The sequence below is a fragment of the Dyadobacter sp. genome (assembly GCF_039919315.1).
Lineage (GTDB): Bacteria > Bacteroidota > Bacteroidia > Cytophagales > Spirosomataceae > Dyadobacter.
The window spans coordinates 57,261-114,331 of the sequence record NZ_JBDSFX010000087.1 but is presented as its reverse complement, the minus strand read 5'-3'; the positions used below and the strand labels follow the sequence as shown (position 1 = coordinate 114,331).

Sequence of the window (57,071 nt, the reverse complement as noted above, 5' to 3'; positions counted from 1 at the left end):
TCTGCGGCAAAGCATCCATGCAGCGCTCACGGACAAAATGCAGCTTCCGTCCGCTGCGGCCACGGAGGCGAAGGTCCTGCACGAAGACTTTTCGGCCAAATACCCCCTTGCCATTCTGGTCGCGGAGGACAATCTGGTTAATCAGAAGTTTATCGACTATGTGCTGAGAAAGCTGGGGTACGGGATTGTGATCGCCAACAATGGAAATGAGGTGCTCGACAAGTTGTCGCAAGGCTCATTCGACCTCATCTTGATGGATGTACAAATGCCTGAAATGGATGGCTTAGAGGCGACCAAGGCAATCCGGCATCAGTACGGGCCTATGCCTTACATTGTCGCCCTCACCGCCAATGCGATGACTGAGGACAGAAACAACTGCCTGAGTGCCGGAATGGATGATTATATGTCCAAACCGATGAAGCTCGATGTGATCAAAACCGTACTCAAACGAGCATTCTACAAGATTCACCATCTTCAAATGGATGTATAGCCTGGGGTACATAATCATGACTTCTGGTGATATTTTTCAATAAAATGGTCATAAAATTATAAAAAACATCAAAATACAGTCAGTACTAATCAAAACAAGGAATGTTTTTAGCATTATTTTGCTTTAAAATTGTATTGTGAAAATCGATCGATTTATACGTATTAGTTTTGATTCGTTGGTAATAGAAATACTACCCGACGAGGTTTTATACATTTTTGGGAACAAATCACAGCAAACACATGAAAACAGCAAATCATTCTTCCTTTTGGAAATTACTCTGAGCCGCCAGGCAGTTTAGAGTTCCGTCAATGCTTCTGAACGAAGCGTCTTAGTCAATGATGCTACGAAGCCGCGAGGTTGTGGAAGGTAGCCGCTCTGCTCTATTTCCGGTTTAAATGGAACAATGGCAAGCGTTACGAAGCTTCCGGGTAGTATCAGATGTATCAACTTCAAAAAACAGGATGCCTATGGAGGTGGAAGATAGCAGTTGGTAAGTTACGTGTATACTAAACCGTTCGTTTTTTTTTGAGCCAAGTAATCTGGCTGTGTGATATGACCATATTTTTTCGAAACATTCTGACTGATTACGGAATCGGTTAGCATGAAATGATATTGCCCAAATTTCCGAATCTCATCTTAACAATTTAACTCTATGAACAGAACTATACAAAGCTCCATCATGGGGCGTTGCGGGCTTTTTTGTGCCGTAGTGGTCACAGGAATGCTAGTATCCCGGGCCCCGGTCCAAGCCGCAAAGGCTTTCGGAGCAGCCAGGCCCAATGTCAATCTTCGGATCGACAAAACCCTGACGGGCAAGGTTGTGGATGAAAAAAATGGCCCGCTGCCTGGTGTGAGCGTGATCGTGAAAGGAACCAGCAAGGGAACAACTACGGGCAGCGACGGAAATTTTACGCTGACTGTGGAAGATGCTGCGCCCACGCTTACATTTTCCTTCATTGGTTACACTTCTCAGGACGTAGCGATCGGAAACCAATCATCATTCAATGTAACATTGGTGCCCAGCAGCGAGGAACTTACTGAGGTTGTGGTAGTTGGGTATGGTACCCAGTCATCCGCTGCGGTAACGGGCGCGGTGAGTAATATTCAGGCCAAGGACCTGATCCGGACCCCTTCCATCGGAACTTCGGATGCCCTGGTAGGCAGGGTACAGGGTATCACCGCGCGGAAGGCCGACGCCCGTCCCGGTGCGGCCACCTCGATCCAGATCCGGAACCTGGGTACTCCGCTCTACGTCATCGACGGTGTACCTTCTGATGCTGGAAACTTCAATAACCTCGGCCAGAATGACATTGAAAGCATTTCGATATTGAAAGATGCTTCGGCCGCCATTTACGGACTTCGGGCTGCAAATGGGGTGGTGCTGGTCACCACCAAGCGTGGTAAAGCAGGCGACGGGCCGGCAAAAATCAATCTTTCGGGTTATTATGGTTTACAAAACTTCACGCGCTATCCGAAGCCTGCCAATGCGTATCAGCATATGCGCGGCCTGGTGGAATCGGACGTGAACCAGGGGCGTGTACCTACCATTACACCGGAAGAACTGGCAAAATGGAAAGCGGGAACTGAAAAAGGCTACCAGAGTTTTGACTATTATAAAATGGTCATGCGTCCGAATGTGCCACAATTTTCTTTGAACGCCAATGCCTCCGGTGGTACCGAAAGGATCAGTTATTTCCTGTCGGTAGGTCACCTGAGCCAGGATGCGTTGATCCGTGATTACAGCTTTAAGCGTACCAACATTCAGGCGAACATTGAATCCAATATCACTAAAAAACTGAAAGTAGGAGCACAGATCAGCGCCCGTATCGAGGACCGTTTTCAGGTGGGGGTACCCGGTCTGGACGATTACTTCAATCCATTCCTGAGCATTTTCACCATGTGGCCGACCGAACGTCCATACGCCAATGATAACCCCAAATATATTAATCAGACCCATAATGTGAATGTGAACCCTGCTACCTATAAAAAGGAAGTAACGGGGTACATTGACGAAATAGACCGGGTTGTGAAAGGTAACTTTTATGCTGAATACGACTTCGCATTTGGCCTGAAAGCAAAAGGTACCTACTCGTATCAATACCGCAACTTTGATTTCGACGGCTTCGAGTACACTTATGACGCCTACTCGTACGACAAAGCCAATGACACCTATAATGGGGTAGCAGGCGGTGGTAACCAAAACCCCTGGCGTGAACGTCGGAAAAGGAATGTAGTGGACCGTTTCGCACAGTTTCAGTTGAATTATAGTAAAGCTTTCGGCGACCACGAGCTATCCGCTGTTGCGGCTTATGAGCAGTCGGACAATGTGAACACTTATATGATCGTGCATACGGTGCCGCCTAATAATTATGTTCCATTGATGTCATTTGCCAATCAGGACTATCTGCTGGACGAGTGGAGTACGGAGGCCAGGGCGGGTTACATTGGCCGGGTAAATTATAGTTACAAACAAAAATACCTCATTGAAGGTGTGGGACGCTATGACGGTTCATTCCTTTATGCGGAAGGAAAACGTTTCGGTTTCTTCCCCGGTGTATCGGCGGGCTGGCGCATTTCGGAAGAGGGTTTCTTTAAAGGAAAGCTTGAAAAAGTATTCAGCAACCTGAAAATAAGGGCTTCCTATGGTCGCACGGGTAGTGACAGACTCGCGAATGATGCGTTCCTGGTGGCGCCGTTCAGTTATTTGCCAGGTTACAACTTTTTGCAGGGAAGCGCCATTTTCAATGGTACCTATAATATTGGTGTAAGACCAAGAGGGTTGCCGATCACGACATTGTCCTGGATCACCAATATCTCTACCAACATTGGTTTGGATTTCGGTTTATTAGGAGGGAAATTAAATGGTCAGGTTGATATTTTTGAAAGAAAAAGAGAAGGACTTCCGGCTGCACGTTACGATGTGCTGCTGCCGTCCGAGGTAGGTTATACGTTGCCGAATGAAAACCTGAACAGCGATACGCACCGCGGGATCGAAGGTGTGCTGACGTACAAAAGTTCTGTGGGCCAGATTGACTACACCATCAGCGCCAATGCAACACTTTCCCGCCGCCGTGACCTGGATTTCTACAAGCCACGCTTCGGGAACTCTTACAACGAGTACCGCGACTCTTTTGTGGACCGCTGGGGGAACATCAACTGGGGCTACCAGGTAACAGGGCAGTTTCAGTCGCAGGAAGAAATAGAAGCGCATACGGTCAATAACGACGGCCAGGGCAACAGGACGCAGTTACCGGGAGATTTCATATATAAGGATGTGAATGGCGACGGGATCATCAACAACCTCGACGAACGTCCGATCGGGTATGCGGAAGGAGCCAATCCATACCTGAGCTTTGCATTGAATGGCAGTGTTTCTTACAAAGGCTTCTCCATGTTCTTTGACTTCGCCGGTGCGTCGCTTCAAAGCTTCCAGCGCAATTTCGAGCTGAAAATTCCTTACCAGAACAATGGTACCTCGCCGCATTTTATGCTGGAAGACCGCTGGCACCGTGAAGATCCGTTCGATCCGAACAGTAAGTGGATTCCTGGAACCTATCCAGCATTGCGGAAAGACAATTCGAGCCACGTTAATTTCAGGAAAAGTGATTTCTGGATTACCAACGTCCGGTACATTCGTCTGCGTAACATTGAGCTGGGCTACAATTTTGACCAGAAAATTTTGAAAAAACTGGGACTGCGCATTTACGTCAATGCCAGCAACCTGTTCTCGATCGACAATGTGAAAAAGTATGAGATCGATCCGGAAATTTCGTCAGGTAACGCGCTCGTTTATCCGCAGCAGCGTCTGTTCAATGCAGGCTTTAATATCACTTTTTAATTCCAATCAGCTATGCCACGATTTTCAAAATATATCCTAGTCTTCGCGATCCTCATTCTTTCGGGATGTGCAGAAGAATGGCTCGACAGAAAGCCGCAAAACATTATTCTGGAAGAACAGGTCTGGAACGATTCGAAAATGATCACCGGTCTGCTAGCCAACTACTACGATCGCTTGCCGGCGCATACGTCGCTCACCACCGGCTGGGCCGAGTTTGCCGCTTATGATGAAGCCATGTGGTCAAACAATGACGACGGTCGGAATAACATTGTTTCCTATCCTTTCGATCGCTGGCGGTATTGGGATTATGGCCTGATCAGGGACATTAACCTAGCCATTGAAAACATCGAAAAATTCAGTACTTCGTTATCTGAGACTCAAAAAACGCAGTTTTCTGCTGAATTCCGTTTCCTCAGAGCATTTGTATACTTCGAATTGGTGAAGCGCATGGGTGGAGTGCCACTGGTAACAAAGCAACTCATTTACGATTACAATGGCGATCCTTCCTATCTTCAATTGCCCCGCAGCAAAGAAGAAGAAGTTTACGACTTCATCGCCACGAAGCTCGACGCGATCAAAGAACAACTTGGTAATGGTGGCAGCAATACCCGTGCTAACAAGTTCACGGCCATGGCATTGAAAAGCCGGGCAATGCTTTACGCGGGATCAATTGCCAAGTACAATAATCTGCTCGCATCGCCGATCAAAACCCCGGGTGGCGAAGTAGGTATTCCGGCAGCACGGGCCAATGATTATTATGCCAAATCACTCGCTGCATCTGAGGAGATCATCAATAGCGGAGCCTATCAGCTTTACAAAACGAACCCGAATCTGGGTGAAAACTTTTATGACGCGATTACCAAGAAATCAGCCAATCCAGAAGTAATTCTTGCGCAGGATTTTCTGGTAAGTAAGGACAAAAGACACGGGTTTACCTACGACAACATTGCCCGTAATGTGCGTGAGGACAATCTTTCGTCCTCGTCCATTACGCCGTCGCTGAACCTGGTGGAAGATTTCGAATACCTGGACGGTACCTCGGGAGAGTTGAAAACCAGGAACGCGGGTAATACTGACTACATTTACTACGACAACGTTCAGGGGATTTTTGCAAACAAAGATGCGCGTCTTTACGGTACGGTCATTTACCCGGGCACATCCTTCCGCGGCACACCTGTACAGATACAGGCGGGCGTGAAAGTCTGGAACGGAAGCGCTAACAGCTTCCAGAACGTTGAATCCAATACATTAGGATCTACTTACGAAGACGGCGGCCTCCTCACAGGTTCATCCGGTCCGCAGCGTTCACAAACCGAGGTGACCAACTCTGGTTTTTACCTGAGAAAATATGTGGATCAAACCGCTATGTCCAGTACCCGCGGTATCCGCAGCGATATGTGGTGGATACGGTTCCGTTTAGGAGAAATTTATCTCAATGCCAGTGAAGCTGCATTTGAATTAGGACAAAATACGAATGCATTGAAATACGTAAACCTGGTTCGCGAGCGCGCAGGATTTGGGGCCAACAGCCTTAAAACGCTGACATTCGATCGGTTGAAAAACGAGAGACGCGTGGAGCTGGCTTTTGAAGATCACCGCGTTTGGGACCTGGTACGGTGGAGAACTGCTCATGAGGTGTGGAACGGAAATAACGCCAATCCTGATGCCGTGATTTACGCGCTGTATCCGTACCGCGTTGTGCGACCAGGACACGCCACGCACGGAAAATATGTATTTGACAAACTGGTGGCCCCGCGTTTCCGCGCCCCAAGGTTTTTTCAAATGGGCAACTATTACTCGTCCATTGAGCAGCTTGTCATCGATAACAACCCAAAAATCATTCGGAACCCATTCCACTGATCCATTTTATGAAAACGAAAATATTCTCTACGGCGCAACTTTTGCTGGGTGTGCTCACATTTGCCACCATGCTGTCGTCCTGCGAAAAGGATAACCGCCCCGAACCCAGGTCTGTTTTAAAAGGCCGTATTGTTTACGACGGTAAGCCTGTCAATGTACGTTCCAATGGTGTACAGCTGGAATTATGGCAGCGGGGCTACCAGTTATTTACCAAAATTCCGGTTTACATTAATCAAGATGGTACTTTTTCAGCTTCCCTTTTTGACGGAAACTATAAGCTGGTACGCTTGCCTGGCAATGGTCCCTGGCTGGATAATAAAGATACCATTGAAGTAGAATTGCGTGGCACCAAGGAGTTGGACGTTCCGGTTCAGCCTTATTTTGTTTTTCAAAATGATACCTACTCGAAAGGGGAAGGGAAAGTGTCTGCTACGTTTACATTGAAGCAAACAGATCCTTCACGTACCCTGGAAAGGGTCAATTTGTACATTGGCAAAACGACGATCGTCGATCCTAACAACAATGATGGCAATGCGCAGGAGGTAGCAGCCAACATGACCGATCTCAGCAAACCAATCTCGCTAACCGTAACGCTTCCGGCCGCATTAGCCGGCCGCGAGTACATTTATGCCAGAATCGGTGTGAAGACGTCCGGAGTAGGAGAAATGCTGTTTGGAGCGCCTCAGAAGATCATGTTGAAGTGATGGTGTGGGGGTTCTAGTTTGTCGCATTGAGCGTAGGCGGTCGCTGCTTTACCATCAATTAATTTTGTAATTAATTGTTAATCAAATGTTTACTTTGTCAAACTGAGCGCAGTCGAAGTACAGATGCACGATGCAAAGGCGCTGTACCATGCTAGTAACGTCCTTCGACTGCGCTCCTGGATGACAAAATAAAAAACCAAAAAAACTTTCAAAATGTTTTGTACCGATCGGTAAAGTATTGTACATTTGTTTCATCAAAGAGATCAAAATGGCAGGCAGACCTAAAATATACGACGAATCGGAAGCATTGGACAATGCTGTGAAAGTGTTTTGGGAGAAGGGCTATGAAAATGCCTCTGCCAATGATCTGCTTAAAGCGATCGGCATCGGTAAGGGCAGCTTTTACCTGGCGTTTAAAGGTGGTAAGCAAGAGCTGTTTGAAAAATCAATGCAGCGTGTGGTGGACCAGAATTTCAAAGAGTTCAGGAAGGCCGTCGTGAATTGCGATGATCCGGTCAGGCTGGTGAAGGACTTCTTTTTGTCCCTGGCCGGGGCGGATTCTCCGATCGGGAACCAGGGCTGCTACTTTGGAAATGCTCTCGTTCAGATCAGCGGTCACGAGTCTGGATTGAAAATGATGGCGGCGGAAAACCTGCAACTGTTGGAAACCATTTTTGCGGAAGCGATGCGTCGCGGTAAAAAACTAGGTCTATTGCAAACGGAGCAATCACCCGAAATGCTGGCGTCTTACCTGATCAACCTGTGGAACGGATTTAACGTGACAAAAAGAATGGAGAATGATCACGGCAAGTTGCTGGATTTGATCAAAATGAATCTCAGAGTAATCGAATAAATTTTTTTATCCTATTTTGTACCAATTGGTACAGTATTATCTATTTTATCACTTTTAAATTTAAATACAATGAAACGCAATGCAACAGCCGTTTGGCAAGGAGACATTAAAACAGGTGCCGGACATTTGACCACCCAGAGCACAACGCTCAACAAAACGCAATACTCATTCAATAGCCGGTTTGCGGATGGGGTAGGGACCAACCCGGAAGAGTTACTGGCAGCAGCCCACGCTGGTTGTTTTACCATGAAGCTGGACCTTGACCTTACTCAGGCCGGTTACCAAGTGGAGTCGCTTGAAACACAATCTGTGATTACATTGGACAACGGCAAGATCACATTGTCGGAACTGACATTGCAAGCAAAAATCCCGGGAATCGCGGAGGACGAATTCCAGAAAATTGCCAAAGGAGCCGAAGAGACTTGTCCGGTAAGCAATGCATTCAGCTTCGAAATCAAACTGAACGCCACATTGGTTTCATAGTTAAAAACGTAGGCCTTCTCTATTTTGACAAGAGAAGGCCTTCCTATTCAACGATATTCTTCCTGAATTTTTTCGAAAGAAACCCAGAAATTCTCCGGCGTAGTTCCATTCAGGTTTGCTTCCAGAACGCCCAGGTGCGTATGCCATCCCGCCGACACATTCTGTCTTGTCGCTTCGGAATCCGCGAGTTTCCGGTGTGTTAGTACCAGCAGCACCCCGCCTTTTGCTTCTGTGAGTTCAAAGGTTACTTCCGAGTCGTCGTGCCAGGTAAATGTCAGTAAGTGAGGAGGATCGACCTCAATGACCTTTCCTGTAAATGTGTGCCCTGCTTCCATTGCTTTGTGCATTTCTGGTATAGTCCCCGGAAGCGGGCTCAGCTCGCTGTGCAAAAAATGCAGGGTTACCATGCCACCTGCAAAAAGCTCCATTTCACCACGCGCCAGCCATTTGCCGCGCTTGTCGGATTCTGTCACATAGGACCATACTTTTTCGATTGCGCTGTCAAAAAAGCGCTCAAAACAGAGTACTCCGGGAGCAAGTATTTTTCCTTTTCCAGTCATGATGATGTCTCGTTTAAGATAGGGAAGCCAGCTGGATCAGATTGCCAAAAGTGTCTTCAAAAATGGCTTCAATGCCCCAGTCGGTCTTTTTAGGGTCCTTACGGAATTTGACGCCTGCCGCCACCAGTTTACTATGTTCGTCATAAATATCCTCTGCTGAAAATGTCATGATCGGGATATTTGCCTCATAGAGTTGTTTTTGATAAGAAGACGCGATGGGGTTCTCGTTGGGTTCAAGCATCAGGGAAGTTCCCTGCGGATCAGCGGGAGATGCCACAATCGCGATCATTGCTTCCGGCACATACATCTTCTCAACGAAGCCCAGCACTTCCGTATAATATTTGAATGCCTTATTCACATCACTTACATAAACGCTAACCATCTCAATTTTCATGACATCAATTTTTAGTGAAAAACATTACTCCCGACCGGTTTTTAGTCTCTATCAACATTATATAACCGTTCGGTTATTCAAATGTATATATTACCATTCGGTTTGTCAAGAAAATTAATTCATCCGTTTGAAAATTATACCTGATTTTAAGTTTTGAATGCGAGAACCATACTCGACTGGGGATTACCCTCTGAGATAGGATAGAGTATTGTGCAGCAATGCTGCAAATTAAAGAAGGTAGTCATTTTTATTATGAAAACCTCACATACTCCGGTCAGGGAGGCAGGCATTGCATTTCGTCATGTTGAAAGAAATGCAGTGATTGCATTTTGAAGATTACAAACAAAAATCAGCTAACCGCTAACCAACCTGAAAACGGATATGAAGTTCAAGAATCTGCTTATTATTGCCCTTACTTTATCTAGCAACCTGCTTTTTGCGCAGAAGGGGAAACAACTTTTTCCGGAGATGCCAGGCATGGTATCGTTTACGTATCGTTCGAGCTTGTCCAAAGATGCTGCGGCTACGCTAGATACATTGAAAGGGTTGGGAATCAAGGATATGGAATTTTCCAGTCTGTTCGGAAAAACGGCCGCGGAACTCAGAAAGCTGCTGGACGAGCGTGGTATGAAATGCTCCTCTTTTGGGGTAAGTTATGAGCAGGCACTGAATAAAACGCAGGAAGTAGGAGAGAATGCCAAAACGCTGGGTGCCAAGTTTGTACGTGTGGCCTGGGTGCCTCACAAAGGTGCATTTACACTCGCCAAGGCTGATAGTACGGTAGCAGATTTCAACACGATCGGGAAGAAATTAAAGGATGAATTTGGCCTCACATTCTGCTACCATAATCATGGCTACGAGTTCGAAAAGCATGAAGACGGCACATTAATGGATTACATTATCAAGAAAACGGATCCTAATTATGTAAGTTTCGAACTGGATATTCTTTGGGCATTTTTTCCTGGCGGCGATCCTGCTGGTCTGCTCACGAAGTATCCGACACGTTTCAAACTCATGCACATGAAAGACCTGCGCAAAGGCGTGGTGGGAAACTTGTCGGGCGGCACACCAGTAACGAATGATGTTGCCCTGGGGACCGGGCAGTTGGACATTCCGGCCATACTGAAAGCTGCTAAAAAGTCGGCGATTGAGCATTACTACATTGAAGATGAAAGCCCGAGCTACGCTACACAAGTGCCGCAGACGATGGCTTATCTGAAAAGCCTGAAGAAATAAACTTGCAGGTCCTTTGGCCAGGCGATATCTCAACTATCGCCTGGCCATTTTTTTTTGTCTGCCGCTACCATCCCTGCGATGCGTTCCCATCCTGAGAAAAAAATTGACTCATTTGAAAGCATTAGTTGCGAATGACTGTCAACATAATTCAAATACACTATGCGACGGCGGATGATTTTCTGTCTTTCAACGGTTGCCAATGATACCTGGCTCTTCTAAGTTTGCAGTGGATCCGGTAACTGCGATTTCTTCTCAACTCTTCTGATTGCTTCCTAATTGACTCATTGATCATTCATTAAAATTCGAAATGAATATTTCATTTCATGGCGGAGCTATGCTTTTACTTTTGATTTTCCTCCAATAATATTTTTACAATGACATTAAAAAAACATTGCACACACAAATTCTTAATGGTAGCCGTGGCACTGATTTTCTCGTTCCACAGCACTTTGTATGCACAGCAAAAATTTGAGTCCAATCAGTATATCAACCGAAGTCTGGTCACAGCTTCGCCGGTTGCATCAGGATTTGGTGTTTTTGGCGATACTCCTGTCAGCCATTTTACGGGGACTCCCGACATTCTTATTCCACTCTATCAGGTAGCATACAAGGAGCTTTCTATTGATTTGAGCCTGCGCTACCATCAGGCCATTGGCACGAAGCCGGATGCATTTCCAGGAATTACAGGTAATGGCTGGATGCTGAATACGGGCGGTGTTATAATTCGGGTATCGAGAGGAACAACTCCTTATAATTTCCCGGATAATGTTCCGGTCCCGGTTAATTTCAATCCTACGAATGATCCAAACTGGTCGTCGGCGGCGACTATGCAAACCCATCTGAAGAATCAAACCGTTTTCGTAAATGCAGAAGGCCGCTATGATGAATACCAATATAATTTTGGCGGACGTACTGGTAAATTTTATATAGACCATACCGATGCATTACGTATGAAGACCGAGCTAGGTGAAGATATTTTGGTGCAAAAGGACCCCGCTCTGAGTTATAAGGAATTCACGATGCCGATAGAGCCGCAGCTCCCGCTTTCGTGTCTGGCGACAGGAGTAGCCTACACGAACATAATCAAGCAACGCAATTTTGTATATAAATTCACTCTGACCGACAGTCAGGGAGTCAAATATACATTTGGAGGAACCGATCAGTCCATTGAATTTACACGGCCCGGCATGATTTATAACGGGTTTGATTTGAAGGACGAAAACACCCTCCCTACAAGTTGGTATTTAACCTCGATCGAATCTCCAAATGGATACAAGATTGACCTGAACTACAAGAGGGACAAATTTTATATGACCAGTGAAGCCTATGTCAGCGATAGGATTATTCTGCCCGGTAAGTTTGCCGACAATGACAATGCTCCAAAAGGAAAGATCATCAAAAGCACACTGTATCATCCCTGTTATCTGGACGAAATTGTTACGCCCATCAGCAAAGTCAAATTTAACTGGAGCATTGCCAATCAGCAATTGGGATACACGTTCAATGTGGTGAATCCGCCTCTTCCTAATTGCGGTGCCGTACCCGCAGATTTGCATAGCCAGTTTCATTTTACCAAATATCCGGAGATCAGGGATGCGACGATCACTGGGCGGTTTCCAAACAAGCTGGACAATTTTGTGGTGTCCAACTCGGTTGGGGTTCGCAAGAAGAAAGTAGAATTTACATATACCAATTTGGTCACGACCAGGCTTAAATTGCTGTCTGTTAAATTAAGAGGTGACTCGGATACTCCCCAGAATATTCCTACTTATAGCTTTGAATATAATCCGCTTGCGCTACCCGAATATCTTTCCTACAAGACAGATGATTACGGATTTTACAACAACAAAAACCCATACATTACCTCTTCCGATCCAATATACTATTATAATCTGTTCACCAATGCAGCTACGCGACAGCTTTACCTGGATTCCCGTAAACCTGATATCAACTTCACCAAAGCAGAAGTGCTTCAAAAAGTGACCTACCCGACGGGCGGGTATACGGAGTATGAATTTGAGAACCATGAATACGGCCGCACTGCAAAATACTGGCCGGCATCGATCCAGGAAAATGCAAACGGAACCGTATATACAGGAGGGTTAAGGATCAAACGGATCAGTCATTATGATTATCTCAACCACAAAGCCACCGAGAAAAAATACTTTTACAAGCTTAATTATGCTGCGGCCGATGGATCTTCCAGCGGTATTTTAAGCTACGAACCCATTCATTTCGCTTATTTCAATGGTGTAGTGCAGGCACCTGCGAAGTATGCCGGGACACCCGGAGCACCCAATTTCGAGGGTAACATCACCTACACCCAATATAGTACAGATGCCTTGAATGCGATCAGCAACAAAGGCAATCATATCAGCTACTCGGAAGTGGCGGAGGTGGACCTGGATGGCAGTTATAGTGTTTACAAGTATAAGAACTACGACAATGGATACCACGACAAGGCAGCCGAAAATGCAGTATCTGATAATGCCAATGTAGGGGACTTCTGGAAAGAGGATGAGATGAACAGTATGGAACTGGAACGTGGACAAGTATTGTCGGAACAATCCTATAATAGTGCTAATTCCTTGAAGCAAGATGCGGCCTACGGCTACAACGATGATGCAAGCCGGTTCAATTCCCATGTTCGCCGGATCAAAATGGTACCTAATCCGATTTTTACGGCCAATTACCCTTCGATACGCTACACCGCGTCATTAGTATATTCGTATTATCCATTCCTGAAAACTAAAACCACAACCCGTTATGAAACAGGCGGTATCATTGCCGACGCCGTCACAACTACCTATCACGCACCCAACAGATTAGTTACTTCTCAGACTTCGGTAGATAGCAAAGGGCAAACCGTGGTGATTTCGTATAAGTACCCACACGATTATCCGGCGGATCCGGTCAGTATGGCAATGACCAACAAGCATATGATTGCGCCTATGATGGAAACCAAAACTACGATTGCGGGTATTCAGGAGAATCTTGTGCAAACGCCCTACTATTCACCGTCGGCAAACATTTATGTTCCGCAAGAGGTGAAAGTGCAGAACGGTTCGGGTACTTTGGAGACCAGGTTGCAATTTACTCAGTACGATTCGCGAGGGACCCTGCTGGAACAGCAAAAGCCCGGCGATGTGAAGGAAAACTTTCTCTGGGGTTATTTCTCACATTTTTTGTTAGCAAAAATTGTGGGCAGTGATTTTGCCACCATCAATTCGTTCAATAATCAGTCCATTTTAGATAATGCGGAAGCAAGTGACCTGGCCGTTCCTGCCACACTTAGTTTTATTCGCAACGCTTTGGCCACTTCCAACCCGGCGGCACAAATGACCAGCTATACGCACACAAATGCGTCGATAACCGGCGTCCGAACTGTGACTAACCCGAATGGGAAAGCCATTCTCTATCAATACGATTCCTTCGGAAGGTTGAATAGTGTGCACAACACGATTGGGTCAAACGACCCGGGTAGTATCCGTGCGTCATATTGCTATAATTACGCAGGACAACCAGTGGATTGTTCCATCCTCGCCCCAACTGGCAGCATTGCCGCAACTTCCCTGGCGCTTTTGGGTGATGCAGCGCTTCCTGTCACTCTGATCAGTTTTGAGGCGACCAAGCAGGAAAACATCGTAAAATTGATTTGGTCAACAAGCTTCGAAACCAATAGTGACCGGTTTGAAGTCGAGCGGAGCATGGATGGGAGGCAGTGGCTTAAAATTGGAACGGTGTCATCCAGGGGAGAAAGTAACGCGGAAAATCAATATTCTTTTACGGATAATAACCCAATCAAGGGCAGCCCCAGCAAAGGAGAGAATCTGTACAGATTGAAAATGGTAGATGCCGACGCTACATTCGCTTACAGCCGAATCCGAAGCGTGGTTTTTGGACAGGGGAGCGAAGTCTCCCTATACCCGAACCCCATCACCATCGGAGAAGAACTTAGCGTGCTGACAGACGACATAGGCCAGATCGCTGACGTCAGGATCTATGATAATTCAGGGAACCTGGTGCACCAACTGCCTGCTTCCAAGCGGATCGATACCCACAAACTGCCAGCCGGTTTATATGTGGTGCTGATCACGTATACGGACGGGAGTGTGAGCTCGCACAGGGTTGTAAAGCAATGAAATTCGACTACCGATAGCTGCCCGCCGGGAGCCCAAAAACACACTATTAATATTGAAAAACCAATGAAGCATCTTAGTAAATATATGATTATGCTACTGGCATTTCTGGTGCCCCTCCTAGTACGATCCCAGCAGACTAACAGCCAGAACTACGTTATTTCCAAAATCTATAAGCAAGCCGGTGCTAATGAAAACGATGTCAGCCAGGTTATCACTCAAGTCCGGTATATCGATGGGCTTGGCCGTCCGTTGCAAAACGTAGGTGTGAAGCAAAGCCCGACCGGTAATGACCTTGTTCAACCCATTGAATATGATAACATGGGGAGAAAAGCGAAAGATTACCTGCCTTACGTTGCCGCTGGGAATGGCGCCTACCAGGCAAACGGGCTAACTACTGTGGCTGGCTGGTACACAGCGAACAGTGCCGGGCTTCAAAAGTTGGCTGCAAATGACCTGGACAGGCCGTTTACGGAAACATACTTTGAACAGTCCTTCAACAGGCCTTCGGGAGGGCGTGCGCCAGATAGCAGGAGCGCCAATTCCTCCATACAATATTCAGTCAATGCAGCAAACGAAGTAAAACGGTACGATTACAGTGTAGGGGCCAACACAATTGCTCAAAATGGGACTTACAGTGTAGGTACTCTTATAAAGGTTCAGGATACAGACGAGCAGGGCATTGTTACGAGCCAGTACATGGATAAATCGGGGCAGTTGATTTGTAAGTACGAACCGGCAACCGGTTATACCTACTATGTTTTTGACAATCGCGGATTGCTAAGAGGTGTTTTGCAGCCTAAGTTCCAGGATGATGCCAACTTTGGAAACTATGCGTTTTTGTATGATTACGATTCTCGAAACCGGGTCGTCAGAAAGCAAATCCCCGGCGCCGGTGCGGTGGAAATCGTGTATGATAAGTTCGACAGGCCCGCATTGTCCCGCGACGCAAACCAGTTAGCGAGAAATGTATGGGGTTTTACAAAATATGATTCACTGAACAGGCCCCTTGCAACCGGAGAAATAGCATCAACAGATACCAGGGCGCTATGGGTAACGACCATGAACGCAATTGTGACTCATCACGAAACAAGAAACAATGCGGTAATAGCAGGCTATTCATTAAACCAGACCGCGCCAACAGGAGCCAATGAAAGTAACTTGCTGACCATTACATTTTACGATGATTATGCATTTTCAAAACCTGCCGGATGGGCTTTTGTGCCGACTTACTACCCGGGTTTTAATGGAAAAGTGAAAGGCGAGCAAACGGGTGGGAGGGTAAGAATGCTGCCTGGTAACGGAGCGGTCGGTGGCTGGCTTTCAACTGTCACTTATTATGATACGGAATACCGTCCGATCCAATCTTTACGCCAGTTACATGACCTGGGCGCGACCGCATACGAGCGTATTTCGATCAAATATAAATATGACCTGGCATCCGTTGTGGAAGAGCAAAAAACGGAGCAGGTCCTTTCCGGTGCCATCACTCATACGCACCTGGCTACGTATACTTACGACCATGGAGACCGGATGCTGAGTGTAAAAGAGAAAATAAGTACCGGTACAAAGACGAAAGAAGTGTTCACAGTTGCCCAGCGGTACAATGATCTTGGCCAACTGCAAAGTAAATGGCTGCATGCTTATGGCTCCGGCACGAAATACCGCCGCCGGATCGATTTTACCAACAATATCCGCGGCTGGCAGACAGATGCGAAAACAGTTTACAAGCCAGCGGCAGCCGAACTTCCCTTTTATGCCACACATGTCAGTTACAGAAACGGCGCAAATTACAGCAATGGCAGTGTGGATTCATTGGCCTGGCGGGGGAAGGACGAAAACGCGTTTTCAGCAGGTTTGAAATTTACCTATGATGGCGCTAGCCGCCTGACGGGCTCTACCGGGATATTTGGCAATGCGAATACCGAAAGCGGCATCAGCTACGATAAAAATGGCAACGTTACGACGCTGACCCGCAGTGGTGTTGCGGTAGATAATCTCATATATACTTACGTCGGCAATCGGCTTTCGGTCGTTGGCGATGCTTCCGGAGATAATACGGGTGTGAAGAATGGCGGTAGCAATTATTTGTATGATGCCAATGGTAATATGCTGAGCGACGGTAACCGGGGAGCAACTCTAACCTACAATTACCTGAACCTGCCCAAAACTATCACGATTGGCGCCAACCCCGCATTGACCTACGACTATGATGCGTCAGGCGCCAAGCATAAATATGCGAATAGTGCGGACGCCTTTATAGCCAAGTATGCAGGCATCATTGAATATGACGGCTCGAATGCGTTCAAAAGAGCAGCGACCTCAGAGGGACAAGCGATACTGACCTCGGATTCACTCACATTCAATTATTACATCAAAGACCACCTGGGCAATGTAAGGATCGTTTTTAATGAGAATGGAGAGGTATTGCAGAATACGGAGTATTATCCTTTTGGGCTGGCGATTGCAAAGGACTCTCCGATACAAACTCCGGCTGCTAGAAATTCGGTAAACCGCTACCTTTATAATGAAAAGGAGTTACAGGTCGGGAGTGGGTATCTGGATTATGGGGCGAGGATGTATATGCCGGAGATTGGGCGGTGGGGTACAGCGGATCCGCTGTCGGATATATCCCGAAGATTTTCTCCTTATACATACGGTAATGATAACCCACTCCGGTTTATAGACCCGGATGGAAGATTAGCAGGTGAATCCCAAAAAGGAATATTACAAAGGATTTTCGATTTTCTCGGACTATTCCAAAAGCCAAAATCCCAAGAGGAAGCTGCTACCTATGCCAACAGGCAGGAGAGATTTAATGAAACCGTTGGTACATTAGAAAGGGCATCAGATGATTTAAAAAGCAAAGCAGAATGGGTACCTTTCCTGGGCGCTATTACTGATATTAGCCAAGGAGCGGTTAAGAAGGATAATACGCAGGTGGTTTTGGGAATGGCTTCGTTGGTCGGGGATGCTTTGCCGGGAGAAGGAAAGCTCGGATTTACGTTAACGAAGCATGGAGAGCTCACAAATGGAGTTTATACAGTTTCTCAGGAAGCAATGAAAAAGCATTTGTTTGGAAGTGTTCAGGGAAAGAGTGTTTTTTATCCTTATTTGAACGCTAGTGAGGCGGTTCTAAAAGCAGCACAATATGCTGATGAAGCGGGCCTATGGATTGGTAATAAAGCAAAAGTACCAGTGATAAACACTAGTATTGGAACATTAGGGAATGGGCAACCCACATATATTATTAATGTATATAGAAACTCTAATGGATTTATACACGGCTCACCAGGGTCAATTAGATAATTATGAAGGATATAACGAAATACATTAGAGAGTCGGCCTCTCAAAGCATTATATGGTCGTTCGGCGTATTATTTGATGTTATTGAGCACATGCGAATTATAGGTTATGATATCTCCTTTTGGGAAGAGGAAGAAAACTGGGTTGTTCTTTACAGAGAGAATGAAATTGTAGCGTATTTGTGGAGAAAATATCCTCTAATATTTATAAATTATCGATATTCGATTGTCATTCAGGAGGCTCTAAGGGAATATAATTTTATCACAATTATTGAAGTTGATGATTTTACTGATAAAAATTTGAAAATGGATTACGATGGGGTAAAGGAAGTACTAGATTATAGATCAATTTCAGATTTTTTTTCTGTTGAGGATTTATGGTTTCATACAAATATCCAGTAGATGTAATTATTAATGAGAGAATATTATTGTAGAGTATGTGGTCTATTCAATTACTACACAAATACCCAATGCCTAAGAAATCTAATTAAACATACAAGCGTTAATGGTGTCGAATTAACTAAGATCTTAAAATAATTATGAAAAGTAACTCTACTAGACATGCTAAATTCCTAAGAGTGGATATAAAAGCCGACTTTACAAAGTTATTTGAGGAAATTGGCGAAATCGAGAGAAATATCATTACCAGAAATTCTAAGCTTGTATTAAATGAATCAATGATAATATGTTTTTTTATCTAGTGATAAATATTGGTGGGTATTAAAAAATTTGAAAATAATTATAAATAAAAATAACAGAAATATTAGTATTCAACTAAGCGAAATAAGGAATGTTGAAATAAACGGAATCATTGATGATGAGGTAAGTGAGCAAAATTGTAGAAGTTTAGACTTAGATATTAGTGATAGTGAAAGCGTAAAATTGATTTTAGAATCCGGAACATGGCACGCTATGTATAACATATTTAAGTTTGTTGTAGGTTAGGAATTACCAAAAAATTATGAAAGTAATTTGCAAATTCAATGACCCTTCCAACGTTCCATCCAATATCCCTAATGATTTTGACTATGGACTTTGCATCGGAAAAGAATATATCGTAATGGGGATACTTACTTTTAGGAGGTCAAATGCCCTGCATTTTTTGGTTGATGAAAATGGTCGACCGGGTTGGTTTCCTTTTCAGATTTTTACTATCTCAAGCAATGAGGTACCTGTAAATTGGTTCTTCAATATTAATTTAGACGATATACATGTTGATTATTTGAATCTTCTATGCTTTGATGAACTCTGCAATAAAAAGGACTTTTTTAATCAGTTATTGGAACGAGACGAAGAGGCTACGAAAATATATTTTCAACGAAAAATTGAAATGGAAAACACCTAATCAATAAATTCAGAGGGACTTTGACTAGGCAAACCCTCAGCAGAAACCCACAAAAAAAAATAAAAACCACCACACTTGTGACCTCCAAAACAAAACCCCGTCATAAGGTAAACATATAACTTATGACAAATTCTCGACTACACTTCGATTTTGATACAGCATCCCCGCTGTTTGACGCTTTTGAGCGTAAAGCTGTTTCGTTGGACCTCCGAGAAGGTGCCCCCGTTTTCTATCCGAATCAGATGCAGGATAGTCTGTACTTTATAAAAAAAGGAGTCATGAGGAGCTACATTCGGCATAATGATGTCGAAATGACCCGATGGTTTTATTCGGCCGGGGATCTTGCTTACTCTGCGCTGAGCGTATTCCATGGGCTTCCTTCTGACATTTGCCTGGTTGCTGCATGCCCTTCGATCGTTATGCAAATTTATAAAGAGGACTACTGCAAATTATGTGATGAATTTCCAGATTTTAGACACACTGTCAACGACTTACAAGCCAGTTTTTTATACAGATATGCTCATTATAACGATTCGGCTAAAATGATGCTGCGTATTGAACGGTACCGGAAATTTCTGGATGAATTTCCGCTCGTGGCCGCACAAGTGCAGGTAAGGCACATGGCTAGTTTTCTTGGAATGACACCTGATACGCTTTCCAAAATCAGGAAGCAAATTCAAAGCTACGCTCCCCGTAGAATGACCATGATATAAATCCAAGAGCTATTGTTTTCCAGGTTTATACACGAACCTGGCTTGGATAGCCCGCATTAAAAGTCCAAATTTGCGGTTCATAGGAACATTTGATGAGGCTGCATTTTTGGAGTTTTTTATTGGTAGCTGCGTTAGGAGCATCATTTCTCTCGGTGCCTGCATGTCATGCGCAAAAAATATTGGACAAGTATGTATCCGTTTCCGTTAAAAATCAATCTGTTTCGGCAATCTTAAAATTGGTTGAAGAGCAGGGTCGGTTTAAGATTGGGTACAACAGTGATATTATTTCCAGCGACAGCATTGTTGGTAATTTCGTCAGGTCCGGCTCGGTTACTCAGGTGTTGGATGCATTGTTGACCGGCAAATTTCAGTACAAAGAGAAAGGCGATTATATCATTATTCAGAGAGCGGCGAGAGAAAAGTACTATCAGATAGCAGGCCAGGTGCTGGATGGCGAAACGGATAAACCGGTCGATTATGCCAGCGTATATTCCATGCAGCAACTGGTTTCTACGCTCACCGATGATGCCGGGGCTTTTAAAATTCGTCTGCGCGACCGGAATTTTCCCATCACTTTAAGTTTAAGCAAAGTAGGGTACGCCGATACCTCGATCGTGATCAATTCCGAGGCCGATACTGACCTCAAAATGCTGATTTATCCGAAAGCGATTGACCTGGATACCTTGGTCATCACAAATGCGAATTCTAGTAACTTCTGGCTGGCCAGACTATTAGTGTCTTCCCGCCTCCGCGCGCAAAGTCGCAATATTGGCCGGTTTTTCGTGGCATTGCCATTTCAGGCGTCTTTGACTCCCGGGCTGAGCACGCATGGGAGAATGAGTTCTCAAATCATCAACAAGGTTTCTATTAATATTTACGGAGGTTACACGGCTGGTGTGAACGGCGTTGAGATCGGCGGTCTTTTTAATATTTCAAAAAAGGATGTCAGATATGTACAACTGGCTACTACATTCAATATAGTGGCCGGGCATTTGACTGGAATTCAGGTGGCTGCCATTTACAACCAGGTGCTGGATTCACTCAATGGAGTGCAGTTAACAGGAGTCGGCGGCGTGATCAAAGGGCATTTGGAAGGGGTTCAGGCCTCTTTTGTCTTTAATAGTGTTTTGGGCAGTATGAGCGGCGCCCAACTTGCGCTTGGTGCGAATGTGGCGACTGGAAATGTAAAAGGGGTGCAAATGAGCATATTAGGTAATGTCAGCCAGAAGAATGTAAAAGGTCTCCAGCTGGGCGTATTTAATTATGCCAAGAGATTGAAAGGCGTTCAGGTGGGCTTTATCAATCTGGCGGATAGCTCGTCGGGTTATAGTATCGGTTTTCTGAATATTGTTAAAAAAGGAAGCGGCTCCCTGTCTGTACATGCCAATGAGCTGGTTCCGTGGAATATCACCTGGAAATCCGGGAGCCGTAAATTGTATAATATATTGACGGTCGGATCATCCCTGAACAGTGCGCACAAAGCATACGTGTACGGCTTTGGACTGGGCCGTCAATTTATTTTAAGTGATAACCTGAAATTGTATACGGAACTGGAACATCTGGATGTTTACCTCGGAGACGTGAAACCTCAATCGGTTTTGTACCGTTTTCAGGCTATTCTGGATCTCAAAATCAGCAAGCAATTCACATTGAATGCAGGTCCGTCGTTCTCACTATTTTCTTCCGGACAAAAGGAGTTTAAAACGGGGTATCAATCTTTCTCCGATAAAGGATTTTTGCGTTTTAATGTCAATAAGTACTCCAACGCCTGGGCGGGTTACCAATTTGGCCTGAGTTGGAATTATAAACAATGAAACTCTAACCCGCTGTTTTATTCAAAAACCGATATAAATACGGAGCCTTGTTGGCTGCGCCGGTGAACTTCTTTTCCAGACGTTCCAGTACATTGAGGTCCAGGATCTTTTTCTGAAAATTGTTTCGCGCAAAAGGTTTGTCAAAAATGGTTTCGTAGAGTTCCTGGACATCTTTCATCGTGAATGTTTCCGGGAGCAGGTTAAATGCGATGAGCTTTTCATCAAGATTCAGGCGAAGCGTTTCAAGCGCTTTTCCCACGATGGCATTATGGTCGATGATCATGTCCGGCAGATCCTTGATGTTGTACCATTCAATGGATTCGTCCAGATCTGTGTTTTGAGGGACTACCTTATTAATGTCCACCAACGCGTAGTAGCCGATCGAAACAAATCGCTTCGTAAACCAGTCATATTCTTTTCTTTGAAGCCATTCTCCTGTCAATTCGTTGGAGTTGAGTTCAATGAGTTTCTCGATGAATTTGAGACTGTTCCTTGACGCCTCTCCAAAAATGAAGAACTGTTCGAGGTAAATTTCCCCGATCCCCGTTCGCTGTTGTAGAATCCGGTGAGCGGCTACGTCAATGTCTTCTTCCTGATAAATAAAACCGCCGGGCAGCGCACAAAAATCTCCTTTGAAAACGAGCTTGGGCACTAATACTTTAAGCTGCTTGTCGTGATAACCGAAGATAACGCAGTCTATCGAAAGCTGCTGAATGTAATTCTCTTCACTGGGATTGCGCATAACGAAGGGTTCAGGGGTGAGGGTAACACGCTTTTAAGGCTTTACAAAATTACACAGACAAGTTAGAAATCGAGCATCTGTCATGGCAGTAGTCAAAAACCACAATCGAGTAACTGGTACTATACAAATGTATAATAGAAAAATATTTATTGTCTAGTTTTTAGACAATAAATAAAATAAGCATAGATTTGTCAGACCGAATTAAAACTTACTTATTCCGATGAAAGTAAAATCTTTGCTTACCAGTGTGCTGCTTCTGAGTCTTTGGCTGGTGTTCCATGGTGCTGAGGCTCAAACTCCTGCAACCCATTTGCTGGTATTTAGTAAAACCGCTGCGTTCAGGCATGCCTCAATCAATGCGGGTAATGCGGCGCTGCTCAAACTGTCGAAAGAAAAAGGCTTTGGTATCAGTTTTACAGAGGACGCGATGCAATTCAATGAGAGGAACCTGAAAAAATTCAATGCTGTCATTTTCCTGAACACGACGGGCGATATCCTGAATAATGAGCAACAGACTGCTTTTGAAAGGTACATTCAGGCAGGTGGGGGATATGTAGGAGTCCACGCTGCGACGGATACTGAGTACGACTGGCCGTGGTACGGGAAGCTTGCGGGCGCCTATTTTCTGGATCATCCAATGACCCCAAGCAATGTGCAGAAAGGCAAATTTATTGTTACCGAGAAAAACCATTGGGCTACCCAGGGCATGCCCGACGAGTTTGAAAGAATGGACGAGTTTTACAGTTTCAAAGACATTTCTACCAATATTAAAGTCGTCGTTAAGATTGACGAAAAGAGCTACATAGGTGGTAAAAACCCTGATTTTCATCCGATTAGCTGGTATCAGGAATTTGACGGAGGCCGTTCGTTCTACACGGCTATGGGCCATACTGACGAGACCTTTTCTGAGCCACTTTTCCTGAACCATCTTTTGGCGGGGATTATGTATGCTACGGGCGGCGATGCACCGAAGCCTGTTGATTTTTCAAAAGCGAGACCAGAGGAAAACCGCTTTTCGAAAGTGATTTTGCAAGAAAAATTAGACGAGCCTATGGAACTGAGCGTGCTGAACGACGGACGCGTGCTGTTCATTCAGCGGAAAGGGGAGGTAAGGCTTTATAATACCAAAACCAAAGAGCTGAAAACGATCGCCAAGATTCCGGTGAGTACCAAATATAAAAACAAGGAAGGTAAAGAATCAATGGGTGAAGACGGACTTCTGGGATTGAACAAAGACCCGAATTTCGCTCAGAATCATTGGATTTATCTATACTATTCAGTTCCCGAAGAGCCAAAGAATGTGCTCGCCCGGTTTGAATTAAAAGGCGACGAATTGGATTTTAATACAAAAAAAATACTCCTGGATGTGCCTACGCAGCGCGAGGAATGCTGTCACACAGGCGGCTCCATTGCCTGGGATAAAGCAGGTAACCTGTATCTATCGACGGGAGACAATACCAATCCACACGGCTCTAACGGTTATAGCCCGAGCGATGAACAGGAAGGCCGTATGGCCTGGGATGCACAGAAATCTTCGGCCAATACCAATGACCTTCGTGGTAAGATTATCCGCATTACACCACAGGCCGATGGCTCATACACCATTCCCGAGGGAAACCTGTTTCCAAAAGGTACTGCTCTGGCGCGTCCTGAAATTTACACAATGGGTCACCGGAATCCATTCCGAATTGCTGTTGACCAGAAAACGAGCTACGTATATTGGGGAGAGGTGGGGCCTGATGCGGCTAAGCCCGATTCGAGCAGAGGACCTGCCGGGCACGACGAGGTAGGGCAGGCGCGTAAGGCTGGTAACTTCGGCTGGCCGCATTTTGTAGGAGATAATAAAGCCTATACTCGATACGATTTTGCAAATAAAAAGTCACTGGAAAAATGGGATGTGAATGCACCCAGCAATACTTCACCCAACAATACGGGACTAAAAGTACTTCCACCCGCGCAAAAAGCATTTATCTGGTATCCTTACGGAGCCTCCAAAGAATTCCCGCTGACTGGTACGGGTGGCAGAAATGCGATGGCTGGTCCCGTTTTTTATTCGGATGATTTCAAAGGCGCTCAGCATTCTTTTCCAAAATATTACAATTCTAAAATCCTGACTTACGACTGGATGCGGGGCTGGATCATGGCCGTGACGATGGATAAGGAGGGTAACTATATGTCAATGGAGCGCTTTATGCCAAGTTATAAGTTCTCGAATCCGATGGACATGGAATTTGCCGAAAATGGTGATTTGTATATGCTGGAATATGGTACCGGCTGGTTTTCTGCGAATGATGACGCCCGTTTGATCCGCATTGAATACAATGGTGGTAACCGCAAGCCACAGCTGCAAATGGTCGCCAATAAAATGGGCGGGGCTGCACCAATGGCATTGAAATTGAGTGCAAAAGGAACTGTTGATGCTGATGACGACGCGTTGGCTTACTCGTGGAAAATCACTTCGAAAAATGGTTTTACCAAACTCATCAATACGCAGGATGCGAATGTAACGCTCGCCAAAACAGGCATTTACAAAGCGATATTGACCGTAAATGACGGCAAAGGTGGCGTAAGTACGCAATCCATGGAGATCACTGTGGGCAATGAGCCGCCGGTACTAAGCCTGGAAATGCCTATGAGCAATAAATCGTTTTATACTGCGGACAAGCCATTTAATTACGACATCAAAGTGTCGGATAAAGAAGATGGTACACTAGAAAAAGGCATTGATCCTGAACGTGTTGCTGTGAATATTGATTACCTCGCCGAAGGTTACGACAAAGTAGCCATCGCGCAGGGACACCGGTCGGCGGACGCTGGTGCGGCGTTTAGTAGCGGCAGAAAACTGATTGAGGCAAGTGATTGCAAAGCATGTCACGCCTTGGACAAAAAATCCATTGGCCCTGCTTATCGCGAGGTGTCGCAGAAATATAAGGGAGATAATTCGGCGGTGGAGAAACTGACGAAAAAGGTCATCTCAGGCGGAGGCGGCGTGTGGGGAGAGACAGCCATGGCAGCGCACCCGCAGCTATCGGCAGCTGATGCGTCCGAAATGGTGAAGTACATTCTGAATGTGGTGAATGAGAAACCCAAAGAAAAATCATTGCCGGTGAAAGGCAGCTACAATGCAAAACTTCCTTCCGGAGATAAGGGCAAAGGTATATTCATTGTGAGGGCGGCTTATGAGGATGGAGGAGCAGGCGGACTTCCTTCTTTAAAATCGGAGCAGTCGTTTGTACTGAGAAATGCGAAAATCGATGTGCATGGTTTTGATGCGTACGACAACATCATGAAGATTTCCAACGGTGGAATGAACCTGGCCATTGCTTCCAAAGCAGGTGCTTATATGGTGCTCAAACAAATTGATTTGAATGCCATTACTGCACTGAAATTACAGGCCATGGCGCCAAAACCCCAGCTGAATGCCGTTGGCGGGAAAGTTGAGTTACGGCTTGACAGTCCGACCGGTAAACTGGTAGGGGAATCGGAATTCCTGGAACCTTCTGACAAGCTGGACTTTAAACCAACATTGCTGACGGTACCTGTTAAGCTTACCGACAAGTCAGATGGCAAGCTTCATGATGTTTACGTAGTTTTCGTCAATCCCAAAGCCGAAGAGCATTCATTGATGTTGGTGATCGGATCCGAATTTGTACTCGGTTCTGATGCGCAATGAGATTTAAGAAATTTTAAAGTTGATCTCGAATGAAAAAAATCTTTATGCTGGCCTGGATACTTCCTGCTTTTGCCATTGCACAACAACCCTCCTCTCTCGAAAGAGGTTTTCAAAGTCCGCCAAATGCCGCCAAACCTCGTGTTTGGTGGCATTGGATGAATGGGAACATTACCAAAGAGGGTATTACCAAGGATCTCGAATGGATGAACCGGGTTGGTATCGGCGGGTTTCAGAATTTTGATGCAAGCCTTTTCACCCCACAGGTAACACCCAAAAAACTGGTGTTTATGACGCCGGAATGGAAGGATGCATTCAAACATACTACTGATCTGGCCAAAAAATTGCAGCTCGAAATGACCATTGCCGCCTCTCCCGGGTGGAGCGTAACGGGCGGGCCATGGGTATCTGCGAGCGATGCGATGAAAAAGTACGTCTGGACAGAAACAAAAGTGACTGGTGGACAGGCGTTTTCCGGCAAGCTTCCACAGCCCGCCAATACTACTGGTAGTTTTCAGAATGTACCGATGGGCGGCAGTGCGCTCGGAGGTCCCGTGGGGCCATTGCCAACCTATTATGCAGACGCTGCCGTGATCGCCTACCGTTTGCCTGCGACAGAAAAGTCATTGAGTGCATTGAACCCAAAAATTACCTCGAGCGGAGGTACATTCGCGCTGGCAGACCTGACGGACGGTGATCTGGCTAAGTCCACAGCATTACCACCGATGGAAATCGGGCAGGATATGTGGATCCAATACGAATTTGAAAGTCCGCAGACTGTGAAGGCATTTACCATTGTGGGGGCAACCAGCGGAGGCGCACTGGCAGAGTTCAGAGGTAATCCCGATAACAGGACATTGAAGGTAAGTGACGACGGCGTAACATTCCGGGATGTGGTAGGGATCAAAGGGAGTACGGTTCCTCAAAATACGATGGGCATTGTGCCCACCACAGCCAAATATTTCAGATTTGCATTCAAAACATTGGCACCACAGGGTAACCCATTTGCTGAAATGTTCGGCGGTGCCCAGGGTACTCCCAAGCCGGAGGGTGTGAATGTGGCTGAAATTGTGCTCTATAACACCGACCGGGTCGATCTGTTTGAAGAAAAAGCAGGTTTTGTGCCATGGAAAGAAAGCACGCATTCATTGATCAGGAAAGACGCTGATGCTATTCCTACCAAAGATGTGGTAGACTTGACGTCCAAAATGACGGCAGATGGGACATTGAACTGGACTGCACCTGCCGGAAATTGGGTCGTAATGCGCATGGGTTACTCGATCACAGGCAGACAAAATCACCCTGCCTCACCCGAAGCCACTGGTCTGGAAGTAGACAAGCTCGACAAAATCGCGGTGAGCAAGTACATTGAAACATACCTGGACATGTACAAGGATGCGACCGGCGGGCAGATGGGCACGGAGGGGCTGACTCACATGGTTTTGGATAGTTACGAAGCGGGACATATGACCTGGACGAAGGCTATGCCGGAAGAATTTAAGAAACGCCGCGGCTACGAGATTACGCCCTGGATTCCGGTGTTGGCGGGTAGGGTAGTGCAAAGTGCCGAGGCTAGCGAACAGTTTTTGTGGGATTTTCGGAAAACCATCGGAGAACTGATCGTTGAAAATCATTATGAGGTGATCGGTGACGCATTGCATGCACGCGGTATGAAACGCTACACCGAGTCGCACGAGAACGGACGGATTTTCCTGGCCGATGGAATGGATGTAAAACGCAAGGCTGATATCCCCATGTCGGCGATGTGGACGCCGGGTAGCCTGGCGGGTGGTGCGGACGAGGAAGTAAGAAGCGAGGCCGACATTCGCGAAGCTGCGTCGGTGGCGCACATTTACGGGCAAAATCTGGTAGCGGCCGAATCCATGACTTCGATCAGCAATGCGTTCAGCTGGCACCCGGAGAAATTAAAACGTACTGCCGACCTGGAAATGGCGTCGGGATTAAACCGGTTCGTGATACATACTTCGGTGCACCAGCCGCTGGATGACAAGAAACCCGGGATTTCACTCGGACCTTTCGGACAGTATTTTACAAGACAGGAAACGTGGGCCGAGCAGGCAAAAGTGTGGACAGACTATCTGGGCCGCAGCTGCTACCTTTTACAGCAAGGCAAACCGGTAGTGGACATTCTTTATTACTACGGCGAGAATAGCAATATCACACAGGCTTTTGCCCAAAAACTGCCATCAGTACCAGGTTACGAATATGATTTTGCTAATGCAACGGTCATTAAAAGTGCGATCAGGATTGAAGGCGGAAAAATAGTGGCGACGAGCGGGCAGCAGTATCGGTTGCTCGTACTGGATTCTACCGCTAAAAACATGACCTTGCCCGTTTTGAAAAAACTGGGAGAGTTGGTCGCAGCGGGGATGAAAGTAGCAGGTGCCAAGCCTGAAAAGTCTCCAAGTATGAGTGACAATGCGGCGGAATTTACTGCATTGGTCAACAAAATATGGGGTAACCCGAATGTGTCCACGAAGCCAGTGGAAGCGGTTTTAACTGAAATGAGCATACAGAAAGATGCAGACATTTCCGGTGCGAAATCGAAGATCCTGTACGTTCACCGTCAAACTGCGGATACCGACCTTTACTGGCTTGATAACCGCAGCGATAATCCCAATGAAGCCACCGCCAGCTTTCGGGTAACCGGTAAAGTGCCCCAGTTATGGCATCCGCAAACAGGCAAATTGGAGAAAGTTTCCTACCAGATTAAAGACGGGCGCACCATTGTACCGCTCAAATTTGAGTCATGGGAAGCATATTTCATTGTTTTCAATGGCAAAGCAACCGTAGCTTCTTATACCAAACCAGCTGTGACCGAATCGGAAGTGGCCGTGGTGAAGGGCGACTGGAAATTGACATTCCAGGAAGGTAGAGGAGCACCGGCGCAGGCCACATTGAATGTACTGGCATCACTTTCCGACAATGCTGATCCTGGAATCAAATATTTCTCCGGCACTGCTACCTACGAAAATACAATCACGCTTCATGCTGTCAGTAAAGACGCCTCCTATGTGCTGGATCTGGGGAATGTAAAAAACATTGCCGAAGTAACTGTGAATGGAAAAAGTGTGGGTACAGCCTGGAAAAAACCTTACCGCATCGATATTACCGGCGCTGTGAAAGCAGGAAGCAATGCGGTTTCTGTGAAAGTGACGAACCTTTGGGTAAATCGCCTGATCGGGGACGCTCAGCCGGGTGTGACCAACAAAATTACCTTTACTACCATGCCCTTTTACAAGGCTGACTCGCCTTTGCTGCCGTCCGGCTTGCTTGGTCCGGTGCGTGTGATGGAGGCCAAATAGCATTAATAATCAATTATGTTTCAGTTTAACAAATCAAATCAATGAAAAGATCAGGGATCATTTTAGCCATTTTATTTTTAGGAATCGCATTCAACGGCTTTTCCCAAACCGCCGCTCCCGCAGATTTTTTTGCAGGGAAATGGGAGATTGTAATTTTCGGCACACCGAACGGGGATTCGAAAATGGTGACTGAGCTGATCCGAAAAGATGGCAAACTAACGGGCGAATTGAAAGACCCAACCGGCCAGAATCCCGAAGCTTTTCCGCTGACTAATATCGTGGAAGCAGGAAACAAAGTGACATTGTACTTCACTGCACAAGGAACTGATGTTAACCTGGATCTCGAAAAAGTGGACGACGATCATTTGAAAGGCTCCATTATGAATGGGATGTTTGATGCTACGGGCGTGAGAGTGAAACCTTAATAGGAGATACCCAATCATCGTGCGATGTTGCAATTGAGCAGAATGATTTCTGTTTGGTTGCAACATTTCATTTTTTGGTTGATAAACATTTGAAACTAAACATTTAATTTTCCTGCTAACATTGACACGTAACGTGTCAGTGCTTATCTTTCTATGAATACACCACTATACAAATGAACAAGAAGTAGCTAGTTTTTAGTATTCGAATGGAAATTGCAGCTATACGACAGGCCCTCCGAGATTCGGAAGATGCAGAACTTATGGAGGAACAAGTTAATGGACTTTTGGATAGGTTAAGTTTACTTTTGGAGGTTGTGAAACAGTTGGAAAGCTAATCGTCAGCCAGGTGTCATTTCGAAACATACAGATTATGAATGCAACAGAAAAGATTAATATAGATGAGCTCCTGAAGAGGGCAGATGAGCTTATTAAAGAGGGCAAAGACTTTATGATGAGCGAAGGAAAGGTTTTGGAACTCAACAAATGGCTTACTATCGCAGAGTATGCAGAGAAGTATGGAGTGACCACGCAGGTGATTTCCAAATGGATTGAACGAGGGGTAATTAAGGAGGAGGAATATGTGGAGATCGGTAAGTTTGGAAAAAAACTCGTGAGTGATAAAGTTTACAAAGCCTAGCATTCGTACGAACCCGCACGTTTTTACCAAGAAAATGTATGTGAATCCGATCTCAAACCCCACATATTCACAATTCAATAATGTTTCCATAACATTCAGGAAAAGTTATTAGACTTCTTTTGCGGCGAAATTTAGTTACCACTAATAACGCTGACATGTATAAAAGGTTTTTACTACCCATAATTCCGGTCCTGATTTTTGCATTACTGAGCATTTCCAAGGTCAATGCGCAAACTACTCAAGCATCTATTTCCGGAACCATTACCGACAATCAGAATGCCGAACTTCCCGGCGCGACCGTACAGGTGAAGAACGTTTCCACAGGTTTTACGACCGGTACAGTTACCAATGCAAAAGGCGAATACGCTTTCAAGGAATTGCCACTGGGCGGTCCTTATACGATTACCGTTACTTACGTCGGCTACGGCGAGCAAAAACTGAATGGTTACCTGCTGCACCAGGGTGATGCGATCCGAGTGAAAACCAGCATGAAAGAATCCGGTGAGACATTGGAAGTAGTTCAGGTAGTAGCCTCGGGTATCAAAAATAAGATCGAAAATATCGGTGCTTCCACAGCTATTTCGGCCAAAGACATCACACGTCTTCCCGTCAACGGTCGTAATTTTACGTCACTGATGGATCTTTCGCCATTGAGCAAAGGAGGCAACATTTCAGGACAACTGGGGTCTTCTACCAACTATACCATTGATGGCATGAACGCCAAAAACCCTACCTCGGCGGGCTCTACGACAAGCCGCAGCGGCGCTCCGTACTCGATCTCGATTGAGGCAGTTCGCGAGTTTCAGGTGGTAACCAATCAATACGATGTGACTTACGGAAGAAGCGGTGGCGGAACGGTGAGCGCGGTGACGAAGTCGGGTACCAATAGGCTGAGTGGTAGTATATTCAATTATACCCGTGCCAACTGGCTATCAAGCAAATACGACATTCGTGGCAATAAACTGAACACGAAATTCTCGACCAATCAGTTTGGTTTTTCATTAGGCGGACCGATCATCAAGGACAAGCTACATTTCTTCGTAGCCTGGGATCACCAGCAGGATACCAGGCCATTTGTCATTGCAGATGTACTTACCCCAGCCGACGAAAACCGGTTTAATGTAACCCGCAGTACATTGGATAAATTCGTCGACATTGCCCGTAAAAAATACGGCGTAGCTAACACGCCGCAATATGGTACTTTCGATAAAAAACGCGGCTCAGACGCTGTGTTCGCGCGTATCGATTGGCAGATCAATGACAAAAACCTGCTAACGATCCGCGATAATTATACCAATGACCGTAACAAACTGGGCTTGCAGGACAACACGTCTATCAACATTTATGAGTCATACGGAAACGATTTTAACATCGACAACAGTCTGCTGGCGTCGCTCCGTTCGTCCATTAAACCGCGTGTTACCAATGAATTGAAAGTGCAGCATTTGTACACTTCTCAAAGCAGCGAACCCGGCGACCAGTTACCCGCCGCCAACATACCAAGGGCAATTGTGGAAGGTGTGGTTTCAACATTGAGCGATGGTACCACGAGATCAACGAATATCCAGATGGGCGGACACCGTTTTGCACAGGAGAAATTCAAAAACCATGTGGTGCAGATCGTCGATAACCTTTACTACAACACAGACAAAGTAGAATACACCTTCGGGCTGGACCTGATGTATACCCATTCCAAATCCACTTATGGTAGCGAAGTGAATGGCCGTTTCCATTATACGGTGGATGCGGCAGCTGGCAAAACGGCATTGGATCAGTTCGAAAGCCTGACCCCTTACCGCTATTACCGCGAAGTACCGCTGATGGACGACTGGTCGGTGAAAGGCAACATTCTGAACGCAGGGTTATATGGTCAGTTAAAAACCAACCTTGCATTGGGTCTGGATTTCACGGCAGGGTTGCGTCTGGATTACGCCTACTACCCCAAATCGCCATTGAACCAGACACTTTTTGATGAACTGAAAATACGTACCGATCATCGTATCAAGTCATTGGTGCTGCAACCAAGAATGCAGTTTACATGGGACGTGAATGAAAAGCATACTGACATTGTACGGGTCGGAGCAGGTGTTTTCGCATCCGATATCAACAATTATGTGCTGATCAATAACCTTACATTTGACGGTAAACATCTGGCCACTGTCGACGTTCGCAATCCTAATGTTCCGGCACCTGATTTTGCCGCCTATCGTTCCAATTATTCGAGTATACCAAGTTTGAGCGCTCTTCAGTTGCCGACGATCAACACCAATGGGGCCGATGCGCGAGTTCCTATTATGTACAAAGCGAATGCATCATACAGCCACTATATTACCGACAAGCTGAGAGTAGGCATAGCAGGTTATGCAACGCTCGGACGAAACAACTACATGTACGTAGACAGGAATATGGTCGACGAGCCGTTTTTCCGACTAGCTAATGAAGGTAACAGAGGCGTATATGTTCCGGCAGCTTCTATGCCTGCCAATGGAAATGGAGACTGGCTTCAGGGCCGGAAAAGTAAGAAGTTTGGCCGCGTGCTGGAACTGAACAGCGAAGGCAAAGTGAACCAGTTCGCATTTGTTGCCGACGCTACCTATCAATATTTCAGGGACGGTGAGATTTCGTTGAGCTATACTTACAATGATACCCGCGATAATACATCCTACAATGGTAATGTGGCCAATACCGCGACATTGTCATTGCCGGTCATCGACGATCCACGTAACCTGAGCCGCATGGCATATTCCGACAACCATTTTAAACATAAGATTGTGTTCTATGGCTCCCTGCCTACTTTTTGGGGAATCAATGTTGGATTGCGCTACTCAGGAATTGGCGGAACGAGGTACACATTATTATCAGGAGCTAACAGTAATGCCGACTTTGTTTCCGTGACCAATGACCTCGCCTATGTATTTGACAGAAATGACCCGAATGTTCCTGAAAATGTCCGCAAAGGATTGCAAGCTATTCTCGACAACCCGAATGCCAGCCAAAGCGTGAAGGATTATGTAGCAAAATACAATGGTAAATTTGCTGAGCGAAATGGCGGGATCAATGGTTTTTACGGTGTTTTTGACCTGAGAGCCACCAAGAAATTCAAGATTTACAGGAGCCAGAGCCTGGAAGTATCAGCCGATATTTTCAATGTGGCTAACCTGCTGAATAAAGAATGGGGTACCAACAAATCATTAGGCACGCAAGCGCTGTACGCCCTGGGTATTCCGGCTGCGAATGGCTCTCCGGCAGTAGCTGGGTTCGATAAAGCGAATCAAAAATTTGTTTACCGTGTCAATACCGCCGGTGTCGTGACGCCTTCGGGTAACCCGTTCCAATTACAGCTGGGTGCGCGTTACAGTTTCTAAGTTTTCTTTTCTTCTCAAAGTGACGGGCGGTCTGTGGATATTCCACGGGCCGCCTGTTTTTATTTTAAATACATATACTTGAAATTGAGGCAATAGCTATCTTTAAATCCAACATTAGAAATGATTTTCACTTAACTACTCACCAAAACTGAATTGAGAATATGTATGTAAATCGCTATCTCTCGCCCATGATCGTTTATTACTACTCTTGGCGAATGATCTTGTTTTCGATATTTACGGGCTCTGTGGCCATTTTTGTATATAGTTATCTGGAATGGACATGGGTTGCGATTCCCTGGCTGCCAGTTTCATTGGTCGGTACTGCCACTGCTTTTTTTGTTGGTTTTAAAAACAATCAATCGTACGATCGCAGCTGGGAAGCGCGCAAGATCTGGGGCGCGATCACGAACCATAGCCGATCGTTTGGGGCTGCATTGAGAGCTTTCACGGCAAGCGCGCCGGAACAGGAGCACGACGAAAATGATGTGAAAATCATGATTTATCGACACATTGCCTGGCTCTATGCACTGAAAAATGCAATGGCCCAGCGCACTGCCTGGGAGCATAAAGACCGCGCCAGCAAGCGGCAGCGCGACGCCCTGCACAAGTTTCAGTCAGGCAGTGAGCTGGAAGTGGGCAGGCATTTGCCTGATCAAGAACTCGATGCATTGAAAAATAAAAAGAATCTGTCTACCCAATTGCTGGACAGGCAATCCCAGCATCTGGCGGGGCTACGGAAAGAGGGTAGGGTGGATGGCTACCAGCATGTTGCGCTGCAAAACCTGATTTCCAGCCTCTATGATGAGCAAGGCAAAAGCGAGCGGATCAAGAACACACCATTTCCGCGTCAGTATGCGACTACTTCGAACCTCTTCATTTTTGTATTCATGACGCTTCTTCCGTTTGGGCTGCTGCCGCAATTCGTAGAACTGGGAGAGAAATACATGTTCCTGCTGATCCCATTCAACCTGATCGTTTCCTGGGTTTTTATGTTTATGGAATACGTAGGCGATATCAGCGAAAATCCATTCGAAGGCCTATTGAATGACGTTCCGGTAGGTACCATCGTCCGCAACATTGAGATCGATCTGAAAGATATGCTGGACGACGAAGACCGGCCTGAAAGAGTGCAGCCATATCTGGGGGTGTTGTTTTGAAAACCCAAATAACTGTTATAACATTTATTGCTATATTTGTTTAATAAGATCAACCAAGTTATAACATGATGAAGGCAAATATCATTAGTATCGGTAACAGCCAGGGCATCATTCTCCCTGCGAGTGTCTTGCGGCAGTTGAATTTATCCTTCAAATCTGCTGTACAGGTCGAGGTGGACAACGGAACCATTGTAATCAGACCAGAACCACGTTTGGGGTGGGCGAAGGCTGCCGAGGAAATGCGGGCTGAGGAAGATGACAAGTTGTTGCTGGACGATTCGCCAACTGACTTCGAAAAAGAGGAGTGGACATGGTGAAAGAGATTTTGCAATACGAAATATACTGGATATCTCTTGATTCGACGGTGGGCAGCTAGATCGCAAAGAATCGGCCTTGCGTAGTCGTAAGTCCGAATGAATTAAATCAATTTTTACGCACCGTGATCATTGTTCCCATCACGTCAACCATTAAAACCTATCCCTGGCGTGTGGATTGTCTGGTAGCAGATCGCAAAGGTGCCATCGCAACTGACCAGATAAAGGTGGTCGACAAGGTTCGCATCGGATCAAAAATAAGTGCGTTGTCAAAAAGTGAAATCACAGCTTTGAAAGAAGTAATGCGAAAAATGCTGATTGATTAGGTTATGCGCAAGAGAAAGGCCCGCCAAGAGTCCGGCGGTGCCAATCATCTCAAAGTTTAAATTACTGAGCTTCCTTCTTCTCAACCCGCACTACCTGATGATTGATCGGCTTTACTGAACTAAGATAGGCGAAAATAGCTGCCAGGTCTTTCTCCTTCATTCCTCCGTACATGGTCCACGGCATAGGCGTGTTCAGTTCGCCGGCGTGTAGCTTGGGAGATACATAACTGCTGTCGACGTATGCTTTGAAGCGGCTCACGAAAGCCTCTTCCGTCCAGTTTCCTATTCCCGTTTGTTTGTGCATAGTAATGTTAGGCGAGCGCAAAATACCACCCGGACTGGCGAATTCCATCCCGCCGCCAAATTCCGTACCTGGTATCACGCTCCCTTTGTCGGTCCGGCTGTGGCAATCCACGCAACCCGTAGCATTGGCCAGGTATTTACCGTAGGCTATCTGATCCGTTTCGGCAGGAAGGGTGGTGAAATTGGCCTCCTTAGGCATTGTATTGATGATAAAATTGACTGGAAAGTCGGCCTCGGACTCTTGAATGTCTTTTTTGACAGAAGGCAGCTCACGGATGTAGGCAATGATCGAGTACACATCTTCCTTGTCGAGCTGCCCGAAACGATGGTAGGCCATCACCGGAAACAATGCTTTTCCTTCCTTGTTGACTCCCGTCGTTACAGCCCTGAAAATCTCACCATCGGTCCAGTTACCGAGTCCATAAGGGGTAATATTAGGCGCAAAAAATTTACCGGGAAAACCCATTTCTTTTGTGAAAGCTTCACCACCTGCGCCAAACCCGCCATCCGCCATCGGTCCTGCATAGCGCGACCAGTCGCGTGAGCTGTGGCAATCCATACAAACGGTCACATGGTTGGCCAGGTATTTTCCACGTTCAATCCGTGACGCGGTTCTTTCTATTTTGATCTCCGGCGCGGGTCCGGTGTTGGGTAGGGCTGTTTTAACGTAGGTCATTGCAGCAGCAATAACGATGAGGAGACCGGCCAAAACTTTGCCAATTATTTTCAGTGCTTTCACTTTTCAAGGCGTTGTTTAAAATTCAAATTTGTACCATTCAACATCAGGGTAACCCGATTAGAATGATACAAATCTGCCTGAAACAACTCCATCGCCCTACTAGATTCGCACCAGACTGTCATGCAAGCTGGATGAACTGGAAAAAAGCAGGGGTGAAGAGCAATCTGAATGGCAACGTTACCTCACCACTGCGAATTTGGAATTGAAGACTTTGCCTTCGGTATGAATAAGCCTGATGATGTAATTTCCACCGGTTAATGCGGACACATTCACTTCGCCATCCTGGACTTTGCTTGCATTGTAAACCACCCGTCCACTGGTACTAATGATTTGAATGCTGCTGATCTGGTTCCAGGTGAAGCCATCCTCCAATTTCAGGTTCAGCCGGTCAACAACCGGATTGGGATAAACCGTTAATTTAAATGCAACGGTTGTAATTTCTTCTTCTTTTGGAGCCTCAAAAAATTCAGAAGCATCCATTCGGGCGGAGGGTACATTTTTGTTCAAAACACCCAAATTATGGTTTTGTAAATAAATCCACGGACCATAAGTCTGTCCTGATGGACGGACCGAAGACCAATATTCCACCCTGACCCGGATCCTGGTGTAGCGCCCTACTTTGGCAACCAGGGATTTTAGCTCCACACCGGCAGGGCCAATGTTGGTAAAGGAGCCGATACCTGTTCTGCCTACATAATTAGTAATCGACGAGCCGCTGCTAAATGGTGTTCCCTGCGGTTTTGTTTCCCATACTAACCTTGCATAAGCTGTTGTGCCAGCGGCAGGTCGCACAAAAAGTCCCACACCGAAACTGGTAGCCATATTATTTGCAGCGCTGATCCGGGAGGTCAGATCGGAATTGTAAAGCCGTAACGTGTTGTTCCGTTTTCCACCACCATTACCCATGTAGACGTAGACTGAATTACCACCATAAGTGGTCCCGACAATAACGTCGCTGTAACCATCACCATTGACATCGCCCGATGCCGAGGAACTGGAACCAAACCCATTGCCAGATCCATTAATGGTATTTGAATAAACCAGACCAGCCGCGCTGCCTTTGTAAATTTTGACATTCTGCAGACCGGGACCATACCCAGCGGCACCGATCACCACATCACTGTATCCGTCGCGGTTGATATCACCCGCACTGACGCTCAGCCCCAAATGTTCGCCGGGTGAACCCAGGATCAGGGTGTAGTTGCTGCTGGAAATACCGGATGGACTTCCTTTGTATAAATAAGCAGCCCCAGCCCCCGAATAAGAACTTGATGCACCGACAATGACATCACCGTATCCGTCGCCATTCACATCTCCCGCGTTTGCTATATCGTAGCCGAAACCGTTTGCCCCGGAAGGAGCGGAAATGACTGTCGATGGAACATTGGATAAGCCGATGGCGCTGCCCAGATATATATAGCCCATTTCAGGAAATGTCTGATCGGTGGTCTCATGGTTGGTTGCCACCATTACATCGCCATAACCGTCGCCGTTAACGTCTCCTATTCCCGCAGCCCCACGACCAAAGTTTGTATCCGGGCGGGTTAGCGTGGTAGTTGGCGTGGTGGCGACACCGGATGCAGATCCCATGTAAACATATGCCTTGGAAACTGTTCCTGATCCCACAATCACATCATCGTAACCGTCAGCATTGATGTCACCGGCACCAGCAACAATAAACCCAAAGCGTATTTCGCTGGTTTTTTGCAACGTTGCGCCAAGTATCAGCTGCCCCTGTGCGCTTCCATGTACTACATAAGCTTTTCCGGCATTGAGTGTGCCCACAATGATATCGCTGAAACCATCGCCATTCACATCTCCGGCGCGGGCAAGGCTAAATCCATAATGGTCCGAATCTGCAAACGTACCTGCCACAGACGACGAGCTGGTAGCGAGGCCATTTGCGCCGCCGAGATAAAGATAAACAAACCCATAACGCGAGCTATTACTCGTAGCTCCGACGACCACATCACCATATCCGTCGCCATTCATATCCCCCGCATGGGCCAAACTGTACCCAAAGTCGCCGGTACCGGTCAAAAACGTTGCCAACGATGTGATCATGACCGGGCTGCCTAGATAAACATAAGCATTACCGGTGTTGGAAGAAGTACCCGACGCACCGACAATGGCATCACTGTAACCGTCTCCATTGACGTCTCCCGCAGCAGCGACGCTGATTCCAAAATAGCTGTAATACACAGAGCCTTGGAAGGTTTGGCTGGGTGCAGTAGGTAATCCCAATGCGCTGCCCTGAAAAAGAAAAGCAGAGCCGGCATAGGTACCTGTACCGCTCGCCCCGACCATTACGTCAGCATAGCCATCGCCATTGATGTCACCGACACCTGCTACACTTACGCCTCCGTAACCGGATAGGGCTTTCACCTGCGTCGCCTGCGTGCCCGAAGCGCTGCCTTTATACACATAGGCCGCATTGTTCCCGTAGGCACCTACGATCACTTCGCAATAACCGTCACCATCCACATCCCCGGCTCCTGACACGCTGAGTCCGTATGATACATTAAAAGTAGGGCTCGTCAATGTGGTAGCGGGGGTGATGTTCATCCCCGTTGCATTGCCCTGATAAACATATGCCTTGTTGGCTTCGCTCGCACCTACAATGATATCACCAAAAGAATCCCCGTTTACATCGCCCGCACTTGCCACGCTGCGCCCGAAACGACCATTGGCAACAGTACCGGATAAGATATAACTGGGCGTAACCGAAATCCCTGTCGACACGCCCATATGAACCGTAGCCCTGCCGGTACCCGCATTGAAATTCGGAGCGCCAACCACAATGTCGGTGTACCCGTCTGCATCCATGTCCGTTGCTGATACGCTGATACCCAGCATACTGTTGGCTGTGCCAGTCAATGTAGTGGCTGGTGTGGCTGTGAGTCCCGTGTGAGATCCGTAGTAGATGAACGCCGCGCCGGCATTGTTTGAATATTGATAGGCCCCCACGATCACATCGCCGCGTCCATCACCATTCACATCGCCCGCACTGGCCACCGTGTAGCCAAAGTAACTATTAGCAGGTCCATTCAATATCCTGGCCGGGCTGGTAGATAATCCTGTCGCGCTACCCATATAAATGTACGCCGCGCCTGCATTGGCAGCCAGTCCGTAAGCACCCACGATCACATCACCGTAACCGTCCGCATTCACGTCACCCGCACTTGCCACGCTGCATCCGAAACTGGCATTGGCAGAGGGGCCGGTCAATGTAGTGTTGGCAGTGGTGGATAGCGGGTCAATGGTGACAGGATAAACTGCATTCGCAACCGCCACTACCAGACTAAAATCGTGATCATTACCTGTTTCCATTTTAGCAGCCAGGATGTTTCCATTTGCATCCCAGGCCTTAATGTCCTTATAAATGACTTTGGTATCCAGGCTTCCTTCCGCATTTTCCAGTGCAAATTGAAGCTCGTTTTGATCTGTCTGGTTAACCGTCCATTCATCTGAAAAACCCATTTTAACACGTAGTTCTTTTGCATTCACGGAAGGTTTATTTTTTACAATAAAATTCTGCCGCACACCATCTTCCCGGTTCTGGTACTGAACGACCAACTGGTTATGGTGGGTAAATGTGACTTCACTGGTGTCGGTAGCAACCTTTGAATTTTGATCATTTGAAATAGCCAGTACACCGTCCGCATACAAGCCCTGCACGATCATATTCAATTTCCAGTTTTGCTGTAACGAGTCTATTGAAACGCTGTTTCCTGGTTTTTCAGGGTTCTGGCGCTCTGGCATATTCGACAATGTAAAACCGTCGGATCTATACACAGCCTGCATTTTCTGTTTTGGATTAATGCTATTTACGCTATCCCCCGAGGAAGCCACGAAGTAGCTTTTGTGTTCGATATCGCTGACAACCTTTTTGTACCAATTGCCGCCTTTCAGTGTTTCAATGTCTTCTGCCGGTTCTGTTTTGCTAATATCGGACGACGGGGGCTGCCCTGCGAAAGGAGAAGTTTTAAGATGCAATGCCGGGTATTTAATAACCCGGCCGGCCAATTGTGTAGTGCCAACCTCGCTGGCGGGTGATAATGTGCGTTGTATACCGGAAACAATCAAAAGCGATGCTAGCATGCATGCTGTCCAGGTAGCGTTACGTTTCATGACGATGATTTAGTTTAGACCTTGTGATTTATAAATGAAAGGTATGGAGCTCCTAAATCACTTTTTTGAGGTTTGAGCAAATGGCATACTATTCCGAGAATCCGGTTCTGTTTGTCCGGAAACTGGTCATTCTGAAAGCGAAAATTGTATTACAGGGAAGCGAGCTTTTGCAGGAATTCGGCTTTGCGGCGCCTTGAAACCTCAATTTGTTCCCCATTGGTCAGGATCACATATTCTTCCAGGCCGGGGTGAAAATATTCAACGTAATGCAGGTTGATCAAATGGGACTGGTGTACCCGGAAAAAATCGCAGGGCGTAAGGATCTCTTCGTATTCCTTCAATGTCTTCGCTACCACTACTTTGGGTTTTCCGTCAATGTAAAAATTGCAGTAGTTACTGTCCGCTTCCACGCGGATAATGTTGGGAATGTTCGCCGCCAGCAGGCCTTTGCTGGTAGGCAAAAGTAGCTTCTGAGGCAGCGGCTGGTCTTTTTTTTGACCATCGGAACGAAGGAATTGTAATCGCTGGGAAGCCTTGTCGATAGCCTCGCCCAGTTCCGCCAGGCTGATCGGTTTCAGCAAATAATCAACAGCTTCGGTTTTGAGCGCCTGTAATGCGTACCGATCGTAGGCAGTTGTGAAAATCACAGCAAAATTTCGGTTCGCAACAGCGTCAACTATTTGGATACCATTGATATGCGGCATTTCAACATCTATAAAAAGCACGTCAGGCTGGTGCTGCGCGATCATTTCGGCGGCTTTACGACTATCAGTTGTGGAGCCAATCACAGATACTTTTGCAGAGAACCTGGCTTTGATCATGGCAGCCAATGTGTCAATGCAATGCTGCTCGTCGTCGATAATCAGGCAGTTAATCATATTTTTGAAAGAAGCGGTAAAGTGAGCAGAACGATCGTACCGGTCGCTTCGGTACCTTCCGATTTATCAATGATTTCAACAGAAGACTTCGCATGGGAGTCGGTTTTCAGCCATTCAATCCGCTGGCTGGATATGTTCATTGCCAGTGATTTTTTGTTAGTACCCTCCACCTTGATTTCGGCCGACCTTTTCCTGCCAATCCCATTATCTTCGACCCGGCAGATCAGATTTTCTGCTGTTTTTTCTATGACAATGTCGAGCTGGCCATGTCCGTCTTTCTGGCTGAGTCCGTGCCAGATCGCATTCTCGATGTAAGGTTGCAGCAACAATGGCGGGATCAGCGTGGCTTCTGTATCAACGTCTTCCGACACCGAAATTTGATAGTCAAACTTTTGATTGTTGCGCCTGTGCTCCATTTCGACATATAGCCTGAGCGATGCCAGCTCGTCGGTCAGTGTCACGGATTCGTGCAGTGAATTTTCCAGTACCAGCCGGATCAGCCGCGCGAATTTGGTCAGGTACTCGGACGCATCCTCCTGCCGGTTTTCCCAGATATATTTTTGAATGGAATTTAATGAATTGAAAATAAAATGCGGGTTCATCTGGCTGCGCAATGCCTTCATTTCCAATGTCGCTTTCAGGTTTTGGAGCACAGTTTTGCTACGAAGCTGACGAATGTAATACACCACCCCAAACACAAAAATTAAACCCAATATCAGCGTGATGAGCAGCGTTTTATTACGAAAAGAAGCTTCTATTTCCAGGTCTTTGATCTGATTTTCCTTTTGCAGCAATCGGATCTTTTCCTCCTTTCTGGATGTCTGATACTCCGTTTGAAGTTCCGCCAGCTCGGTTTGCGTATTTTCTGTTTTGATCGAATCGTTGATCGCAATGAAGTCTTTTTGAAGCTCGAAAGCCTGCTTATATTGCCCCAAATGTTGTTTTACAGCAATGTGTAATCGAAGTGCTTCCAATTGGTAGACCTTTACGTCCATTTTTTTGGCAAAATCCAGCAACAGATTCAAATGCCTGTCGGCCTCGCCGTAGTTATTTTGGGCCGTGTCCAGGGAAGCGTACGTCAGCAGGCAATTCATCAATTCCGTGCCCGGTTCCTTTTTTAGAAGGTAGTCGAGACTTTCCTGCAACGCAACTTTCGCGGGCGCGAAGTTTTTTTCGGCCAGCAGCACTCGGGCCTGTTTGAGCCCTATCGCCTGGATAGCCGCATCGTCGCGTAGTTTGACAGCGATAACTTTTGCTTTTGTCAGAAAATACCGGACGGAGTCTTTAATTTCAATATTTGAATAGTAATCCGTCAGATTGAAATAAGTTACCATCCTGTCGTAATCGTTTTTTCCCAGGTAAGGTAGCGCCTGCAAGGTGTAATAAATGGCGGATCTGTTATCGTCCAGCTGATTATACGTGAGCCCAACATTGACCAACGCGGTCGTGATGCTACCCGAGTCTTTGATCAGAATACTTTGTTTGACTGCAAGCCGGTAGTTTTTGATAGCATTTTCATACTGATTGATACCAGCGTAGCTATTGGCAATGGTGTTGATAACCTTGATCTTCCGCTCGTCGGTATCAGGTAGCGGCTTGATCGCATTTTCGAGCTCATGAATGTATAAAATGATGGAATCTTTTTTGTTGAGGGCCAGAAAATTGTAAGCCAGCGACTGTAAAAGGTACAACTTCTTCTTCAATGCAATGTTGCGAGGGGTAGACAGCGATTTTCGGAAATAAATGGCTGCGCTATCGGGGCGGCTCGTGTCATAGGCGTCTCCCAGATATTGGTACAGAATAGGGCTTAGCGTGTCTTTGCCCGATTTCTTGGCCAATCCGATCGCGATGTGACACCAATCGGGAACTTGCTTGAAAGACGATGCCTTAACTGAATCGGCAATGATTTTTTTTAAATAAAATGCCTTCTCGCCGTCCGTGCGGAGTTTGTAGAATGGTTCTGGGAAACGTTTGCCCTGCTGCCCGAATGCTATATAGGTAGGGTATAGCAGTACAAGGAAAAGTATAAAACTTCTATTCATTCGCCCACTTTAAAACAGCCTGATGAAAGGTTTTTATGACAAGCGGGACGAAACCCAGATCTACTCAAAAGCAGATCAGGTTGGCCTAATCAATAAGGCATGTCGTTATTTTCTGACGTATTTATGTCTGGGAAAAGTGGCACAGGACTCAATGATGATTTCATCGCCAGTTTGCTGAATATTCCAGGTCGGGCAGGTTGCGCAATCGATCAGCGCGCAGGTAGGGTTTACCGGCAGATCGGCTTTTGGTACTATTTTAAAAGGGACACCATTGATATTCAAAAAGTCGGGAGCGCAGCAAAGGGGTAGTCCCTTGCTATCCAGAAGAACCCCGTCGTTGCGAAAACTTAGGTATGTAGGCTGATCATAATATACCGCGGATAGCCAGGTTTTTTGCCCGTTTTCAGTTTTCTCTATTTCCGTGAGCTGCCACCTGCCAACAATGCCTGCCACTTCGGGTAAAGGATCATTGCTATCCTTTTTACAGCCGGACAACATCATTGAAATAACAATCAGGAATAGTATCTGTTTCATGGTCGAATCGTTTTTTGAATGATGCGATTATGAAACAAAAGGTTGGAACATGTAAGGTGAAGAGTTTTAGCGCAAAAAAAGACCGGAACGGCCTGGGTCGATTATGACCACGACCGCTCCGGGCAAGGGTTAGCTTATTGCCTGACTAGGAGAGTGTCCTGAAAAACGACACACCCCCATCCATATTGACTTTTAAAACTTCTTCATGTTTGCCTTTTGTGATGGTCACAAAGTAATGATCGGCGTCTTCAAACTGGGTGCCGTACAGCAGCATGTTGGTGTCATTAAGTTCATTATCATCAAACAGGATCACTGCTCCGATCACGTAATCTTTGTACTCTTTTTTGATCTCGTTCAGGGCTGCGGCGGGTAAGTCTGCGATTTTTTTGTTGGAAGTGGTTCCTACCAGCTCCGAATGGAAGTCATAGTAGGCAGTCAATGTTTTGCCTTCTTTGGTAAACGTAGCTTCGTCAAACTGAGGCGTTGCGACCCATTCTACATGACCAACATTACCAAAATCGCTTAAAAAGCTATTTTTAGACTTCACACTGACGCTGATGGGCCGATCATGGCGTGCTTCTCTTTTTTCTGCTTTCAATTCTTTTTTCGTATTGCTGGCGACAGTCTGTGCCTGAACTTGTACGGTGGCGATAGCGAAAACAGCTACTAGGGCGGATGCGATTAGATTTTTCATCGGGATCATTTTTGAGTGATAATTAAAAGAATGGGTCAAAGCTAATTGGCGCCCGCAAACCCCGAAATAGCAAATAGCCAGAAAGGCAAAAGGCATCGGCAAACGGAGGAAAAGTGTCTTTCTAATTTGTTTTCCTTACATTAAGGATTATTTAGTCAACCCCGATTTAGTTTGCAATTGGTTATGAATTGTCTGATCATCGATGATAATGTGGTAGCGCGCGGCGCCATGAAACAACTCGTCCGGCAGGATAAGGACCTGGTACTTTTGGGCGAATGTGAGAATGCGGTGGAAGCTTATCAAAAGATCATGAGTGAGCCTGTGGACCTGCTGTTGCTCGATATTGAAATGGATGGCATGACCGGAATTGAACTCGCCAAAAGCCTGGGTACCAAAAACCCGATCATTATTTTCGTGACCGGCCACCGCGACTACGCCATCGAAGCATTTGAACTGAATGTGGCCGACTACATGACCAAGCCCGTGACGCCGGTGCGGTTTTTACAGGCCATCGAAAAAGCAAAGGATATTTACAGAAGCAGGACCCAGGAAGTGAAAATGGACGACGAAAGTTTCGTTTTTATCCGCGATTCCAATGTGGTCCGGCGCATTAAAATCGACGATATCCTGTTTGCCGAAGCCATGGGCGACTATGTGAAGATCTATACTTTGGATCATTTTTATTCGATCCATTCGTCGCTGCGGCAGGTGGAAAGTAAGCTGCCCGTCGCTAAATTTTTGCGTGTACACCGGTCATTTATTATTCAGGTGGGCAAAATAGATACGATTGAGGGTGGAACGCTGATCATTAACCGTAAAACAGTACCCGTAGCCGACGCATACCGCGCCGCGCTGAACAAGCGGCTGAATATTCTCTGATACCGTCGACACTTCTTCCTTTTACAACGATATAAAAAGCCTTTCTGCCTTATCAGCATTGTATCCCGATACAGCCGGGGCTACATTTAACATCAGGATCAAGCATTATTAATACGCTTTCCAGAGTCAGTATGAAAACAAGAGCGCGCCTTTATTTTTACAGTATAGCAGGGTTTGTAACCGGGATTTTTGCGCTGATCGGCATTCAGTATACGACCAATGTCAATGTCGAAAACCTGATCAGCGGCAATGAAGAGCTGGTGAAGCAATACAAAATGAGCAGTAGCCTGGCCGAGTTGGAAAGCGATCTTTTGTTTATTGAAAACCGTATCAAATTGGCTGTGATCACCGGAGATTCCACGATGATCTCCCGATTTGGCGCGCGCATCGCCGAAATTCAAAAAGACGAAAACCTCCTGGAAAAATATAGCGACACGGTCAATTTGGCGGATGTGAAAAAACTGAACCAGCTGGTCGATGAACGCATCGTGTTCAACAACAGGCTGATAGATAGTTTTTACCATGCGGATAAAGCCGCTACGCAACGATTGATGGCCGACCTCAATGCGGGCAAACTGGGAGATTCGATCAGTACATTGGTTGAAGAAATAGATACTTCGGGCAAAGTCATACTGGCGCAGAAAATCAGATATGTGGATAGCAACGGGCAAAAGGTAGAGCGGTGGAACCAGATCCTGGCCGGGTTGGTGATCGTTTTAATGGCCGGTATTTTTATGTTGATCATTAACAGAATGAAACAGCAGACGGGCCTGATACATAAGCTGAACGAGAGCGAGAAACGGCTGAAAGCGGCGGCGCTGGTGAAAGAGAATTTTTTGGCCAATATGAGCCACGAGATCAGGACGCCGCTGAATGCGATCCTCGGATATACCCAGTTGCTTCAAAAAAAGCAGCTCGACCCGGATACTGGTTTTCAGATCAAAACCATCAGGCAATCAGGAGAAACATTGCTTTCCGTCGTGAATGACATTCTGGACCTGTCCAAAATCGAGTCCGGCATGATCCGTATCGAGGACGCGCCGTTCAGTTTGAGCGAACTCGTCTATTCCATTACGGCCATGTTCAATCAAAAAGTGGAAGAAAAAGGCTTGCTGCTGACTACTACATTGGCCGCTAATATTCCGGGTATCCTGAATGGTGACGCCGCCCGACTTACTCAAATACTGGTTAATCTGATTGGTAATGCCGTGAAATTCACGGATACCGGTGAAATTGTGCTGGGCATTACCGGTCAGCAGCTGGATATGGAGCACATTAAGGTGAGTTTCCAGGTAACCGATACTGGTATTGGCATTGATGAGGAAAAGCTGGACACCATATTCGAAAGATTCCGGCAAGCGGAAGACTCCACAACGCGCAAGTTCGGGGGCACGGGCTTGGGGCTGTCCATTGCCCGTGATCTCGTTCATCTGCAACACGGCAGCATTGCGATCAAAAGCAAATATGCTGCGGGAACCACCGTCACAGTCAGCATTCCTTATCGCATTTCCGACAATCAGAACGATCCTGCTCGATTGCAGAAAATGAGCGAGTTACCGGACATTCAACCCGGGCTGAGGGTGCTCATTGTGGAGGATAATGTGATTAACCAGGGATTGATGTCACGGCTGATGAGTGAATTGGACGTGGATAGCAAAGTTGCAGGCAATGGTAAAGAAGCCATTGAAATCTTAAAGAATGAAAAGTTCGACCTGGTGTTTATGGACATTCAAATGCCGGAAATGGATGGCTACGAGGCGACCAGGGAAATCAGAAACACATTGAAACTGAATGTGCCGATCATCGCCACGACGGCCCACGCGATGGCCGGGCAGCGAGAAAAATGTCTCAGTACGGGCATGAATGAACACCTCGCAAAGCCGGTCATGGAAAGTGAGCTGCAAAAGGTATTTCAACAATTTACAGGTAAGATTGTCGGCTTGAAAAGGCAGGTTGTTAATACACATAGTATTGACTATCATGTGATTGACCTTCAATATATGAGAGATATCAGTAATGGTGATCAGGATTATGAAAGAATGGCCGCCAGCCAGTTTCTCGATCTGATCCCAGCGGAACTGGCATCTCTGCAACGCGCATTTGATGTCCAAAATCAGGCGGCATTAAAGCGCATTGCTCATAATTTAAAATCAACGAGTTCAGTAATGGGTCTCGATGCCGTGCTTCGCGATGACCTGGACGCGCTCGTGTATGAGGAGCTCAGCCGTGAGCGTCAGCAGGAATTGATTCACCGTGTTGCAGCCGTGTGCCGACAAGCCCTGGAAGAAACACAGACGTTTTTTGATCACATTAATTGATTCACTTTCAGGATGATGTACTTCATTAAAAGGTCGCTGGCCTCGTTCCGGCAGCTGGGCGGCGCTTATGTTCGTGGGAACAAAAAACTGATCTGGCAGGCTATTTTCGCGGTATTTTTTATTGCCGTGGGTATCTGGTTTGTCACGCACGAGCAGACAGAATTGCATCAGGTCAGACGAATCCTGCTCACTTCCAGCTGGCAATGGCTGGTGACCGGGGTAGTGCTGACTGTTGTTTACATTTTGTTGCAGGCGATGATGTATGTCGCATCTTTCGCGGCTGTGGGCAACCGCATTTCGGTCGGAGACGCGTTGACGCTTTTTCTGAAACGGAATTTTATCAGCGTTTTTTTACCGGCGGGGGGCATTTCTTCGCTTGTATTTTTCACTGGGAGCATTGAAGCAAAAGGTATAGGCAAAACGCAGATTCACCTCGCTTCATCGATTTACGCCTTTGTGGGCATTCTTTCGGCAGTACTGGTGGCTATTCCTGCATTTCTTTTTGCTTTGGTCAATGGCGGGGTGGGGGCTGGCGAGTGGCTGGCGCTGGCAGGTGTGGCAGGCATCATTGTGCTGGGTTATTTGTTTTATCAATCGGTCATTTCAACAGGATATGCCTATCAAAAAATCATTCAGTACCGGCCGTCCGCGGAGGTGTATTTAGATGATCTGAGAAGTAATAGGATTGACCGGACACATTTTGCATTGACAGTACTATATAGTGTGCTCATTGAGCTGACGGGCATTGCACATTTGTACATTGCCATGATCGCACTGCATCTGGAACCTTCGTTGACAGCGGCTATTTTCAGTTACATCGTGGCGATCATTTTCCTGATCATTTCGCCATTTTTACGCGGTATAGGAGCCATTGAAGTGTCGATGACGTTTGTTTTGATGCGATTTGGCTTTAATGATGCTGCGGCTATTTCCATTACATTTTTCTACCGGTTCCTGGAATTCTGGCTACCACTTTTCGCCGGGGCAATGAGTTTTTTGTTAAAGATCAATAAACTGCTGATGCGCGTTTTTCCCGCGCTGCTGCTTTTGCTGCTGGGCGTCATCAACATTGTTTCGGTAGTGACGCCCGCGATAGGCGAGCGGCTGCATTTTTTGAAAGAATTTCTGCCTACCGGCGTGATCACAGTGTCCAATGTTTTTGTACTTATTACCGGGCTATTCCTTTTGGTAACCGCTGCATTCATGCTCAAAGGGCTGCGGGTGGCCTGGTATTTTGCGCTGGTTCTTTGCCTGCTGTCCATTGTCGGTCATCTTACCAAAGCCATTGATTATGAGGAATCATCATTCGCGCTGTTTGTGGCGGTCATTCTTTTTGTTTCAAGAAAAGAATATTACATCCGAAACAGCCGGAAACGTGGGTTGAAGAAATTATTGGGCAGAAAGGAAGACCTGGAATGGGCCAAAATGCAGATTGGTAAATATGGCAGTTCAGGAATAGATTATTTCAAGGCGTACCCCGATAAAATGATTTTTCGCGCCCCCAACGCGGATGGTTTCGTCGCCTTCCGTGTATCAGGCGACTTTGCGGTGGCACTGGGATCTCCGGTGACCGACAAAGGTTCACTGAAAACCTGCGCTGAATCTTTTGACAAATACTGCTTCCGAAACGGATTGAGAAGCATTTATTTCAGAGTTCCCGAGGATCACCTGGAAGCATTTCCAGGCAAGAAAAAGCTGTTTCTGGGTCAGGAAGGCATTATGGATCTGACCACATTCAGTTTGGACGGCGGTTCCCGGAAATCCATTCGGAACGCATTGAAAAAAGTGACTGACAAGGGGTACCACAGTAAAATTTACACCGCCCCAATATGTGACGAGATGCTGGGTAAATTAAAAGCCGTCTCAGACGAATGGCTGGCAGATACAAAAAGATCCGAAATCGTTTTTTCACAGGGTATGTTCCTGCGGGACGAGCTTAAAGAACAGACCATTATCACAGTAGAAAGTCCGGATGGTGAGGTAGTTGCATTCTTAAACATTATCCCAGACTACGCAAGTGGCGAGGGTACCTACGACCTGATCCGCAAAACCAAGGAGGCACCGAATGGTACCATTGATTTTATCACTGTCGAAATGTTTCACTATCTGAAAAAAGAAGGTTATAGTACTGTCAATCTGGGTTTTGCACCGCTGTCCGGTATCGCTGATCCCAGGAACTTTCCGGAGCATTCCATGAAATTTGCTTACGAGAAAATCAGGGCTTTTTCACATTACCAGGGCTTGCGGGCTTTCAAGGAAAAGTTTTCGCCGGTCTGGTACAACAGGTACCTTGTTTACGATGAGGATTATGATCTTTTCAAAGTGCCCGGTGCATTGTCGAATGTGATCAAACCTTAATGTGCTTTTCAAAAGGAGTTAGTTATGAAAAAAGCAGCTTTGTGTTTGGTGGGAATGCTATTGATCAGCCAAATCTGTCTGGCCGCGCAGATTAATTCGATCACTTATGGCCCTTTTGGGAAAATTATCCTGTATCATCCCACGGGAAAACCTACCTCTGTCGCATTGTTTGTGTCGGGTGATGGTGGGTGGAACAAGGGCGTACATGACATGGCAAAGAACATTGCGGCCCAGGGCGCACTCGTGCTGGGGATTGATGCCAAATATTATAAAAAGTCACTCGCAAAACTGCCAGACAAATGCGCCTATCCAGCCGGTGATTTTGAACAACTGAGTTTGATGATACAAAGGAAATACGCGTTTCCGACCTACGTGAAGCCTATATTGGTCGGTTACTCTTATGGTGCTTCTCTTATTTATGGGATTTTGGCACAGGCTCCGGCCAATACTTTCAAAGGCGCGATCGCACTGGGATTTTGTCCCGACATTGACATTAATAAGCCACTTTGCAAGGGTACCGCCCTGCTCAGCCACACCATTAAAGCAAATCACTCCTATTATCTGGACCGTACCCGGGGACTGACCGCACCTTTTGTAGTTTTGAATGGCGTAAATGACCAAACATGCCCCTATGAAGCTACCGGCGCCTTTTTGAAGGGACTACCCAATGCACAACTTGTCGGGTTGAATAAGGTAGGTCACGGTTTTTCGGTGAATGCAAACTGGGTACCGCAGTTCAAAACGGCTTATGCCAAAATACTGTCGGCGCCTTCTTTCAATCCAGGGAAGGGAGTTGATCACAAAAGCGCTGGGACTGATCTTGTCAAAACAAATTTACCACTGACATTACTTCCGTCAACTGCAAGGAACGATTTGCCACTTGTTTTCTTCATTTCCGGTGACGGCGGCTGGACGAGTTTTGACCAGTCTGTTTGCGAATCCATGGTGAAAGAAGGTATGCCAGTAGTTGGTTTGGACGTCCAGAAATACTTTTGGAACAAAAAGACACCTGGACAAACGACCGCTGACGTGAGTCGCGCGCTTACCATTTATATGCAGATGTGGCATAAAACCACATTCGTTCTGGCGGGGTATTCTTTCGGAGCCTCCGTCATTCCGTTTATAGCTAACCGTTTGCCGGTCGATATGCGTTTGAAGCTGGGAGGGTTGTACTGCTTTTCACCGGACGAGCGGGCCGATTTTGAAATTCACATTCTGGACATGCTGCATCTCAGCGGAGACCAGGGCGAGTACGATGTGGTGGCAGAAATGAGCAAAGTGAAAACCGTGCGGCCGATTTGCCTTTTCGGGAAGGATGAGGATAGCGCCGCCAGGAATAAGTTACGAAGTAATGGTATCAAAGTGATCATCATACCGGGTGGGCATCATTATGACAACAACTACTCAGTTTTGGCCAAAACCCTTTTGGAAGATGTTAAAGCGAATCGGCGGTGAGGTTGCATGTAAATATTGTCGTAAACAACCCCCGATATTGTCCTTTACGCACCCTTTTTGATCATGTATTGTTGCTTAATTTTGGATAAAACTTTAAGCCGTTTTCATGATTGCTGTGGAAGTAAAAATCGAAACGCCAAGATTATTGATTCGGGAGTACCAGGCAGGCGACTTGTTATCCATCCATGAGTATGCCAGCCAGCCTTCTGTGGTGCGCTACGAGAAGTGGGGACCTAATGCGTACCGGGATACGGAAGGATTTTTGAGGGATACGCAAATTTCAAAAAATGAAGAGCCACGTGTCACGTTTGAACTCGGTATTGAGCTGAAAAATGATGGTCGCCAGATTGGTGGTTGTGAATTGGACATTAGCAGTCTGGATGGCTGTGCCGCCATTATGGGTTACATTATCAACCCACTGTTCTGGAATAACGGGTATGCTACCGAGGCCGCAAAAGCGCTGGTAACATTTGGTTTCGAGGAGCATAACCTGGTCGTAATTCGCGGTACCTGCGACAGTAAAAATCTGGCCTCACAACGCGTCCTGGAAAAAACAGGCTTCGTTTTGGAAAAAGTAATTCCCCGTGATTTCATTCAGAAAGGGATCATGAGAGATACTTGCCAGTATATGATGGTGAGGTCACATTACATGCAGCATAAAAATAAAGGTCAGGAGTTGTCATAAAGGTCAGGAATTGTCACGAAGGTCAATGTCTGACAATTCCTGACTTCATGACAATTCCTGACTCCATTTCTACTTCCAGCCCCCACCCAAACTCCTATATAAATCCACTCGCGCTACCAGCGATTGGCTGCGGATGAACGCCAGGTTCAGCTCGGCCTGTAATGCATTGCCCTGTGCCGTGATCACTTCGAGGTAATTGGCCATATCACTTTTGTAAAGCAGTTGCGCATTGGTAATGGCCTGTTGCAGGATATTTACCTGGTTCGTCGCGATCACTTCCTGCTCCTTCAATTTTTGAGTTTGAACCAATGTATTGGAAACTTCGCCAATTGCGTTCAGTACCGACTGCCGGAACTCGATCACCGACTGTTCGCGCTGGATTTTGGCCACCTCATAATTGGTTTTCAACTGTCTTCTCGCAAAAATAGGCCGTGCAATCGTTCCTGCCGCAATACCAAACAAAGAACCCGGAATGTTGAACCAGTTGCTCGATTTGAAGGATTCAATACCGCCACTCGCTGAAATAATCAATGATGGATACATGCTGGCATGCGCCACACCAAGCTGCGCATTGGCAATTAGTACCGACATTTCGGCCTCGCGGACGTCGGGACGACGGCTTACGATTGCGGCTGGTACGCCCGTTGCCAGGCTGTCATCCGATTCAAAATCAGACAAGCTTACTTTTCTTGCGATGCTATTGGGCATCTGGCCGGTCAGTATCTGCAATGAATTTTCCTGAATGATAATGTCCTGTTCCAACTGCGGGATCAGCAGCGCAATGGATTCCCGCTGCGCCTCGGATTGCTGAATGGAAAGCGAGGTTGCTTCGCCAGCATCTTTCAATAACCGGGTAATTTTCAATGTGTTGTCACTCAATTCCAGGTTGCTTTTTGCGATTTCCAGCTGTTTGTCCAACATGAGCAAATTGAAAAAACCTTTCGCGATATCGGCTACTAGTTTGGTTTTTACGGCTTTGCTGGCTTCGTAAGTTTGCAGATACTGACCAAGCGTTGCTTGTTGTTGTCTGCGGATTTTGCCCCAGATGTCTGCTTCCCAACTCAGGTTCACGCCTGCAATGTAATTTTCAATGTGTTTGGAACCCAGGAAGTTACTGGCGCTGATACCATTCAAACTGTTGCTGGAAGGGCGGTTGTACTGGCCGGTTATCTGTAAATCTGCGCGTGGAAACTGTAAGAACCTTGCCTGTTTCACTTGTTGTTGCGCAATGTCAATGCGTTTCAAAGCCAATTGCAGGTCGTAGTTGTAAGCTATTCCCCGCTCGATAAGCCTTTGCAAGGTGGTATCGGCGAAGAAATTTTTCCACTCAATATCGGCTACGGTCGCTGTGTCCGCAAAAGTAGCATTCCGATATTCGGTCGGCAGGCTGAGTTCAGGGCGCTGGTAGTCTTTGGTTACTTTGCAAGATGAAATAACCATCGTCAACAGCAGAAAACCCAGGAAATGTGGAAGATCTATTTTGTTTTTCATGAATATGTTTCTAGAATTTTTGAGTCGTCGTTTTTTCTTTAATGGGGCGGTGGATTTTATTTTGACAACGCTTCATTAGCCAATTCCTTAGGCTTTCCGCCGACTTTTTCCTGTAAATATTGGAATATCACATACAGCACAGGGATCACGAATATCCCGAAGACCACGCCTGTCAACATACCGCCGACAGCACCGGTACCGATAGAACGGTTACCCAATGCAGAACCTCCTGTGGCGCGCATCAACGGGATCAGACCTACGATGAAGGCAAATGAGGTCATCAGGATCGGACGTAACCGGAGCCGCGAAGCTTCCAGTGCCGAATCCACAATACTCATACCCGCACGGCGACGCTGCACGGCGTATTCAATGATCAGGATCGCGTTTTTTGCCAACAGACCGATTAGCATGATCAGACCAACCTGTACGTAAATATTGTTTTCAATACCCGAAAGATTGATAAACAGCATGACCCCGAAAACACCGAGCGGAATGGTGAAAATCACCGCGAAAGGCAGGATATAGCTCTCATACTGCGCTGCAAGCAGGAAATACACGAACACAAGGCTCAGTACAAAAATCAACAGGATCTGTGAACCTGCATTGATCTCTTCCCGCGTCATACCAGTCCATTCGGTACGGTAATTGTTCGGAAGTACCTCTGCCGCAGTCTCTTTCACGGCACGGATCGCATCTCCTGTACTGTAACCCGGTTTTGGGGTTCCGTTGATCGCCACGGCATTGTACAGGTTATTTCTGGTTACGGTTTCAGGCCCAAATACGCGTTTCAACGTTACCAGCTGATTGGCCGGTACCATTTCGCCCTCTTTGTTTTTGACATAAATATTGTTCAGCGACGACGGATCTGCGCGGTAAGAAGCGTCAGCCTGCGCCATTACCCTGTAATATTTACCAAACCGGTTGAAATCGGAAACAAAGCTGCTACCATAGTAAATTTGCAATGTTTGCAGCAGCTCATTCACAGGTACATTGAGCTGCTTCGCTTTGGCATTGTCGATTTCAATCAGGTATTGTGGATTGGCTGTCGCGAATGTGGTGAATGCATAGGCGATCTCTTTTTTCTGCATCAACGCGCCCAAAAACTGGTTAGTAGTAGCGCTCAGTTTTTCAAGAGAACCATTACCGCGGTCTTGTAGCATAAATTCAAAACCACTGACATTACCGAAACCATCCACTGTCGGGAATGTGAAAAAGAATGCATTCGCATCATTCACCGCCCGTACTTTTTGGGACATCATGCCCACGATCTGGTCAAAATCCTTCACATCACCACGTTCTGCTTTGGGTTTCATTCTGATAAAACCAACACCATAAGGCGATGCATTGGAATTGGAAATAATGTTCATCCCTTCCACGACATAGCGCTGATCGGCAATAGGAGAACTTTTTACAATGCTGTCCACCTGTGCCATCGCCTTACTGGTACGATCCAGCGAGCTGCCCGGAGGCGTGTTCAGGGCATACAGGAGGAATCCCTGGTCTTCTGTCGGAATAAAACCGGTCGGCGTTTTTAATGTAAGCCAAAGTGTCGAACCCGTGATCACTAACAAGCCGACAATGGTAACCCATTTGGCACGGATCAGGAATTGCAGGCTTTTAATGTACTTATCAGTCATGGTTTGAAAGCCCGTATTGAATGCGGCAAAAAATCTTGCGCCGAATCCTTTGCGTTGATTTTGACCATTCTCATCAGCTGCATGCGGGTTTTTCAGGAACAATGCACACAATGCGGGACTGAGTGTAAGGGCGTTCAATGCCGAGATCAGGATCGCGATGGCGAGTGTGAATGCAAACTGCCGGTAAAATACCCCCGCCGGACCTTGCATAAACCCGACCGGTACGAATACCGCAGCCATGACCAGTGTAATGGAGATGATCGCACCCGAAATTTCATTCATGGATTCCGTCGTAGCCGGTCGCGCGTCCATGTGTGTCAGCTCCATTTTGGAGTGGACGGCCTCGACGACGACAATGGCATCATCGACAACAATACCGATAGCGAGTACCAATGCAAAAAGCGTCAGGAAGTTGATGGTAAAACCAAACAACTGCATGAAGAAAAAGGTACCAATAATGGCCACAGGAACTGCAATCGCAGGAATAAGCGTAGAGCGGAAATCTTGCAAAAAGATGAACACGACAATGAATACGAGTATGAATGCTTCGATCAATGTAGTACGAACCTGACCGATCGACTCATCCAAAAAGTCTTTGGAGTTGTACATGATGGTCGCTTTTACACCTTTTGGCAATGATTTGGAGAAATCAGCTAACAAGGCTTCGGCCTGGATCAAAATTTCGTTCGCGTTGGTACCGGCAGTCTGGAAAACGGCCACACCGGATGAAGCATCGCCATTCAGCTTACCGTTGGAAGAGTAGGTGTAGGACCCAAATTCCACCCGCGCCAGATCTTTCAAGCGGATTACCGAACCGTCGCTGTTGGCTTTGATAATGATATCTTCATATTCCTTATTCTGAGTCAGCTTTCCTTTGTATTTCAAGACATATTCAAAAACCTCTTTGCTACTCTCTCCCAAACGGCCCGGAGCGGCTTCAAGACTCTGTTCGCGAATGGCGTCCGTGACTTCCTGGGGTGACAATCCGTATGCTGCCAGGCGGTCAGGTTTCAGCCAGATACGCATCGAATAGTCGCGCGTTCCGAATGGCTGAGCCTGTCCGACCCCGGGTATACGCTGCATTTGCGGTACGAGGTTGATCTTGATATAGTTCAATAAGAAGGTTTCATCATAAGTAGTGTCTGAACTAGACAAGGCCACAAACATGATGATACTATTCTGCTGCTTTTGCGTAGAGATACCAGCTTGTACTACTTCCTGCGGAATCTGG

General features: G+C 46.4%; 38 protein-coding genes (1 of these 38 only partly in view). 26 read left to right on the top strand and 12 right to left on the bottom strand.

Translation table 11 applies throughout. The features are described from left to right. Positions 1-490 (top strand): response regulator (locus tag ABIO93_RS24310; RefSeq protein ID WP_348072556.1); only part of this gene is annotated, 490 nt, incomplete at its 5' end. 294 nt (positions 491-784) lie between these two features. Here ABIO93_RS24310 and ABIO93_RS24305 read toward each other — a convergent pair. Next, the gene (locus tag ABIO93_RS24305) at positions 785-943 is read right to left on the bottom strand and encodes a hypothetical protein (protein ID WP_348072554.1); all 159 of its coding nucleotides are present in this window, start codon (positions 941-943) and stop codon (positions 785-787) included. 199 nt (positions 944-1,142) lie between these two features. Between ABIO93_RS24305 and ABIO93_RS24300 the strand changes: the two genes are divergently transcribed. From ABIO93_RS24300 to ABIO93_RS24280, 5 genes are all read left to right on the top strand, one after another. Beyond that, complete coding sequence (locus ABIO93_RS24300; RefSeq protein ID WP_348072552.1) at positions 1,143-4,328, top strand: TonB-dependent receptor; 3,186 nt, start codon at positions 1,143-1,145, stop codon at positions 4,326-4,328. 12 nt (positions 4,329-4,340) lie between these two features. Next, positions 4,341-6,188, top strand: a complete 1,848-nt coding sequence (locus ABIO93_RS24295; RefSeq protein ID WP_348072550.1) for a RagB/SusD family nutrient uptake outer membrane protein — start codon at positions 4,341-4,343, stop codon at positions 6,186-6,188. An 8-nt stretch (positions 6,189-6,196) separates the two neighbouring features. Continuing rightward, a complete protein-coding gene (locus ABIO93_RS24290) occupies positions 6,197-6,892 on the top strand; it encodes a DUF3823 domain-containing protein (RefSeq protein WP_348072548.1) in 696 nt (231 codons plus the stop codon). Between the two features lie 268 nt (positions 6,893-7,160). Further along, positions 7,161-7,745 (top strand): TetR/AcrR family transcriptional regulator, encoded by a 585-nt coding sequence (locus tag ABIO93_RS24285; protein WP_348072546.1) that lies wholly within the window; start codon positions 7,161-7,163, stop codon positions 7,743-7,745. Between the two features lie 69 nt (positions 7,746-7,814). Next, positions 7,815-8,228 (top strand): OsmC family peroxiredoxin, encoded by a 414-nt coding sequence (locus ABIO93_RS24280; RefSeq protein WP_348072544.1) that lies wholly within the window; start codon positions 7,815-7,817, stop codon positions 8,226-8,228. 47 nt (positions 8,229-8,275) lie between these two features. Here ABIO93_RS24280 and ABIO93_RS24275 read toward each other — a convergent pair whose 3' ends face one another. Together ABIO93_RS24275 and ABIO93_RS24270 are read right to left on the bottom strand one after the other, a co-directional pair. Then, positions 8,276-8,788, bottom strand: a complete 513-nt coding sequence (locus ABIO93_RS24275; RefSeq protein WP_348072542.1) for an SRPBCC family protein — start codon at positions 8,786-8,788, stop codon at positions 8,276-8,278. A gap of 13 nt (positions 8,789-8,801) precedes the next feature. Further along, positions 8,802-9,182 (bottom strand): VOC family protein, encoded by a 381-nt coding sequence (locus ABIO93_RS24270; RefSeq protein WP_348072540.1) that lies wholly within the window; start codon positions 9,180-9,182, stop codon positions 8,802-8,804. Positions 9,183-9,563: 381 nt separating this feature from the next. On the opposite strand from ABIO93_RS24270, the gene ABIO93_RS24265 reads away from it, so the two are divergent. The 7 genes from ABIO93_RS24265 to ABIO93_RS24235 all read left to right on the top strand — a co-directional run bounded on the left by ABIO93_RS24265 (position 9,564) and on the right by ABIO93_RS24235 (position 21,734). Continuing rightward, positions 9,564-10,418 carry a sugar phosphate isomerase/epimerase gene (locus ABIO93_RS24265; protein WP_348072538.1) on the top strand — a complete coding sequence of 285 codons (855 nt, stop codon included), beginning with the start codon at positions 9,564-9,566 and terminating at the stop codon, positions 10,416-10,418. A 374-nt stretch (positions 10,419-10,792) separates the two neighbouring features. Beyond that, positions 10,793-14,560, top strand: a complete 3,768-nt coding sequence (locus tag ABIO93_RS24260) for a T9SS type A sorting domain-containing protein (protein ID WP_348072537.1) — start codon at positions 10,793-10,795, stop codon at positions 14,558-14,560. Positions 14,561-14,623: 63 nt separating this feature from the next. After that, positions 14,624-17,866 (top strand): DUF6443 domain-containing protein, encoded by a 3,243-nt coding sequence (locus ABIO93_RS24255; RefSeq protein ID WP_348072535.1) that lies wholly within the window; start codon positions 14,624-14,626, stop codon positions 17,864-17,866. Between the two features lie 2 nt (positions 17,867-17,868). After that, the gene (locus tag ABIO93_RS24250) at positions 17,869-18,264 is read left to right on the top strand and encodes a hypothetical protein (RefSeq protein WP_348072533.1); all 396 of its coding nucleotides are present in this window, start codon (positions 17,869-17,871) and stop codon (positions 18,262-18,264) included. Between the two features lie 559 nt (positions 18,265-18,823). Beyond that, complete coding sequence (locus ABIO93_RS24245; protein ID WP_348072531.1) at positions 18,824-19,207, top strand: hypothetical protein; 384 nt, start codon at positions 18,824-18,826, stop codon at positions 19,205-19,207. 122 nt (positions 19,208-19,329) lie between these two features. Beyond that, positions 19,330-19,920: a hypothetical protein gene (locus ABIO93_RS24240; protein ID WP_348072529.1), complete on the top strand. Its 591-nt coding sequence runs from the start codon at positions 19,330-19,332 to the stop codon at positions 19,918-19,920. Between the two features lie 92 nt (positions 19,921-20,012). Further along, on the top strand, positions 20,013-21,734 hold the full coding sequence (locus ABIO93_RS24235; protein WP_348072527.1) for a carboxypeptidase-like regulatory domain-containing protein: 1,722 nt from the start codon (positions 20,013-20,015) through the stop codon (positions 21,732-21,734). A gap of 4 nt (positions 21,735-21,738) precedes the next feature. Here the strand turns inward: ABIO93_RS24235 and ABIO93_RS24230 are convergent, their stop codons facing one another. Beyond that, positions 21,739-22,476, bottom strand: a complete 738-nt coding sequence (locus tag ABIO93_RS24230) for an NUDIX hydrolase (protein ID WP_348072525.1) — start codon at positions 22,474-22,476, stop codon at positions 21,739-21,741. A 220-nt stretch (positions 22,477-22,696) separates the two neighbouring features. On the opposite strand from ABIO93_RS24230, the gene ABIO93_RS24225 reads away from it, so the two are divergent. The 8 genes from ABIO93_RS24225 to ABIO93_RS24190 all read left to right on the top strand — a co-directional run bounded on the left by ABIO93_RS24225 (position 22,697) and on the right by ABIO93_RS24190 (position 35,696). After that, positions 22,697-26,149 carry a ThuA domain-containing protein gene (locus tag ABIO93_RS24225; protein WP_348072523.1) on the top strand — a complete coding sequence of 1,151 codons (3,453 nt, stop codon included), beginning with the start codon at positions 22,697-22,699 and terminating at the stop codon, positions 26,147-26,149. 29 nt (positions 26,150-26,178) lie between these two features. Then, a complete protein-coding gene (locus ABIO93_RS24220) occupies positions 26,179-29,472 on the top strand; it encodes a glycosyl hydrolase (protein WP_348072521.1) in 3,294 nt (1,097 codons plus the stop codon). Between the two features lie 41 nt (positions 29,473-29,513). Continuing rightward, positions 29,514-29,897, top strand: coding sequence for a hypothetical protein (locus tag ABIO93_RS24215; RefSeq protein WP_348072519.1), 384 nt, complete (start codon positions 29,514-29,516; stop codon positions 29,895-29,897). Between the two features lie 370 nt (positions 29,898-30,267). Further along, the gene (locus tag ABIO93_RS24210; RefSeq protein WP_348072517.1) at positions 30,268-30,534 is read left to right on the top strand and encodes a hypothetical protein; all 267 of its coding nucleotides are present in this window, start codon (positions 30,268-30,270) and stop codon (positions 30,532-30,534) included. Positions 30,535-30,689: 155 nt separating this feature from the next. Beyond that, positions 30,690-33,899 carry a carboxypeptidase regulatory-like domain-containing protein gene (locus tag ABIO93_RS24205; protein WP_348072515.1) on the top strand — a complete coding sequence of 1,070 codons (3,210 nt, stop codon included), beginning with the start codon at positions 30,690-30,692 and terminating at the stop codon, positions 33,897-33,899. 161 nt (positions 33,900-34,060) lie between these two features. Further along, positions 34,061-35,056, top strand: coding sequence for a bestrophin family ion channel (locus ABIO93_RS24200; RefSeq protein WP_348072513.1), 996 nt, complete (start codon positions 34,061-34,063; stop codon positions 35,054-35,056). 65 nt (positions 35,057-35,121) lie between these two features. Then, complete coding sequence (locus ABIO93_RS24195) at positions 35,122-35,373, top strand: AbrB/MazE/SpoVT family DNA-binding domain-containing protein (protein ID WP_348072511.1); 252 nt, start codon at positions 35,122-35,124, stop codon at positions 35,371-35,373. A gap of 59 nt (positions 35,374-35,432) precedes the next feature. Beyond that, positions 35,433-35,696, top strand: coding sequence for a type II toxin-antitoxin system PemK/MazF family toxin (locus ABIO93_RS24190; RefSeq protein WP_348072560.1), 264 nt, complete (start codon positions 35,433-35,435; stop codon positions 35,694-35,696). Between the two features lie 61 nt (positions 35,697-35,757). Here the strand turns inward: ABIO93_RS24190 and ABIO93_RS24185 are convergent, their stop codons facing one another. From ABIO93_RS24185 to ABIO93_RS24160, 6 genes are all read right to left on the bottom strand, one after another. Further along, positions 35,758-36,738, bottom strand: coding sequence for a c-type cytochrome (locus ABIO93_RS24185; RefSeq protein WP_348072509.1), 981 nt, complete (start codon positions 36,736-36,738; stop codon positions 35,758-35,760). A 177-nt stretch (positions 36,739-36,915) separates the two neighbouring features. Continuing rightward, positions 36,916-40,869 carry an FG-GAP-like repeat-containing protein gene (locus tag ABIO93_RS24180; protein ID WP_348072507.1) on the bottom strand — a complete coding sequence of 1,318 codons (3,954 nt, stop codon included), beginning with the start codon at positions 40,867-40,869 and terminating at the stop codon, positions 36,916-36,918. Positions 40,870-41,018: 149 nt separating this feature from the next. Then, positions 41,019-41,747: a LytTR family DNA-binding domain-containing protein gene (locus ABIO93_RS24175; RefSeq protein WP_348072505.1), complete on the bottom strand. Its 729-nt coding sequence runs from the start codon at positions 41,745-41,747 to the stop codon at positions 41,019-41,021. After that, the gene (locus ABIO93_RS24170; RefSeq protein ID WP_348072503.1) at positions 41,744-43,789 is read right to left on the bottom strand and encodes a histidine kinase; all 2,046 of its coding nucleotides are present in this window, start codon (positions 43,787-43,789) and stop codon (positions 41,744-41,746) included. Before ABIO93_RS24170 ends, ABIO93_RS24175 begins: the two co-directional genes overlap by 4 nt. Before the next feature lie 105 nt (positions 43,790-43,894). Further along, the gene (locus ABIO93_RS24165; RefSeq protein ID WP_348072501.1) at positions 43,895-44,323 is read right to left on the bottom strand and encodes a hypothetical protein; all 429 of its coding nucleotides are present in this window, start codon (positions 44,321-44,323) and stop codon (positions 43,895-43,897) included. A 145-nt stretch (positions 44,324-44,468) separates the two neighbouring features. Beyond that, a complete protein-coding gene (locus ABIO93_RS24160; protein WP_348072499.1) occupies positions 44,469-45,017 on the bottom strand; it encodes a hypothetical protein in 549 nt (182 codons plus the stop codon). Between the two features lie 183 nt (positions 45,018-45,200). Between ABIO93_RS24160 and ABIO93_RS24155 the strand changes: the two genes are divergently transcribed. The 5 genes from ABIO93_RS24155 (at position 45,201) to ABIO93_RS24135 (ending at position 52,712) form a co-directional block, all read left to right on the top strand. Then, positions 45,201-45,896: a LytTR family DNA-binding domain-containing protein gene (locus ABIO93_RS24155; RefSeq protein WP_348072497.1), complete on the top strand. Its 696-nt coding sequence runs from the start codon at positions 45,201-45,203 to the stop codon at positions 45,894-45,896. Between the two features lie 131 nt (positions 45,897-46,027). Continuing rightward, complete coding sequence (locus ABIO93_RS24150) at positions 46,028-48,214, top strand: ATP-binding protein (RefSeq protein ID WP_348072495.1); 2,187 nt, start codon at positions 46,028-46,030, stop codon at positions 48,212-48,214. A 12-nt stretch (positions 48,215-48,226) separates the two neighbouring features. Further along, complete coding sequence (locus ABIO93_RS24145) at positions 48,227-50,572, top strand: phosphatidylglycerol lysyltransferase domain-containing protein (RefSeq protein ID WP_348072493.1); 2,346 nt, start codon at positions 48,227-48,229, stop codon at positions 50,570-50,572. A 24-nt stretch (positions 50,573-50,596) separates the two neighbouring features. Beyond that, positions 50,597-52,027: an AcvB/VirJ family lysyl-phosphatidylglycerol hydrolase gene (locus ABIO93_RS24140; RefSeq protein ID WP_348072491.1), complete on the top strand. Its 1,431-nt coding sequence runs from the start codon at positions 50,597-50,599 to the stop codon at positions 52,025-52,027. A 106-nt stretch (positions 52,028-52,133) separates the two neighbouring features. After that, positions 52,134-52,712: a GNAT family N-acetyltransferase gene (locus ABIO93_RS24135; RefSeq protein ID WP_348072489.1), complete on the top strand. Its 579-nt coding sequence runs from the start codon at positions 52,134-52,136 to the stop codon at positions 52,710-52,712. A 69-nt stretch (positions 52,713-52,781) separates the two neighbouring features. Here ABIO93_RS24135 and ABIO93_RS24130 read toward each other — a convergent pair whose 3' ends face one another. Together ABIO93_RS24130 and ABIO93_RS24125 are read right to left on the bottom strand one after the other, a co-directional pair. Continuing rightward, positions 52,782-54,203, bottom strand: coding sequence for an efflux transporter outer membrane subunit (locus ABIO93_RS24130; RefSeq protein WP_348072487.1), 1,422 nt, complete (start codon positions 54,201-54,203; stop codon positions 52,782-52,784). Between the two features lie 56 nt (positions 54,204-54,259). Then, positions 54,260-57,071, bottom strand: the 3' portion of a protein-coding gene (locus ABIO93_RS24125; RefSeq protein WP_348072485.1) for an efflux RND transporter permease subunit. It continues 347 nt past the right edge of the window; only the last 2,812 of its 3,159 coding nucleotides appear in the window; the start codon falls outside the window, past its right edge; it ends in the stop codon at positions 54,260-54,262.

Excerpts from the sequence above, each read along its gene's own strand:
- ABIO93_RS24270 (WP_348072540.1), bottom strand. The coding sequence starts at position 9,182 with ATGAAAATTGAGATGGTTAGCGTTTATGTAAGTGATGTGAATAAGGCA.
- ABIO93_RS24260 (WP_348072537.1), top strand. The coding sequence starts at position 10,793 with ATGACATTAAAAAAACATTGCACACACAAATTCTTAATGGTAGCCGTG.
- ABIO93_RS24170 (WP_348072503.1), bottom strand. The coding sequence starts at position 43,789 with ATGAATAGAAGTTTTATACTTTTCCTTGTACTGCTATACCCTACCTAT.
- ABIO93_RS24280 (WP_348072544.1), top strand. The coding sequence starts at position 7,815 with ATGAAACGCAATGCAACAGCCGTTTGGCAAGGAGACATTAAAACAGGT.
- ABIO93_RS24245 (WP_348072531.1), top strand. The coding sequence starts at position 18,824 with ATGAAAGTAATTTGCAAATTCAATGACCCTTCCAACGTTCCATCCAAT.
- ABIO93_RS24285 (WP_348072546.1), top strand. The coding sequence starts at position 7,161 with ATGGCAGGCAGACCTAAAATATACGACGAATCGGAAGCATTGGACAAT.
- ABIO93_RS24300 (WP_348072552.1), top strand. The coding sequence starts at position 1,143 with ATGAACAGAACTATACAAAGCTCCATCATGGGGCGTTGCGGGCTTTTT.
- ABIO93_RS24225 (WP_348072523.1), top strand. The coding sequence starts at position 22,697 with ATGAAAGTAAAATCTTTGCTTACCAGTGTGCTGCTTCTGAGTCTTTGG.
- ABIO93_RS24145 (WP_348072493.1), top strand. The coding sequence starts at position 48,227 with ATGATGTACTTCATTAAAAGGTCGCTGGCCTCGTTCCGGCAGCTGGGC.
- ABIO93_RS24200 (WP_348072513.1), top strand. The coding sequence starts at position 34,061 with ATGTATGTAAATCGCTATCTCTCGCCCATGATCGTTTATTACTACTCT.
- ABIO93_RS24255 (WP_348072535.1), top strand. The coding sequence starts at position 14,624 with ATGAAGCATCTTAGTAAATATATGATTATGCTACTGGCATTTCTGGTG.
- ABIO93_RS24235 (WP_348072527.1), top strand. The coding sequence starts at position 20,013 with ATGAGGCTGCATTTTTGGAGTTTTTTATTGGTAGCTGCGTTAGGAGCA.
- ABIO93_RS24160 (WP_348072499.1), bottom strand. The coding sequence starts at position 45,017 with ATGAAAAATCTAATCGCATCCGCCCTAGTAGCTGTTTTCGCTATCGCC.
- ABIO93_RS24180 (WP_348072507.1), bottom strand. The coding sequence starts at position 40,869 with ATGAAACGTAACGCTACCTGGACAGCATGCATGCTAGCATCGCTTTTG.
- ABIO93_RS24155 (WP_348072497.1), top strand. The coding sequence starts at position 45,201 with ATGAATTGTCTGATCATCGATGATAATGTGGTAGCGCGCGGCGCCATG.
- ABIO93_RS24210 (WP_348072517.1), top strand. The coding sequence starts at position 30,268 with ATGAATGCAACAGAAAAGATTAATATAGATGAGCTCCTGAAGAGGGCA.
- ABIO93_RS24175 (WP_348072505.1), bottom strand. The coding sequence starts at position 41,747 with ATGATTAACTGCCTGATTATCGACGACGAGCAGCATTGCATTGACACA.
- ABIO93_RS24195 (WP_348072511.1), top strand. The coding sequence starts at position 35,122 with ATGATGAAGGCAAATATCATTAGTATCGGTAACAGCCAGGGCATCATT.
- ABIO93_RS24250 (WP_348072533.1), top strand. The coding sequence starts at position 17,869 with ATGAAGGATATAACGAAATACATTAGAGAGTCGGCCTCTCAAAGCATT.
- ABIO93_RS24130 (WP_348072487.1), bottom strand. The coding sequence starts at position 54,203 with ATGAAAAACAAAATAGATCTTCCACATTTCCTGGGTTTTCTGCTGTTG.
- ABIO93_RS24215 (WP_348072519.1), top strand. The coding sequence starts at position 29,514 with ATGAAAAGATCAGGGATCATTTTAGCCATTTTATTTTTAGGAATCGCA.
- ABIO93_RS24240 (WP_348072529.1), top strand. The coding sequence starts at position 19,330 with ATGACAAATTCTCGACTACACTTCGATTTTGATACAGCATCCCCGCTG.
- ABIO93_RS24135 (WP_348072489.1), top strand. The coding sequence starts at position 52,134 with ATGATTGCTGTGGAAGTAAAAATCGAAACGCCAAGATTATTGATTCGG.
- ABIO93_RS24265 (WP_348072538.1), top strand. The coding sequence starts at position 9,564 with ATGAAGTTCAAGAATCTGCTTATTATTGCCCTTACTTTATCTAGCAAC.
- ABIO93_RS24290 (WP_348072548.1), top strand. The coding sequence starts at position 6,197 with ATGAAAACGAAAATATTCTCTACGGCGCAACTTTTGCTGGGTGTGCTC.
- ABIO93_RS24140 (WP_348072491.1), top strand. The coding sequence starts at position 50,597 with ATGAAAAAAGCAGCTTTGTGTTTGGTGGGAATGCTATTGATCAGCCAA.
- ABIO93_RS24150 (WP_348072495.1), top strand. The coding sequence starts at position 46,028 with ATGAAAACAAGAGCGCGCCTTTATTTTTACAGTATAGCAGGGTTTGTA.
- ABIO93_RS24275 (WP_348072542.1), bottom strand. The coding sequence starts at position 8,788 with ATGACTGGAAAAGGAAAAATACTTGCTCCCGGAGTACTCTGTTTTGAG.
- ABIO93_RS24165 (WP_348072501.1), bottom strand. The coding sequence starts at position 44,323 with ATGAAACAGATACTATTCCTGATTGTTATTTCAATGATGTTGTCCGGC.
- ABIO93_RS24295 (WP_348072550.1), top strand. The coding sequence starts at position 4,341 with ATGCCACGATTTTCAAAATATATCCTAGTCTTCGCGATCCTCATTCTT.
- ABIO93_RS24205 (WP_348072515.1), top strand. The coding sequence starts at position 30,690 with ATGTATAAAAGGTTTTTACTACCCATAATTCCGGTCCTGATTTTTGCA.
- ABIO93_RS24220 (WP_348072521.1), top strand. The coding sequence starts at position 26,179 with ATGAAAAAAATCTTTATGCTGGCCTGGATACTTCCTGCTTTTGCCATT.
- ABIO93_RS24230 (WP_348072525.1), bottom strand. The coding sequence starts at position 22,476 with ATGCGCAATCCCAGTGAAGAGAATTACATTCAGCAGCTTTCGATAGAC.